General features: G+C 43.2%; 39 protein-coding genes. 33 read left to right on the forward strand and 6 right to left on the reverse strand.

Translation table 11 applies throughout. From position 1 onward, the window contains the following. The first annotated feature begins 124 nt into the window (after nucleotides 1-124). The 21 genes from DXD65_RS21280 (at nucleotide 125) to DXD65_RS14590 (ending at nucleotide 33,080) form a co-directional block, all read left to right on the forward strand. Nucleotides 125-421 (forward strand): DDE-type integrase/transposase/recombinase, encoded by a 297-nt coding sequence (locus DXD65_RS21280; RefSeq protein ID WP_119958808.1) that lies wholly within the window; start codon nucleotides 125-127, stop codon nucleotides 419-421. Nucleotides 422-471: 50 nt separating this feature from the next. Beyond that, on the forward strand, nucleotides 472-945 hold the full coding sequence (locus DXD65_RS21285; protein ID WP_005829615.1) for an integrase core domain-containing protein: 474 nt from the start codon (nucleotides 472-474) through the stop codon (nucleotides 943-945). Between the two features lie 332 nt (nucleotides 946-1,277). Beyond that, the gene (locus DXD65_RS14495; RefSeq protein ID WP_005829621.1) at nucleotides 1,278-5,369 is read left to right on the forward strand and encodes a hybrid sensor histidine kinase/response regulator transcription factor; all 4,092 of its coding nucleotides are present in this window, start codon (nucleotides 1,278-1,280) and stop codon (nucleotides 5,367-5,369) included. A 121-nt stretch (nucleotides 5,370-5,490) separates the two neighbouring features. After that, nucleotides 5,491-6,852: a sulfatase gene (locus DXD65_RS14500; protein ID WP_005829623.1), complete on the forward strand. Its 1,362-nt coding sequence runs from the start codon at nucleotides 5,491-5,493 to the stop codon at nucleotides 6,850-6,852. Continuing rightward, nucleotides 6,849-8,228, forward strand: coding sequence for a sulfatase (locus DXD65_RS14505; protein ID WP_005829625.1), 1,380 nt, complete (start codon nucleotides 6,849-6,851; stop codon nucleotides 8,226-8,228). The genes DXD65_RS14500 and DXD65_RS14505 overlap by 4 nt, the downstream gene beginning before the upstream one ends. Before the next feature lie 103 nt (nucleotides 8,229-8,331). After that, nucleotides 8,332-9,894 carry an arylsulfatase gene (locus DXD65_RS14510; protein ID WP_005829627.1) on the forward strand — a complete coding sequence of 521 codons (1,563 nt, stop codon included), beginning with the start codon at nucleotides 8,332-8,334 and terminating at the stop codon, nucleotides 9,892-9,894. Between the two features lie 454 nt (nucleotides 9,895-10,348). Continuing rightward, nucleotides 10,349-11,881, forward strand: a complete 1,533-nt coding sequence (locus tag DXD65_RS14515) for a sulfatase-like hydrolase/transferase (protein ID WP_005829631.1) — start codon at nucleotides 10,349-10,351, stop codon at nucleotides 11,879-11,881. 300 nt (nucleotides 11,882-12,181) lie between these two features. Next, the gene (locus tag DXD65_RS14525) at nucleotides 12,182-15,307 is read left to right on the forward strand and encodes a SusC/RagA family TonB-linked outer membrane protein (RefSeq protein WP_005829635.1); all 3,126 of its coding nucleotides are present in this window, start codon (nucleotides 12,182-12,184) and stop codon (nucleotides 15,305-15,307) included. Nucleotides 15,308-15,331: 24 nt separating this feature from the next. After that, the gene (locus DXD65_RS14530) at nucleotides 15,332-16,951 is read left to right on the forward strand and encodes a RagB/SusD family nutrient uptake outer membrane protein (RefSeq protein WP_008664258.1); all 1,620 of its coding nucleotides are present in this window, start codon (nucleotides 15,332-15,334) and stop codon (nucleotides 16,949-16,951) included. Nucleotides 16,952-16,975: 24 nt separating this feature from the next. Next, a complete protein-coding gene (locus DXD65_RS14535; protein ID WP_005829639.1) occupies nucleotides 16,976-17,443 on the forward strand; it encodes a SusE domain-containing protein in 468 nt (155 codons plus the stop codon). Between the two features lie 12 nt (nucleotides 17,444-17,455). Beyond that, nucleotides 17,456-18,676, forward strand: a complete 1,221-nt coding sequence (locus DXD65_RS14540; RefSeq protein ID WP_369739246.1) for a glycoside hydrolase family 76 protein — start codon at nucleotides 17,456-17,458, stop codon at nucleotides 18,674-18,676. A gap of 14 nt (nucleotides 18,677-18,690) precedes the next feature. Beyond that, a complete protein-coding gene (locus DXD65_RS14545; protein WP_005829643.1) occupies nucleotides 18,691-20,160 on the forward strand; it encodes a glycoside hydrolase family 125 protein in 1,470 nt (489 codons plus the stop codon). A gap of 69 nt (nucleotides 20,161-20,229) precedes the next feature. Beyond that, a complete protein-coding gene (locus DXD65_RS14550) occupies nucleotides 20,230-22,044 on the forward strand; it encodes a glycoside hydrolase family 2 protein (RefSeq protein ID WP_005829645.1) in 1,815 nt (604 codons plus the stop codon). A 24-nt stretch (nucleotides 22,045-22,068) separates the two neighbouring features. Further along, complete coding sequence (locus DXD65_RS14555) at nucleotides 22,069-23,454, forward strand: sulfatase (RefSeq protein WP_005829647.1); 1,386 nt, start codon at nucleotides 22,069-22,071, stop codon at nucleotides 23,452-23,454. Between the two features lie 12 nt (nucleotides 23,455-23,466). Continuing rightward, nucleotides 23,467-25,632, forward strand: coding sequence for a GH92 family glycosyl hydrolase (locus DXD65_RS14560; RefSeq protein ID WP_005829649.1), 2,166 nt, complete (start codon nucleotides 23,467-23,469; stop codon nucleotides 25,630-25,632). Between the two features lie 63 nt (nucleotides 25,633-25,695). Beyond that, nucleotides 25,696-27,309: an arylsulfatase gene (locus tag DXD65_RS14565; protein WP_172679948.1), complete on the forward strand. Its 1,614-nt coding sequence runs from the start codon at nucleotides 25,696-25,698 to the stop codon at nucleotides 27,307-27,309. Nucleotides 27,310-27,357: 48 nt separating this feature from the next. Continuing rightward, nucleotides 27,358-28,923: a sulfatase gene (locus tag DXD65_RS14570; RefSeq protein ID WP_005829653.1), complete on the forward strand. Its 1,566-nt coding sequence runs from the start codon at nucleotides 27,358-27,360 to the stop codon at nucleotides 28,921-28,923. Between the two features lie 46 nt (nucleotides 28,924-28,969). Then, complete coding sequence (locus DXD65_RS14575; protein WP_005829655.1) at nucleotides 28,970-30,193, forward strand: anaerobic sulfatase-maturation protein; 1,224 nt, start codon at nucleotides 28,970-28,972, stop codon at nucleotides 30,191-30,193. Nucleotides 30,194-30,235: 42 nt separating this feature from the next. Continuing rightward, on the forward strand, nucleotides 30,236-31,369 hold the full coding sequence (locus DXD65_RS14580; protein ID WP_005829656.1) for an aldose epimerase family protein: 1,134 nt from the start codon (nucleotides 30,236-30,238) through the stop codon (nucleotides 31,367-31,369). A 183-nt stretch (nucleotides 31,370-31,552) separates the two neighbouring features. Beyond that, on the forward strand, nucleotides 31,553-32,032 hold the full coding sequence (gene ispF / locus DXD65_RS14585) for a 2-C-methyl-D-erythritol 2,4-cyclodiphosphate synthase (RefSeq protein ID WP_005829658.1): 480 nt from the start codon (nucleotides 31,553-31,555) through the stop codon (nucleotides 32,030-32,032). Nucleotides 32,033-32,063: 31 nt separating this feature from the next. Further along, the gene (locus DXD65_RS14590) at nucleotides 32,064-33,080 is read left to right on the forward strand and encodes a metallophosphoesterase family protein (protein ID WP_005829660.1); all 1,017 of its coding nucleotides are present in this window, start codon (nucleotides 32,064-32,066) and stop codon (nucleotides 33,078-33,080) included. Between the two features lie 194 nt (nucleotides 33,081-33,274). Here the strand turns inward: DXD65_RS14590 and DXD65_RS14595 are convergent, their stop codons facing one another. From DXD65_RS14595 to DXD65_RS14610, 4 genes are read right to left on the reverse strand one after another with little or no spacing between them, the layout of a single operon-like run. Next, nucleotides 33,275-35,857: a glycoside hydrolase family 3 C-terminal domain-containing protein gene (locus DXD65_RS14595; protein WP_005829665.1), complete on the reverse strand. Its 2,583-nt coding sequence runs from the start codon at nucleotides 35,855-35,857 to the stop codon at nucleotides 33,275-33,277. A 15-nt stretch (nucleotides 35,858-35,872) separates the two neighbouring features. Next, nucleotides 35,873-37,291: a Gfo/Idh/MocA family protein gene (locus DXD65_RS14600; protein WP_005829667.1), complete on the reverse strand. Its 1,419-nt coding sequence runs from the start codon at nucleotides 37,289-37,291 to the stop codon at nucleotides 35,873-35,875. Between the two features lie 59 nt (nucleotides 37,292-37,350). Beyond that, nucleotides 37,351-38,898, reverse strand: coding sequence for a RagB/SusD family nutrient uptake outer membrane protein (locus DXD65_RS14605; RefSeq protein ID WP_005829669.1), 1,548 nt, complete (start codon nucleotides 38,896-38,898; stop codon nucleotides 37,351-37,353). Nucleotides 38,899-38,919: 21 nt separating this feature from the next. Beyond that, complete coding sequence (locus DXD65_RS14610; RefSeq protein WP_057087123.1) at nucleotides 38,920-42,384, reverse strand: TonB-dependent receptor; 3,465 nt, start codon at nucleotides 42,382-42,384, stop codon at nucleotides 38,920-38,922. 302 nt (nucleotides 42,385-42,686) lie between these two features. Between DXD65_RS14610 and DXD65_RS14615 the strand changes: the two genes are divergently transcribed. The 4 genes from DXD65_RS14615 to DXD65_RS14630 all read left to right on the forward strand — a co-directional run bounded on the left by DXD65_RS14615 (nucleotide 42,687) and on the right by DXD65_RS14630 (nucleotide 46,597). Beyond that, complete coding sequence (locus DXD65_RS14615; protein WP_005829674.1) at nucleotides 42,687-43,283, forward strand: RNA polymerase sigma-70 factor; 597 nt, start codon at nucleotides 42,687-42,689, stop codon at nucleotides 43,281-43,283. Between the two features lie 7 nt (nucleotides 43,284-43,290). After that, a complete protein-coding gene (locus DXD65_RS14620; protein ID WP_057087124.1) occupies nucleotides 43,291-44,301 on the forward strand; it encodes a FecR family protein in 1,011 nt (336 codons plus the stop codon). A gap of 4 nt (nucleotides 44,302-44,305) precedes the next feature. Further along, a complete protein-coding gene (locus DXD65_RS14625) occupies nucleotides 44,306-45,442 on the forward strand; it encodes a Gfo/Idh/MocA family protein (protein WP_005829678.1) in 1,137 nt (378 codons plus the stop codon). Nucleotides 45,443-45,541: 99 nt separating this feature from the next. Continuing rightward, nucleotides 45,542-46,597 carry a Gfo/Idh/MocA family oxidoreductase gene (locus DXD65_RS14630; RefSeq protein WP_008664244.1) on the forward strand — a complete coding sequence of 352 codons (1,056 nt, stop codon included), beginning with the start codon at nucleotides 45,542-45,544 and terminating at the stop codon, nucleotides 46,595-46,597. A gap of 11 nt (nucleotides 46,598-46,608) precedes the next feature. Here DXD65_RS14630 and DXD65_RS14635 read toward each other — a convergent pair whose 3' ends face one another. Both DXD65_RS14635 and DXD65_RS14640 read right to left on the reverse strand, forming a co-directional pair. Then, a complete protein-coding gene (locus tag DXD65_RS14635) occupies nucleotides 46,609-47,469 on the reverse strand; it encodes a hypothetical protein (protein ID WP_044467243.1) in 861 nt (286 codons plus the stop codon). Nucleotides 47,470-47,536: 67 nt separating this feature from the next. Continuing rightward, nucleotides 47,537-48,592: a porin gene (locus DXD65_RS14640; RefSeq protein WP_117588999.1), complete on the reverse strand. Its 1,056-nt coding sequence runs from the start codon at nucleotides 48,590-48,592 to the stop codon at nucleotides 47,537-47,539. A 287-nt stretch (nucleotides 48,593-48,879) separates the two neighbouring features. Here DXD65_RS14640 and DXD65_RS14645 point away from each other — a divergent pair, with 287 nt between their 5' ends. From DXD65_RS14645 to trmB, 8 genes are all read left to right on the forward strand, one after another. Next, nucleotides 48,880-51,162, forward strand: coding sequence for a sialidase family protein (locus tag DXD65_RS14645; RefSeq protein ID WP_233556146.1), 2,283 nt, complete (start codon nucleotides 48,880-48,882; stop codon nucleotides 51,160-51,162). Between the two features lie 98 nt (nucleotides 51,163-51,260). Continuing rightward, nucleotides 51,261-52,328, forward strand: coding sequence for a tRNA 2-thiouridine(34) synthase MnmA (gene mnmA, locus DXD65_RS14650; RefSeq protein WP_022401340.1), 1,068 nt, complete (start codon nucleotides 51,261-51,263; stop codon nucleotides 52,326-52,328). 20 nt (nucleotides 52,329-52,348) lie between these two features. After that, nucleotides 52,349-53,719, forward strand: a complete 1,371-nt coding sequence (locus DXD65_RS14655; protein WP_374707737.1) for a S8 family peptidase — start codon at nucleotides 52,349-52,351, stop codon at nucleotides 53,717-53,719. A 4-nt stretch (nucleotides 53,720-53,723) separates the two neighbouring features. Continuing rightward, nucleotides 53,724-54,956 carry an exodeoxyribonuclease VII large subunit gene (xseA, locus tag DXD65_RS14660; protein ID WP_117681589.1) on the forward strand — a complete coding sequence of 411 codons (1,233 nt, stop codon included), beginning with the start codon at nucleotides 53,724-53,726 and terminating at the stop codon, nucleotides 54,954-54,956. A gap of 73 nt (nucleotides 54,957-55,029) precedes the next feature. Further along, on the forward strand, nucleotides 55,030-55,416 hold the full coding sequence (locus DXD65_RS14665) for a lipocalin family protein (protein WP_117887755.1): 387 nt from the start codon (nucleotides 55,030-55,032) through the stop codon (nucleotides 55,414-55,416). 12 nt (nucleotides 55,417-55,428) lie between these two features. After that, nucleotides 55,429-55,644 (forward strand): exodeoxyribonuclease VII small subunit, encoded by a 216-nt coding sequence (gene xseB / locus DXD65_RS14670; RefSeq protein ID WP_005829741.1) that lies wholly within the window; start codon nucleotides 55,429-55,431, stop codon nucleotides 55,642-55,644. 53 nt (nucleotides 55,645-55,697) lie between these two features. After that, the gene (locus DXD65_RS14675; RefSeq protein ID WP_005833410.1) at nucleotides 55,698-56,717 is read left to right on the forward strand and encodes a branched-chain amino acid aminotransferase; all 1,020 of its coding nucleotides are present in this window, start codon (nucleotides 55,698-55,700) and stop codon (nucleotides 56,715-56,717) included. A gap of 155 nt (nucleotides 56,718-56,872) precedes the next feature. Next, the gene (trmB, locus tag DXD65_RS14680) at nucleotides 56,873-57,631 is read left to right on the forward strand and encodes a tRNA (guanosine(46)-N7)-methyltransferase TrmB (RefSeq protein ID WP_117681592.1); all 759 of its coding nucleotides are present in this window, start codon (nucleotides 56,873-56,875) and stop codon (nucleotides 57,629-57,631) included. Nucleotides 57,632-57,671 lie beyond the last annotated feature (40 nt).

The raw sequence follows: 57,671 nt of genomic DNA on the forward strand, positions 1-57,671 counted from the left end.
ACCTAATCAAAGGACTGACCTTGACTTCAGCCAACCAGTTGTGGGTCAGCGACATTACTTATATACCACTTGCCAATGGTGAAGTCTGTTATCTGCATCTGATTACGGATGCCTACACCGCTTGATGCTTCCTGCCCGCAAGACCCGGCATACGACGAACTCCAACCATCGCTATCACAAGTGGAAGAACTTAATCAAAGGAGTGACCTTGACTTCAGCCAACCACTTGTGGGTCAGTGACATTACTTATATACCACTTACCAATGGTGAAGTCTGTTATCTGCATCTGATTACGGATGCTTACTCCCATAAGATACAGGGATGGGTGCTTACCGACACCTTATGGGTATCGGCAACCATCAATGCATTGCAACAGGCTATAGAGCAGGCTGTTGAAATGAAAGGAAGTGAAATCTTATAGGCCTGATACATCACTCAGACCGTGGCGTACAATACTGTTGCGACCCATATGTGGCACTTCTTCAGAAACATGGCATTGCCGTCAGTATGACGGAAGACTACAAACCCACCGACAATGCCGTTGCGGAACGTATCAACGGGATTATTAAGGCGGAAAGCAGCCATCCTCGAGGCCGGTTCAACGACATCGGGCATGCAAGAAATGTCATAGCTCGCTACATACATTTCTATAACCATCGCAGACCGCATATGAGTATCGGGTATAAAATACCTGCTGTGGCGCATCTGGAGAAGGGAATACAGAAGAAAATGTGGAAGAAGAAAAAATATCCTTCCACAAGTAGCAATGAAAAGAAGGATGCAATATCTTTGCAAAGCCGGACAAGCAAGTACGGGTTCTGCAAATCCAGCAAGATGACTGTCAACAGAATCAGGACAACTCACTTTGCTGTGTCTACTATATCAGCAGGGCTTGGGAAGAAGTGGCTACTAAACCAGTACAACATTCCAAGAACCGTCTACTGATATCGGTTATAAAAAGAAAAAGCGTCTAGCTAAATCAGGAAAAGACAAGCTTGTTTTGACTGGTCTTGTTTGTGTTATTAGCCATGGTATTTTATCACCATATCATTCCTTTATACCTTTAAGAGTTAAATCCTATTTTTTATTAAATAGGTATGGTGTTACAAGAATAAAAATATTATTTTTGCGATAAGATTTTGAGATAAATTAGCCTATAAAAGCTTTATGATTTTTAAAAGGTATAGTTTGTACTCCTTTATGAAGAGTGTTGAGTTAGTGGCGATTGGTGTAGTTCCTTTCGTACAGAAAGTTGTAATGATTTTAATTTTAATTCTATGAGAACAAGATATAATCTGGTTATCCATGTTTCTGTTATCTTTCTGTTATTTCTGTTTAATAATTATTCTTCGGCTTATAATTTGCGGCAGTATTCCAGCAAGAATGGACTTTCCAATAGTGCAGTATTATCTATTTGTCAGGATGGGGATGGTTTTATGTGGTTTGGTTCTTGTGAGGGGGTCAACTTTTTTGATGGGCTGAACTTTCAGTTGTACAACCCCATTGATAAGAAAAAGATATTGTCTGGGAATATAGTAGAGAGTATATTGGAAGCTGAGAATAATATTTTGTGGATTCAGACCAATTATGGTCTTGATCGTTTGGAGAAGTATTCTCAAACGGTACATTCATTCAGGCAGTTTAAGGGGAAAAACTGGGTAGTGAATAGTACGGATAATAGAATCTTTGTCGTTAATAGTGATAATTACATTTATTATTATGTGCCTGAGGAACAGCAATTTCGTGGAATACAAGTAGATAACCTCATAGCAGATGACATCCTCGAGGTTGCTATTGACAAAAGAAATATATTGTGGATATTTATGAAAAGCGGAAACAATCTTAGTTTTTCAATCAATTCTAATCCTGATGGAAGTATCTCTTTAGAACCTAAAAAACTGTTTGATGATGAGGAGAAGGTCATGTGGTGTTTTTATGATGACGATACCTTTTATATTGTGGATAATAAATATGCCCTTTATGAATATGACCCTGCTAGTTGCAATAAGTATTATATCTATGATTTGTCTGATGAAGTAAAACGGTACGGAGAAATTTCAGCTATAATTCAGCATAAAGGTGAATATTTTATTGGTTTTAAATCAAGTGGACTGATTGTTTTGCAGCATATTCCAGAATCTAAAGATAGATATTCTATTCACGATATAAATATCAAATCCGGTATCTTTTGTATAGAAAAAGATAAATTTCAGGATATTATATGGGTGGGTACTGATGGGCAGGGGGTGTATATGTATTACAATGATTCCTATACTCTCAGGACGACGTTGTTGAGAGATTTGCCATACAATCTAAATACGCCGATAAGAACATTTTATATTGATGAATACGGTACTTTTTGGTTTGGAACAAAAGGGAATGGCATTGTGAAAATTGAAAATTATGACGCGGCTGTTAATGAAGGAGAAAAATCAGTGCAGTTTCTTACGAATAATAGCTTGTTAAAAAGTAACTCTGTCTATACAATAGTACCTGGTAAGAAAGATATTTTATGGATAGGCAGTGAAAATGGTCTGAATTATTATTCATATAAAAGTAGTAGTATAAAGAATATAGATATTTTAGGCGGTAACAAACCTTTAAGATATGTATATTCTGTTTGTGAATTTAATGATTCTACTCTTTGGATTGCTACGGTGGGTGAAGGGATTGTAAAGGCTAAGCTTGGCGAAAAAGACGGCAATCCGGTATTGAAGAAAGATACGACCTTTTTGTTTGATAATGGTGTAATTCCTTCCAACTATTTTTTCACCTCTTATAAGGAGAACGATTCGATTATCTGGTTTGGCAATAGAGGATATGGAGCCTATAAAATTAATAATCGTACCAATAAAATAGAAGTTTACAGTTTAAATGAAGGAAGCGAAAGCCAGACATTGAACGATGTGTTTTCTATTTTAAAGAGTGACAAAAGCTATTGGTTTGCTACAAGTTATGGGCTTGCCCGAATTTATTATGATAGAGATAGATATGTATTTGACAAGACAAATGTTTTGCCGAAGAATGTGATACATGGAATGTTGCAGGATGAATACAATAATTTGTGGTTGAGCACTAATCGAGGATTGATAAAGTATAATGTTTCGGAGAATACCTTCCAGACATATTGGAAGCAGAACGATCTTCAGGTAACAGAGTTCAGTGATGGGGCATACTTCAAGCATATACCTTCCGGCACTTTGTTTTTTGGAGGGATAAACGGTTTTGTCACTGTTTCGGTCAATGGATTTCCTAAACTGGATTATAATCCGGAAATTCAATTTAGCAACTTATCTATATTCGGTAAAGAGTATAATATAAATGATTTTGTAAGTATTGAAAATAGTAGGAAAAATATAACTTTGAATTATGAACAAAATTTTTTCTCTTTATCGTTTACTGCTATAGATTATATAAATGGGAATGATTATACTTATTTTTATAAACTTGCAGAACTTAGTGATATTTGGATTGACAATGGAGGCTCCAATTCCGCATCATTCACCAATATTTCTCCGGGCAGATATACTTTGTTGGTGAAGTATAGGAATAATATTACAGGTAAGGAAAGTGCGGTTCAGTCACTTGTGATAAACATATCATACCCGTGGTATCAGACTACTTTGGCATATGTGGTCTATACTTTATTGTTGTTATTGGTTGGTTACTGTATTGTACGGCTGAGTATTAAATGGTATAGAATGAAAAAAGAGAATATCGTAGAAAAGCTGACAAGAAAACAACGCGAAGATGTTTATGAATCAAAATTACGATTCTTTACTAATATAACTCACGAACTGTGTACTCCCTTGACGTTAATATATGGTCCTTGCGAAAAGATTATTTCATACGACAAATCAGATAGCCTCATTATTAAATATGCCAAATTGATTAAGCATAATGCGGAGGAACTGAATAGTCTGATTGCAGAACTAATTGAATTCAGACGTTTGGAGACGGGACATAAAAAAGTAGAGATAAAATCCTGTCCCATATCAGAATTAGCCCGTAATATAGCTGAACCTTTTTCAGAATTGACAAGTAATAAGCTGCTTGATTATAGAATAAATATAGTCGACAATATATATTGGAACTCTGATTCGGGATGCTTGAATAAGATAATTACTAATCTTATATCCAATGCTTTTAAATATGCATCAGTCAAAGGAAAAATAAGTGTAGATGTGTATGTTGAAGACAAAAAGCTGTATATTGTTGTAGCTAATACAGGCAAAGGGATTAAAGAAGATGATCTTTCTAAGATTTTTGATAGATATACCGTACTTGATAATTTTGAAGACCAGAATAAAGCACATGAAACGTCGCGAAATGGATTGGGTTTGGCTATATGCAATAATATGGTGAAATTGTTAGAGGGAGAAATAACCGTAACCAGTGTGCTTAATGATATAACGACTTTTACTGTAATTCTCCCTGAATTGTCAATAGAGCAAGCTACGGAGGGTGATGAGTTTTTTGGTAATGCAAGTGTGACTGTTATAGAGAACGTTTCCCGAAAAATGGAGGAAACCAGTTCTGTTCCTGAGATTGTCATTCCTGAATATGACAAGAATAAGCAGACAATAATGATTATAGATGATGATTCGGCCATGCTATGGTTTGTTACAGAAATATTTATTGATAAATATAATGTAATTCCCATTAATAATTCAACAGAGGTGATGTCTTGTTTGGAGCAGAGTTCACCGGACATAATCATATCGGATATTATGATGCCGGACATTGACGGTATCTCTCTTACTACATTGATAAAGGGAGATAAATTGCGCAAACATATACCAATGATTCTTTTATCTGCCAAGAATACGGTGGAGGATCAGGTAAGGGGTATTGATTCCGGAGCAGAGGTTTATATAACCAAGCCTTTCAGTGTGAGATATTTGGAAAAAGTAGTGGAACGGCTCATCAAGAGAAAAGAAGACTTGAAGCAATATTTCTCTTCGGCTGTGAGCTCATTTGAGATAAATGAGGGTAAGCTGGTGCACGAGGAAGATAAGAAATTCATGGAAAAAGTATATCAGGTAATCGATTCGAATATTACTAATCCGGAGCTTTCTATTGAAACCATTAGCTCTTCTTTAGGATACAGTACGCGTCAGTTTTATCGGAGAATAAAAGAAATAACTCCTAAGAAGCCGAATGATATAATCAGAGAGTATAAGCTGGATATTGTGAAGAAACTATTAATTAATACAAACTTGTCTGTTGAAGAGATTATGGATAGGACCGGCTTTATCAACCGGGGAAACTTCTTCAAAATATTTTCTCAGAAATTTGAAATGACCCCTAAAAAATATAGAGAGCAGATGCGTAAAGACATCACAAAAACAAATTTGGAAAATTCTTAAGAAGCTTTCTGTCTTTCAGACCATATTCGTACATCTTTGTCGCGTTTGAGTACTCTTATTAAGGAAGGGATGCACTAATTTTGCTATCAAATAATCTAATACGGACTTAAAAATTGGATGTATGAATTGGAATATTGTAAAAGGTGCATGTCTTGCACTACTGCCTGTTGCCGGTACCTTAAAAGCACAGGAGAAACCGAACATTGTAGTAATCTTGGCAGATGATCTTGCTTCGAATGAGATTAGTTGCTATGGAGGGAAGAACCTCAAGACTCCGAATATTGATCGGATAGCTGAAGAAGGAATCAGATTCACTAATAACTTTGCCTCTTGTGCAATGAGTGTGCCTATTCGGGCTTCCTTATATACCGGACTCTATCCTGCTCGGCACGGCTCTTATCAAAATCATAAAATATCCTATTCTGATATAAAGAGCGTCACGTATTATCTGCCCCAGGCGGGTTATCGGGTAGGGCGTGCAGGAAAAACGCATACTGTTCCTAAAAGTGTTTTCAATTTTGAGAAGGTTCCGGGGTTTGAGGAGAACTGTATTGCTGTGACTGCTGACTATACAGTGGATGGCATTCGTGACTTTATGCGACAGGACAGTCCGTTTTGCTTATTTGTTTGCAGTACGCTTTCCCACGCTCCGTGGACATGCGGAAATAAGGATGAATTTGATGCAGATAAGGTTATACTGCCTCCTAACTGCGTTGATAATAAAGGAACGCGTGAACTTTTCAGACGTCTTTTGGCTGAAATCCGGGCTTTGGATAATCAGGTTGGTGATGTATTGAAAACTATTGAAGAGGTTGGCAAACTGGATAATACTTTAGTTGTATTTCTTGGAGAACAAGGTCCACAGTTGCCGGGAGGAAAATGGACTTGCTGGAACTACGGTCAAAGCAGTGCATTGGTGGCTCGCTATCCTGCAAAAATAAAGGCCAAATCGACCAGTGATGCTATCGTTCAGTATGAAGATATTCTACCTACTTTAATGGAATTTGTCGGTGGAGATGAAATAGAGGGCATTGATGGGAAAAGTTTCCTGAAGGCATTGTTCGGCAAAGAGAAAGAACACCGTCGCTTTGCTTACGGTATACATAATAATATCCCGGAAGGGACAGCCTATCCGATACGTAGCATCAGGGACAAGAGATATAAACTGATATTGAACTTGACTCCTGAAGTAGAGTATTTTGAAAAACATCTGATGAATCTTAAGAATGAAAGAAGCGTTTGGGCAAGCTGGATTGAGAGTACAAAAACAGATAAACGGGCAAGATATTTTGTTGACAGATATGTAAAACGTCCTGCAATAGAGTTTTATGATATGCAGAAAGATCCTTGGGAGTTGAATAATTTGGCAGAAGAAAAGAAGTATGCGAAACGTATTGCTATGATGAAAGGGGAACTTGAGGCGTGGATGCGGCAGCAGGGTGATACGGGAGCTCAAATGGACGTGAAAATAAAGAAGCAATGATGAAAAAGGAAAAAATGTGTTTACTGGGACTATTGCCTGCCCTGACAGTCCCTATGACATTGCCTTGTCTGGCAGGGAATAACGCTGAGTTGCCTCCTAATATTATAGTTGTGCTTACGGATGATATGGGTTATGGTGATATTGGTATATATGGTGGTAAATTTATACCTACTCCCAATATTGACCGTATGGCAGAAGAAGGTTCACGGTTCAATCAATATTATAGTGCATCTCCTATCAGTTCTCCTTCGCGTTGTGGCCTACTGACCGGGATGTACCCGGGCAAGTGGCATATAACCACTTATTTACAAGGAAAGGCTGGAAACAAAGCTGCGGAAATGGCCGACTATTTGGACCCTTCGGCTCCCACCTTGCCCAAAGTGATGAAGAATGCCGGATATAAAACCGGTCATTTCGGGAAATGGCATTTGGGAGGGGGACGGGATGTCCGGAATGCTCCCCCTTTTGTCGCTTATGGATATGACGAATATTGCAGCACCTATGAAAGCCCTCAACCGGATTCGTTACTTACGGCAACGGATTGGATTTGGTCTCCGCAGGATAGTGTAAAGCGATGGAATAGAACAGCCTATTTCGTTGATAAAACGCTGGCTTTTTTAGAACGTCACAGAGGAGAAGCTTGTTTTGTGAACTTATGGCCGGATGACATGCATACTCCGTGGGTTGGAAACTTTGAGCAACAGCAGGTCTTTCCGGACGGGCAGGAATCGGAAAAGAACTTTCGGGTGGTGCTTGCCGAATATGATAGGCAAATAGGACGTTTGCTGCGTGAAATTAAAAATATGAATCTTGAAAACAATACCATTGTCATTTTTACCAGTGACAACGGGCCTGCACCCAGTTTCAAGGGAAGCCGGGCCGGTAATATGAGAGGATGTAAAGCTTCATTGTTCGAGGGAGGTATACATATGCCCTTTATAATATGGGATACAAAAGGCGAAATTCCTTCGGGGAAAACGGACGATACTACGGTGGTCAGCGCTCTGGATTTGTACAAGAGTTTGAGTTCACTTGCTGGAATCAAATTGCCTGCTGATTGTAAAAGTGATGGCATGGACATGAGTGCGGCTTTGAAAGGGGTTCCGCAGGAAAGGAGAGAACCTCTCTTTTGGGAATATAGAAGAAATGAAAGCAAAGCATTCCCCCGGCCTGCAGACAAAGATGTCAGTCCGGCTATTGCGGTGCGGTATGGCAAGTGGAAACTGTTGGTTGATAAAGACAGTACAAATGTCTTATTGTATGATTTGGAGGATAATTTGAGGGAAAACGTTGATTTAAGCAAGAAACATCCTCAGGTGGCAAGTCGGTTGAGTAAATTGGCTCTTGAGTGGTGGAATTCTTTACCGGAATTTTGACCTTATATAATAGTATGTAATACTAATTGAAATACAAAAAATGAGAAAGAGTTATTTCTTGTGCGGAACATCCGCCTTGTCGATGTTGTCTGCTATGCCGTGTATGGCAGACGAAACAATACGAACCAGCAAAGAAACTGATGAAAGACCTAATATTGTACTTATTATGGCAGATGACATGGGATATTCGGATGTTGGGTGTTATGGCGGTGAGATTCCGACTCCCAATATTGACCGGTTGGCACAAAAGGGAGTACGATATACGCAGTTTTATAATTCTGGACGTTCTTGTCCTACCCGTGCCAGCTTGCTGACCGGACTTTATCCGCAGCAGGCCGGCATCGGAGCTATGTCTGAAGATCCCGGCATCAAGAAAGGAGAAAAACATCCGGAAAATAGAGGAGTCCATGGTTATATGGGTTTTCTCAACCGTAATTGTGTGACAATTGCTGAGGTGCTGAAAGAGGCTGGCTATCATACATACATGACAGGCAAATGGCATGTTGGGATGCATGGCAAGGAAAAGTGGCCGTTGCAGAGGGGATTTGAGCATTTTTATGGAATACTGGCCGGTGCTTCCAGCTATTTGAAACCTCAGGGCGGACGGGGCTTGACTCTGGATAATACGAATTTGCCTGCTCCTCAATCCCCCTATTATACAACGGATGCTTTTACTGATTATGCCATTCGGTTTATAGATGAACAGACGGATGATAATCCGTTCTTTCTTTACTTGGCGTACAATGCTCCCCATTGGCCGCTACATGCCAAAGACAAGGATTTGGAAAAGTTTGCAGGCAAATATGACAAGGGATGGGAAGCCGTTCGTGAAGAGCGTTACCGGAAAATGGTTGAATTGGGTATAGTCAATCCTGATTGGAAATTGGCCGAATGGGAATCTCGTGCCTGGAATGAGCTTACGGAAGCAGAACGTGATAGTTCGTCCTTGCGGATGTCTGTTTATGCCGCCCAAGTTTACTGCATGGATTATAACATTGGAAAGTTGATTGATTATCTGGAAGAAGAAGGTAAGCTTGACAATACTCTTATACTTTTTCTCTCGGATAATGGGGCATGTGCAGAACCTTATTCGGAAAAAGGTTTCGGAAGCACAAGTGAGATTAATAAGCTTGACAGCTGGGTTCATCCTTCTTATGGACTGCCTTGGGCACAGGTTAGCAATACACCGTACCGGAAATATAAAGTACGGGCCTATGAAGGAGGCATTGCTACCCCATTGATTATTTCCTGGCCGGAAGTGCTTGGAAAGTATAGCAACCAGATAAGAAGAAACGTAGGTTTTGTTCCTGATATCATGGCTACATTTGTAGAGGTTGCCAGAGCAGAATATCCGACAACTTATCATGACGGAAATTCGATTATTCCTATGGCAGGAACTAGCTTGATGTCAACGGTTCATAATCCTGATAAACAAATACATGAATATATCTTCGGTGAACACTTCAATAATTGTTTTGTACGGTGGAAAAATTGGAAAGCTGTAAAGGATGAAAAAATGAAGGAGTGGGAACTGTATGATATTGAAAAAGACAGAACTGAGTGGAATAATGTAGCTGCTGAGTATCCGGATGTGCTGAAGAAGATGGTCCGGAAATGGGAGGAGTGGGCGAACGAATGCTACATCTTCCCTAAAAGGCTGAACTAAACCATCGTTTCCAACAAAGTTTAGTTGTTCTATCCCCATTTGCTTGCACTTTTTTGATAGTTTGATAATAATCAATCTGTTATGTGTGTAAGCAGGATTTTTTACTTCCATATTATTTCTACTAATTCAGTGAGTATAAGTGTATTACAGGTGGAGGTAACTGTGGAAGTAATAGTGTAAGCAGATTTATCTTCCACTTCTTTTATATAACTGTTCCGTTGTATGGTAAAAGTATAATGTATTAGTTCATAGTATTGAACACTTTGTTTCATACCTATAGAACAAAGTGTTTTCTATAAGGAAACAAGTTGTTCCTAATAGTGAAACGAACTGTTTCAAGGTATGGAACACTTTGTTTCATCAAGACAAACAGACCATTTGACGGTTACAACGGGTTTCCGGTTATAGATTGGGGGCTGTCATTAGTAGATTTAGTCATTAAATAAAAAACATTATGAATTTGAAAGTGAAAAACAAAACCTTGTTTTTATGCCTTCCGGCATTATTGAACATGCCTTTTTTCGGACTCTCTGCATTCGGAGCGAATACGGAGAAAGGTAATGATAAGGGGAACGGGCCGAAGCGTCCTAATATTCTTGTCCTGCTGACGGACGACCAGACTTTCAGCACTATCCATGCTTGGGGTAACGGTACAATCCAGACCCCGAATATGGACCGGCTTGTCAGCCGTGGTATATCATTCACCCAAACTCACGTAATGGGAGGTTTCAATGGTGCTATTTCGCAGCCCAGCCGTGCAATGCTTCTTACCGGGCGTGGTTTGATGGATATACATCGCAATGGCGGCGTTATTCCGGAAAATGAAAGAACTTTTCCGGAACTATTCCGTGAGAATGGCTACACGACTTTTGCAACTGGTAAATGGCACAGTGACAATGCCTCGTTTACCCGTTCGTTTTCTACAGGTGCAAACCTTTTTTTCGGTGGAATGCATCCTTACGGGAAATACAATGAACTGGGACATCGGTGCCCTTACCTGCATCAGTACGATCCGGCAGGGAAGTACAATAATACCAACGGTAAATGGGTGGATGCGTCACTCAATACCTTTTCGTCCGAATTATATGCCGATGCTGCTATCAGATTTCTTGAAGCTAAGGCGTCGGACGACACTCCTTTTTTGATGTATGTTGCATTTACTTCGCCTCATGATCCGCGCAATGTGTTGCCTCACTACGGACATAAATACGCTAGTACTGAGGTTCCGATGCCCGAGAATTTTGTTGCACAACACCCATTTGACAACGGTGACCTTAATGAACGCGATGAAAAGTTGCTTTCCACTCCTCGCATTTCGGCTCAGGTACTTACTGAAAGGGCTAATTATTATGGCATGGTGAGCGAAGTGGATTTTCAGATAGGACGTATCCTTGATGTACTTGAAAGCAGTGGCAAGGTTGATAATACCATCATTGTTTTTACGTCGGACAACGGTCTTTGTGTCGGGGAACATGGGCTGCTGGGCAAGCAGAACTTGTATGAAGCAGCAGTGAGAGTACCTTTGGTAATATGCGGTCCCGGCATTCCACAGAATGCGATGTGTGATGCTTATTGTTATCTTTATGATATTTATCCCACTCTTTGTGAGCTTGCGGATATAGAAGTGCCGCCTACTGTTAAAGGCCTTTCATTGGCACAAACCATACAGAACCCCATGGTAAAAAAACGCGAGGACATACTATTGGCATACATCAACCTCCAGCGTGCCATTAAAAAGGATAACTTTAAACTTATACTCTACAATGTTGGAGGGCAACGTCATCCTCAGCTTTTCGACCTTGAGGCCGACCCGATGGAGATGAACAACCTTTATGATGATCCTAACTACAGCAAAAAGCGCGACGAACTTACCGCATTGCTTTATGCCCGGATGAAAGCTGTCGGTGACTTTTGTGATCCAGCAAAACCGGATTGGGGATATCCAGTAAAACTGAAATGGAATCAGGTTATTCAAGTTAATCCGTGAAGCCAGTGCTTGGGAGAAGTTATAAAAATGCCTTAACACGCTCTTTTATAGATGGGGAGTACGGTATTGGTACAGAAAAGTACGAATTCCTACTTTTCCCTATAGTGATGCTTTTATGGCTGGAATCCGTACTCAGGATGTACTTATTCAGTCTATATTTGCACCATCAAATCATGATGAGAAACACATATCGCGAATATGAGTAGTTAATTAAATCTTAAGTATTATGAAAGTAATAACCGGTTCTTTTAGTTTCTGAATTTTAGAATTAATAAGTTTAATCATTAAATCAAGACTTGTATGATTTTTGAAAAGTATAAACCACTGATTTTAGGTTTATGGGCTTTGTTTTCCTTCTCTGTATATAGTGGAAATATATATGCCAAACAAACCGAAAATACTACTGTTCCTCAGCCGGTACAAAATGCAACGGTAAAAGGTGTGGTAAAAGATGCGACAGGAGAACCTCTGATTGGGGTGAGTGTAGTTGTCAAAGGAACCACCAATGGTGCCGTAACAGATGTAAATGGTAATTTCTCGATTGCATGTAGTGCAAATGATATTTTGGTATTTTCATATATTGGTTATGATAAAATAGAGGTGAAGGCAGGAAATGCTTCTTTCCATACAATTACTATGAAAGAAGATAGTGAATTGCTGGATGAAGTAATTGTCATTGGTTACGGTACGACTACCCGTAAACATGTAATTGGCGCAGTAGACCAGATTCGTGATGATGTGATAAAGGATCGTCCTGTAGCCAATATAACTCAAGCATTACAAGGTGCGACGCCAAGTCTATCTATACAACAACGCAACATGAATCCTAATAATAATAATATTAATATTAATATCCGTGGAGTCAGTTCTATGAATAACAATGATCCCTTGGTTGTGATTGATGGCATGGCAGCAAATGATATTAATGCAATGAATCTGCTTAATCCGAATGATATAGAGTCCGTTTCTGTTTTGAAGGATGCGGGTACGGCGGCCATCTATGGCTCTCGTTCGGCAAATGGAGTTATCTTAATTACAACTAAGCAGGGACGAACTGATATGAAACCGGTTGTTACGTTTACTGCATCTGTAGGAAATCAAAATCCTGATATATTATTAAAACCTGTATCAGGATATCAGAATGCATTGTTACGGAATGATTCATATGTGAATGCTGGGAAAGATCCTATTTATACTCCAGAACAGATTCATGAGTTTGCAAAAGGAGATAGTGAATGGGGATATAAAGCCATTATGAAGAATGCATTGCAGCAGAACTATAATATTAATGTGCAAGGTGGCTCGAAAGTGACAACATATAATGTGTCTTTTGGCTACTATGATCAGGAAAGCAACTTTAAAGGACAAGATTTTGGTATCAAGAAATATAATTTCCGAAGTAATCTGACTTCTGAAATCCAGCGTTTAAAGTTAAAGGTTCTTCTTGCTTATGATAGAAATGAGGGACGCTCGGATAGAGGAGATATGCAGTTGGCAGACGTTATGCGTGTTCCAACCTATAATACTTATTCACTGTATCCAGATGAGGATGGCAAGTATTATAATAATGAAATAACGACCGGTGGTAATTATTTGGCTAGATTGAGGCATGGTGGACTGACAACTAATGACAAAGACCATTTTCAGGGAATTGTTTCTGGTGATCTGAAAATCTGGCAAGGACTGAAATTGAGAGGTGTTGTTGGTTATGATATTATTTCAGAGCATCGATTGATTAAGAGAAGATATTACCCGGTATATAAATATTTAAATAAAGATCAGATTGCTAATGCTGGACAAAGTAAAAATTATAGTATTCAGGATTATAACAATAAAGCAACAATGCTGAACTTGCAATTTTTCCTTGATTACAATCATACTTATAATGATGTGCATCAAGTGACGGGTTTATTTGGATTTACATCTGAATCTTTCCGTAGTGAAAAAAATGAAATCAGACGTAATTTTGTCGATCCAGACCTTTATCAGGATACAGATGATACAGTTTATGAAACTTCAAGTTACAATACTCCGAATGGTTTCCGTGAACGTGCTTTGCATTCATGGCTGGGAAGATTAGGATATTCCTATAAAGATAAGTATTATGCAGAAGTGAATGCTCGCTATGATGGTTCTTCCCGTTTTGCAAAAGATAATCGTTGGGGCTTTTTTCCATCAATGTCCTTAGGATGGAGAATATCTGAAGAGAACTTTTTGTCATTTTGGAAGGACAAAGTAGGAGATATGAAAATCCGTGGTTCGTATGGTTTGTTAGGTTCACAAACTGTTGATGATTATCAGTACTTGACTACCTATAAAGTAAATTCAGATCAGTATGGTTTTAACAATTCTTCTGTAACAGGTACAGGATTTACATTTGGAAATTCTGAATTGTCTTGGGAGAAAACCAAAACCTTTAATATTGGTTTTGATGCTTCTTTTTTGAAAAATGCATTGAATGTTACTTTTGATGTATTCCAAAAGAATACTTCAGATATTTTATTGACACCATTAAGTCCCGGCACATTAGGAGGGGCTGTCCCAAAAGCTAATATTGGTAAGGTGCGCAATAATGGTTGGGAACTTACTGTTAACTATAGATTCAAGCATAAAGATTTTTCTCATTTGTTCGGCTTCAATATCGGAGATTCCCGTAACAAGGTACTGGAATATGGGGATGAGTCTGTAAAGCTGACTGATGGTGTTGAACGAATCATTAGAGAGGGGGAAGCCATTAATAGTTATTATGGATTCCGGACTGATGGACTGTTCCAGACTGAAGAGGAAATCCAGAATTCTCCGAAATTCGAGGGAGTAAAATTGCAACCGGGAGATGTGAAATACGTTGATATAGATAAGAATGGAGTAATAAATGATGATGACCGGGTTGTACTTGGAAATGCTTTCCCGCGTTATGTCTTTGGGTTTAATTATAATTTCAGTTGGAAAGGTCTTGACTTCAGTATGTTGTGGCAAGGAGTTGGAAAACGTGATATGGCCCTCCGGGGAGAAATGATTGAGGCTTTCCATGGAAGTTATTCATATGTGATATATGAGCACCAACTGGACTATTGGACTCCGGACAATAGGGATGCCAGATATCCTCGGTTGATAAACGTGGCTTCGTCATCTTATCAGCACAACTATAAACATTCATCGGATAGAAACTTATATAATGCTGCTTATCTTCGTTTGAAAGATATACAGATTGGTTATACAATACCTGCTTCCTATACGAAAAAAATAGGAATGAAAAAGGTTAGAGTGTTTTTGAATGGTCAGAATTTATTGACATTTACTAAGAACAAGTTCATTGATCCGGAATCAACTGAATTTGGTAACAGTATGGATACTAGCAGTGCCAATAGTGGACGAAATTATCCGACCTTGAAATATTTTGGTGGTGGAATTGAAATTCAATTTTGAAAATGATTAAATGTAATATAAATTATGAAAGCAATATTATTTAGATATTCATCCTGGTGTCTATCCTTATTTTGCATGCTGTCAATGTTGAGCTGCGTCGAACTGGATGTGATTCCTACTGACAAATATACGGATGAGACTTATTGGACTTCTGAAGCAAATGCATCGGCTTTGCTGAATATGGCTTACAAGCAAATGAATTCGGCAGATTGGCTCTTTCGCGATGAAAGATTGAGTGACAATCTCTATAATGGTTATGGAGGTGATGCTGTGAAGACTATTGGCAATGGACAAGCAACGTCATCTACTGCTCTTTTTGATGATGTGTGGAAAAGTATATATAGCGGCATTAAAACGGCGCATACTCTTTTGGAGAATATAGACCGTGTGCCTATGGACGAAGGTCGTAAAAACCGGATGAAAGCGGAAGCACGATTTGTCAGGGCATTCTTATTCTTTCAAGCAACAAACTGGTACGGAGATGTTCCTTTCTTTACGGAGGATATCGATGAGGCAACTGCAAAGACTATTTCTCCTACAACTCAGTCTGAAATTGTAGCTTGGATACATAAAGAATTGGAGGAAATAGCGGAGATACTTCCTACAAAGGAAGAGTATGACGTTACAGATAGAGGCCGAATTACTGCTGGTGCGGCGATGGCAATGAATGCAAGAATTGCATTGAACTTCAATGAATGGGAAAAGGTTGTGCAATATACAGAAAAGCTTATTAATACAGATAATTACGGTAAGTATGAACTTTTCCCTGATTACCAGAAACTCTTTTTCAAGGAAAATGAATACAACTCAGAAATCATTCTGGATATTCAGTATGTTCCCGAAAAACGAACTTGGGGTAATATTTCTACTTATGTTCCTTTTAGTCTACCGCTGGTACAGTACGTATTGGCAAGCCCGACTCAAAGCTTGGTAGATACTTATTTAATGAAGGATGGCAGTAAATGGGATGAAAGTAAGGGGGATTATGTTGACCGTGACCCACGTTTTGATATGACTATTGTGCATCATGGCAGTGTCATTGAGGATAAAGAAGGCAATGCGATTACTGTAAATGTGGATCCGAATGATCCTAAAAATAATACGTTGGATAAGATCGGACGCGAAAACGGAGGACATACCGGATACTTTTATCGCAAATATTATGATACAAATCAAGAGGCATGGACTACTGGTACCTCATGGCAGTGTAATATCAATCTCATAACATTGCGTTTTGCCGATGTCCTATTGATGTATGCAGAGGCTAAAAATGAACTTGGTGAAATGAATTCAGATATCTGGGACAAGACTATCAAGCGGCTTCGTCAGAGGGCAGGATTTGATAATACTTCGGCGGCAATGGATTATCCTGCTAATGGAGATTTACGCCAGATTATTAGGGATGAACGTCGTGTTGAACTTGCTTTGGAAGGAACCCGCATCTATGATATCCGTCGTTGGAAGATTGCTGAAACTGTGTTGAATGAACCGGTTAGGGGTGCAAAATTTAAATTGAATGAAGGTAAATTGGAGTATTTTACTTATCGTGATAGAAGCTTTAATAAGGATCGTGATTATCTATGGGCTATTCCGAGACAGCAATTGGTGATTAATCCTAATTTGGGGCAAAACCCTGGTTATTGATTTTATTAATTAAATTTTGAAAAGATGAGAAATAGTTTATTGTTTATCCTTATAGCATCGCTTTGGGGAATAATGATGATTTTTGTGGGGTGCGATGATACCAAAGAATTTGAAGATTTGAATGTTACGGCAGTAGAAGCTCTTATAGTACCGATAGATAATAGCCGTATTGATCTGCAATCATCGGGTAATGTCTTGTTTGAATGGGAAGAGGCTGAGGCGCAAGATGGTTATAGCCTTGTGTATTATGATGTGTTGTTTGACAAAGCGGAAGGGAATTTCTCTTCTCCGGTCCATATTCAAGCTTCTGACAACAAGAGTTTGAGTACTGGAGCTACAATTACACCAACTGTGTTGAATAGCATTGCAGAAAAAGCGGGTGCCGCTGCCGGGCAAGAGGTTACGCTAAAGTGGACTGTACGTTCTAATAGAGGAGTTAAAACTGCTTTGGCTACACAGAGCCGTACTATAACTATCATAAGAAAACCATAGTTAATGATTGTGATGCGAACGAACTTCTTCTTGAGACTGTTTTTGGTTTTTAATTTTATCATTGGCGTCAGTTTGGCTGGTTGTAATGTGGAGAATAATGAAAAAAACAGTGGAATGGAGAAAAATGTCTGTTTAGAGAGAGCCCGGATACTTCTGGACTCCCTCTATCAGAACTATTCTATTCCGAATTCGTGCTTGCTGCGGGAAACATTTCCTTTTGACAAAGCTTCTGAAAAGATTTTGTTTGATAAACGGAACAGCATTCCCAAAGACTATTCTTATTTATGGCCTTATTCGGGTACCTTCTCAGCTGTGAATGCTTTATACGAGGCTACACGGGATAAAAAACTTTATAGATTGTTGAAGGAAAAAGTATTGTCCGGTTTAGAAGAATATTATGATATAAAAAGAGAACCACATGCCTATGCGTCGTATGTGACGTTTGTTCATCAATCGGATCGTTATTATGATGATAATATATGGATAGGCATTGAGTTTACAAATCTGTATATGTTAACAAGGGATAAGGAGTACTTGGGCAAAGCCAAGATGATTTGGAGTTTTATTCTTAGTGGCATGGATGATACATTTGATGGAGGCATCTATTGGTGTGAACAAAAGAAGTTTTCAAAGAATACTTGTACCAATGCTCCTGCTTCGGTGCTTGCATTCAAACTTTTTGAAGCAACTCAAGACAGTACTTATTTTTATCAGGGAAAGGAAATGTATAGTTGGACAAAGGAACATCTTCAAGACAAGACTGATTATTTGTATTTTGATCGGATAAATATTGACGGAAGTGTTGGACCGGCAAAGCATGCTTATAATAGCGGACAAATGATGCAGTCTGCGGCGATTCAATATAAGTTGACAAAAGATACGGTATATCTTATCGATGCCCAGAAAATAGCAAAGTCATGTTATGATTATTTTTTTAGAGACTATGTAACGGCAAGTGGAAAGCAGATCCGTTTATTGAAAAAGGGAGATGTATGGTTTTCTGCCGTTATGTTACGAGGTTTTGCAGAGTTATATAGTTTGGATAAAAATGATATGTATGTGACGGAATTTGCTAAAAGTCTGGATTATGCATGGCTTCATGCAAGAGATGAATATGGCTTGTTTGGTGTGGATTATAGTGGAGAATGTTGCGACCCGAAAAAATGGTTGTTGACGCAGGCTGCTATGGTAGAAATGTATGCACGCCTTGCAATCTTAAATTGTAATCTATAAATTATAAAGAAAAAATGAAAAATAGAAGTATTAGTTTTTATATATTGGCCATGGTATTGGCTACTGGAAGCAATGCTCAGGCTTCAGATTATGTATTGTCCAAAGATAATACACATGTAGCTACTACAGCTCTAAAATATAAGACCAAACGCCCTTTACTTCAAGATAGACTATTTGTTTCTCAAGCTGTAGAGGCCGAAATACGCAGAATTAAAAGTGAGTTGACTAATCCTAAACTGGCGTGGATGTTTGAAAATTGTTTCCCGAATACGTTAGATACTACAGTGCGTTATAGGAAAACAGATGGTAAGGATGATACGGTTGTCTATACTGGAGATATACATGCTATGTGGCTTCGTGATTCGGGTGCGCAAGTATGGCCTTATGTACAGCTGGCTAATCAAGATCCAGAGTTGAAGGCGATGCTTGCAGGGGTTATTCGGCGGCAGTTCAAGTGCATTAATATAGATCCCTATGCGAATGCATTTTTGGACCCTTATGACCCCAATCCGGATCATCAGTGGATGCGGGATATGACTGACATGAAAGAGGGGTTGCACGAAAGGAAATGGGAAATAGATTCTCTTTGTTATCCTCTACGATTGGCTTATCATTATTGGAAAACGACTGGTGATATAAGTATATTTGATGAAGAATGGCTACAAGCTATTGAAAATATTCTGAAAACTTTTAAGGAGCAACAACGTAAAAATGGAGTAGGTCCTTATAGATTTCAGCGTAGAACAGAACGGCAATTGGATACAATGAACAATAATGGATTGGGTAATCCAGTGAATCCAGTTGGCTTGATTGTATCTTGTTTCAGACCTTCAGATGATGCGACAACTTATCAATTCTTGATTCCATCTAATTTCTTTGCAGTAACATCTTTGCGTAAGGCTGCTGAGATTTTGGTAACAGTGAATAAGGAAACGGCTATGTCTGAGGAGTGTGTGCATTTGGCACAGGAAGTGGAGGATGCTCTTAGGAGATATGCGGTCTGCAATCATCCCCAGTATGGACAGATATATGCATTTGAAGTCGATGGTTTTGGAAATCAATATTTGATGGATGACTCTAATGCTCCGAGTCTTTTGTCAATGGCATATTTGGGAGATGTGGATGTCAATGATCCTATATATCAGAATACACGGAAGTTTGTGTGGAGTAAGGATAATCCTTATTTCTTCAAGGGAACGGCTGGTGAAGGAATAGGTGGTCCCCATATTGGCTATGATATGATATGGCCCATGAGTATTATGATGAAAGCATTTACGAGCCAGGATGATAAGGAAATTGTATGGTGTGTTAAGACGCTTATGAATACAGATGCAGATACAGGTTTCATACACGAATCTTTTCATAAGGATAATCCTGCTAATTTTACTCGTGCATGGTTTGCATGGCAAAATACACTGTTTGGTGAGTTAATATTGAAACTGGTGAATGAAGGTAAGACTGATTTACTGAACAGTATTCAATAAGGGATTGCTATAGTTATAGACATAATTACTATTATAGAATTTATAAACACTTAATAATATTGGTATCAGATGAAAACTAAATTAATATTTATTGCATTCTTATTTTTAAGTATATCTATGTCGGCTCAGTGGAAACCTGCAGGTGATAAGATTAAGACTGCATGGGCGGAAACGCTTAATCTTGATAATATACTTTCGGAATATCCCCGTCCTATTATGGAACGGGACAGCTGGTTGAACCTTAACGGGTTATGGGAATATGCGATTTTACCCTTCGGACAAAAAGAACCACAAAAATTTGATGGAAAGATACTTGTTCCTTTTGCTGTTGAATCAAGTCTTTCTGGTGTGCAGAAAGAATTGGGTAAAGAGAAAGAATTGTGGTATAAGAGAACTTTCAATATTCCTTCTAGCTGGAGAGGTAAGAATATTCTTTTACATTTTGGAGCAGTTGACTGGAAAGCGGAGATATATTTGAATGATGTGAAAATTGGTACACATACAGGGGGATATGTACCGTTTAAATTTGATATAACTCCTTTTTTGACATCAGGTAGCCAGAAGCTTGTAGTGAAGGTTTGGGATCCTACAAATGAATCGTATATACCTAGAGGGAAACAAGTAAAGAATCCCCATGCTATTTGGTACACTCCGGTTTCTGGTATTTGGCAAACGGTATGGTTAGAGCCGGTAAGTAGCAAATATATATCTAATGTAGTTTCTGTTGCAGATATTGATAATAAGAACTTGAAAGTGAAAGTTGGTACACAAAACACTACATCGTCGGATGTCGTGCAGATTGTATTGAAGGAACAGAATACCATAGTGGCAATGACTAAGGGTGTTGTAGGGGAAACATTGGAACTTGCTCTTGCAGATGTTAAGTTATGGTCTCCGGAATCTCCCTTCTTATATGATTTGGAGGTAACTTTGTTAGATAAGGGGAAGAAGACTGATAAAGTTAAGAGTTATGCTGCAATGCGTAAAATCTCAATGCATAAGGATAAGGATGGTATTATGCGTATGCAGCTCAATAATAAAGACTGTTTCCAGTTTGGTCCCTTGGATCAAGGTTGGTGGCCAGATGGATTATATACAGCTCCGACAGACGAAGCTCTGGCATATGATATTGAGAAAACGAAAGATTGGGGGTTCAATATGATTCGTAAGCATATAAAGGTAGAGCCTGCACGCTGGTATACGCATTGCGATCGTCTAGGTATTCTTGTGTGGCAAGATATGCCGAGTGGTGATAATTCTCCTAAATGGATTCAATATAATTATTTTGATGGTAAGGAGAACGAACGCTCCATTGAATCAGAAGAGAATTTTAAGAAAGAATGGAGAGAAATAATGGACTATCTTATGCCATATCCCTCTATTGTTGTTTGGGTTCCTTTCAATGAGGCTTGGGGACAATTCAAAACAAAAGAAATAGCAGAATGGACAGAGTATTATGACCCTTCCCGATTGGTAAATGCTGCTAGTGGTGGTAATCATTATTATAAGGTGGGTGATATTTTGGATATACATCGGTATCCCCGGCCGGAGTTGATGATGTATGAACCCACTCAGGTAAATGTGGTTGGGGAATATGGTGGTATTGGCTTACCTATGAAGGGGCACCTTTGGCAACCTAATAAGAACTGGGGATATGTGCAGTTTAAAAACACTAAAGAAGTTACTGATGAATATGTAAAGTTTGGGGAAAGCTTGCTTGAACTTGTCCCTAGAGGGGTGTCGGGTGCTGTTTATACACAAACGACCGATGTTGAGGTGGAAGTGAATGGACTGATGACTTATGATCGCAAGGCCATAAAAATAGAGGAAGAAAGAGTTAGAGAAATTAATAAAAAAATATGTAACTCTTTATCTGCAGAATAAAGGTATAATATTGATAATTTAGATATGGATGTTATGAATATCTGTAAAACGCAATTGTTGGTGATGGCTGGTGTAACTCTTTCGAGTATATCCGCGGTAGCCCAGAATACACTTCCCAATATTATTTTGGTTATAGCTGATGATTGCCGTATGGGGGATCTCGGTTGCTATGGGAGTCCGGATGCCGTAACTCCTAATATTGATAGAATTGCATCTGAAGGTTTGAAATTCAACCGATTTTTTCAGGCTACGGCTATGAGCTCCCCTACCAGACATTGTTTGTTGACAGGACTTTATCCAGTGAAGTCGGGTGCATATCCTAATCATACATTTATTGATGAAGGAGTTAAGACGCTTCCGTATTATTTGAAAAAGGCAGGTTATCGGGTAGCCATGCAAGGTAAACGGCATATTGCTCCTTTGGAGGCATTCCCTTTTGAGTATTTGAGTGGTGACTATAAAAATCTGAATATTCCGGATTTAGAGCTTTTTATTGCTGATGTTGCAGTAAAGAAACAAGCTTTCTTTTTGTATCTGGCTTCAAATGATCCACACTCTCCTTGGACAAGAGGCAATCGGTCGCTTTTTGATGCAGAGAAGTTGACGCTTCCTCCAACACTTGTCGATACAAAAGAGACAAGGAAGAATTATGCTAATTATCTTGCCGAAATTAATCAGCTGGATACGGATGTTGGCAAAATTGATGCACTTATTAAGAAATATAATCTGGATGAAAACACAGTGTTTATATTTACAAGTGAACAAGGGCATCAATTTCCGTTTGCCAAATGGACTTGTTATGATGCTGGTTTGCAAACTGGCTTTATTGTACGTTGGAAAGGGGTCACTATGCCTGGAAGTGAAACGGATGCCATGTGTGAATATGTAGATGTCACACCTACCCTGCTTGATATTGCTGGTGCATCAGTGCCCAAAGGTCTTGATGGAAAAAGTTTTCTGCCTGTGATAAAAGGAAAAAAGACAAATAAGGAATATGTATTTGGCATACAAACAACGAGGGGCATTGCGAATGGGGCAGATTATTACGGTATTCGCAGTGTGAGAAATGACAAATTCAGCTATATATTAAATTTAACTCCGGAGGTGCCTTTCCAGAATATAATCACTCGCAAACAAGATCCTGTATGGTTTTCATGGATAAATGAAGCGGAAAATGATATATTTGCAAAACAGCAAATCCATAAATATCAATATCGTCCTAAAGAAGAATTATATGATATAATAAACGACCCTTATCAAATGCATAACTTGATTGATGATGTAAAATATGCATCTGAAGTGAAAAAGTTGCGTCGGCAATTGCAGAGATGGATGGACTCACAAGGTGATAAGGGGCAAGAAACTGAAATGAGAGCTTTGGAGCATAAATGGAATCCCAAGAAACATTAAAAATACAATAAGATGAAACTTGTCAAATATATTATCTTGCTAAATATGCTATGCGTTTTAGTTGGTTGTTCTGTCGCTAAAAAATCGAACCGATTGACTGATTATGTTAATCCCTTTATCGGAACTGCAACTTTGTGGGATAGTACTGAATTAGGGTATAAGCCAACCAGACGGGCGTGGGGAGCTGAAGTCTATCCAGGTGCCTCTTTGCCGAACTCAATGGTACAAGTAACTCCCGTAACAATGTGGCGGAGTGGTTCGGGTTACCAATATGAAGATACTGTTATATATGCTTTTGTACATACTAGTAAGGGACATTGGAATCTCTGTTATGTTCCATTTATTGGTGTTAGTGGAGAAGTGGAACCTAAGACGTATTATTCCAGTTATAGTCATGAACATGAATCGGCCAGTCCCGGTTATTATCAAGTTTACCTTGAAAAATATGATATAAATGCTGAGGTAACTTCTACATTGCGTTGTGCCTATCATAAATATACCTATAAGGACGGTAAGAATAAAAAACTCTTGGCTGATCTTGCTCGTTCGAATGAACATGTAAAAGATTGGAAATTGGAAAAAAGGGATAATAATGTTTTTATAGGATATCAGAAAGCCGGATCTACTTTCTACTTCTATGCGGTAACTAATCATAAAATTCGTAATATAGAATCCTTGAAAGATGATGAAACAGAAGTTAGTGTTGTGAATTTCTTAGATAATGATGATATAGCGGAACCGCTTGAGCTAAAAGTGGGATTTTCTTATGTCAGTGTAGAAAATGCCAAAGAAAATTTAGAAAGTGAAATGTTGGCTAAGAGTTTTAGTCAGGTAAGAACTGAAGCAGAGGAATCATGGGAAAAATTGTTGTCTAAGATACGTGTAATTGGAGGTACGGAAGAAGAAAAAGAGACATTCTATTCTACTTTTTACCGCTCGTTCCTATGGCCCATTCTTCTTAGTGATGCAAATGGAGAATTTGTGGATGCAAATGGAAATACCGTAAATAAAGGTTTTCGCTATTATAGCAATCCATCTTTTTGGGATGATTATCGTAATAAATTGATTTTATTGGGAATGATTTCACCTGATGTGGCAACAGATGTTATAAAATCAATAACGGATAGAGGAAAAATCGGTGGGTTTATGCCTACCTTTTTCCACGGTGATCATGCGTCAACATTTGTAACAGGTAGTTATTTGAGGGGAATACGTGATTTTGATGTACAGGCAGCTTATGAATTATTGCTTAATAATGCTTTTGTGGAAGGTAGTGGTAAAGGTCCAATGGGGGGGAGACGTTTCATTAAAGAATATATGGAGCAAGGATGGATTTCGGAAGATGATATTACGAACCCTAAATTGGAAACTGTAGCTAAAGCTGCTGTAACTAAAACACAAGAGTATGCTTATGATGACTACGCTACTGCACTTTTAGCTAAAGAGTTGGGCGATAGCGAAAACTATGAAAAATTAATGAAAAGGACTGATAGTTACAAACATCTTTTCGACCCCTCAACCCAGTTTATGCGCGGACGTTTGAAAGATGGAACATGGATTACACCATTTGATCCTAAAAGACCTTTTTATGAATATATGTACCGTGAAGCGAATGGTTGGCAATCTACATTCTTTGCTCCGCATGATTCGGAGGGATTCATAGCACTTTATCCAAGTAAGAAAGCATTTGAAAACAAGCTTGATTCTTTGTTTATGATCCCATGGGATGGGTATGAGGCTCATAATTTGACAACTTTTATTGGACAATATTGCCATGGAAACCAGCCGGGGCACAGTTCTATATATATGTATTATTTTGTGGATAAGCAGGAAAAAGCGCAGAAACTTTTGAATAGAGTTCTGAATGGTTATTATAGGATGGGACCTAAGAAATTGGCTTATTCTGGTATGGATGATGCTGGTGAGATGTCATCTTGGTATGTTTTGAATGCTATCGGTCTGTATACTTACTCGCCAGCTGATCCAGAATATATTGTGACTGTTCCTTTATTTGAGAAGGTTATTTTTAATCTGGATGGGACGGATTTCATAATAACTAGGAAAGGAGCTGGAGAGAAGATAAATGAGATTAGATATGGAGAGAAAATATTAGATAGTTATTTCATATCTCATAGTCAATTGAAAGAAGGTAAGGAACTGATAATCGTAACCAATTAAATATAAAATATAATGAATAAGTTATTACATACAACAGCTTTCGGGGCTTTAACATTGACTTCCATGTATGCTTATGCCCAGCAGGATAACCGTCCGAATATAATAGTAATTCTTGCCGATGATTTAGGCTACTCTGATATGGGGTGTTATGGAGGAGAAATTCAGACCCCCAACTTGGATAAGTTGGCACAAGAAGGGATAAGATTCAATAGTTTTTATAATGCAAGTCGTAGTTGTCCTACGCGGGCATCTTTACTTACTGGATTGTATCCTCATCAAGCGGGTATCGGACGGATGACATTTAATGATAACTTGCCGGGGTATAGAGGACAATTGACAGAGAATGGAGTTACTATAGCAGAGGTTCTGAAAGAGGCTGGTTACCAAACAGGAATGGTAGGTAAATGGCATATCGCTGAAACTCCATTGAAGTCTGACCAGCGTGAATGGCTTGCTCATCATGTGTACCATGAAGATTTTGCCGATAAGGCATGTTACCCGGTTAATCGTGGATTCGATGATTTTTATGGGATTATTTATGGCGTTGCAAATTATTTTGATCCATTCAGTTTAGTCAATGGTGACATTCCGGTAAGAAATGTACCTAAAGATTATTATATAACACGTGCCTTGTCTGATAGTGCTGTATCTTATGTAAATAGATATGCGAATGCAGATAAACCTTTTTTTCTTTATCTGTCGTATACCGCTCCTCATTGGCCGTTGCATGCTCTTCCTGAGGATATAAAAAAATATGAGAATACTTATAAAGTAGGATGGGACGCTATTAGGGAGAAACGTTATGAGAGAATGAAAGAACTGGGTATATTTTCAGGTGCAGATAATTTTCTGACTACTCGTCAAAGTCCTAAAAAATGGGAAGATAATCCGACTAAAGAATGGGATGCAAGAGCAATGGCTGTACATGCTGCCATGGTGGATAGAATGGATCAGGGAATTGGTGAACTGATAGATGCTTTAGAGAAGAATAATCAATTAGACAATACATTGATTTTGTTTTTGTCCGATAATGGTTGTAGTAGTGAGGTTTGTCAAAACTACAGCGAAGGAGAGAATGACCGTCCGGATATGACTCGCATTGGAGAAAAGATTATTTATCCTCGTAAGAAAGAAGTTTTGCCGGGTTCCGAGCTTTCTTATGCATCTATCGGGCCGATATGGGCTAATGTTGCTAATACGCCGTTCCGTTTTTGGAAAGCGAAATCTTATGAGGGAGGAATCAATACACCTTTGATAGCCTTCTGGCCCAAAGGTATAAATAAAGGAAAAGGGGGAATTACAAATCAGCCGGGACATGTAATAGATATAATGGCTACGTGCATTGACTTGGCAAAGGCCAAATATCCAAAAAAATATCAAGGCAATTCAATTCTTCCGTTGGAAGGTAAGAGTCTTGTTCCTATTTTAAAGGGTAGTAAAAGGAAGGGACATGAATATTTGGGCTTCGAACATTTCAATGAAAAAGCTCTTATTGCTAAAGACGGATGGAAAATAATTCAGCCAGGTAACAAAGCACAGTGGGAACTGTATAATCTTAATGAGGACAGAACCGAAATGCACAATGTTGCTGACAAATATCCAGATAGGTTAGCGAAGATGCAAAAACAATATGAAGAATGGGCGAAACGCTGTATGGTTGTTCCTTCTCCTAAATAATAAAACACTTGTGAAATAATTTGTATTGAATAATAACTATATTTGATTATGCAAAGTAATGTTAGGCAGAAAATCTTGGCAGGAGTTTCAGTTTCAGTTTCAGTTTTATCTTCTATCTCTGCACAGGAAGTAACGAAGGAGCCCAATATCATCATTATTATGGCAGATCAATTGCGTGTTGATTTGTTACAACGGGAAGGATATCCGCTGAACACGATGCCTTTTGCCGATAATCTGGCCAAAAATGGTACATGGTTTGACTGTGCTTATACCTCTGCTCCAGCCAGTGGTCCGGCACGTGTTTCAATGTTGACCGGAAGATTTCCGAGTGCGACCCATGTTAAGTCCAATCATAATATAAAAGATGCCTACTATACAAAGGATCTTTTTGATGTAGCTAAAGAAAAAGGATACACCACTGCTATGGTTGGAAAAAATCACTCACATCTTACTGCTGACCGGGTGGATTATTGGAGTCCGTATAATCACGGTGGACAGGAGTCAAGGAACAAGAGTGAGAAAGGAAAGGCTTTTGACCGGTATTTGGGAACTCTGGATATGTATGCCAGTATGGAACCATCCCCTTATGGAGTAGAAGCGCAGTTGCCTTATCGGATGGTAGATGATGCTTGTCATTGGATTGATTCGCATAAGGATAAACCTTTTCTGATGTGGTTTTCGATTGCTGAGCCTCATAATCCTTATCAAGTTTGCGAGCCCTATTATTCAATGTTTCCTCCAGAATCACTTCCTGAAATGGGAAGTTCAGCCAAAGATTTAAATACTAAAGGCGAGGAATATCAATTATTAGCCGAAATGATGGCACAAGGGCATGTCGGATATAGGGAAAATCTGCAGCGCTTACGTTCAAATTATCACGGAATGTTGCGTATGATAGATGACCAATTGTCACGCTTTGTCGGGGAACTGAAGAAAAACGGAGTATATGATAATACGATAATTATATTTGTTGCAGATCATGGTGACTATGTAGGCGAATACGGTTTAATGAAAAAAGGGGTAGGACTTGATGATGTTCTTACGCGTATTCCTATGCAGTGGACTGGTCCTGGTATTAAAGCATCTGCTATTCCTCACAATGCTCATGTGAGTATTATTGATATTTTTCCTACTATTTGTGAAATAATAGGAGCTGAAATTCCAATGGGAGTGCAGGGACGTAGTCTTTGGCCGCTCTTACAAGGGAAAGAATATCCGGAACAAGAATTCAGAAGCGTCATGGCTCAAGATGGATTTGGCGGAATGTATTATACGAAGGTGGATGCCACGGACTATAGGGAAGAGGGGGCAGTAGGTAAAAAGGGATTATTTTTTGATGAACTTAATACATGGACACAAAGTGGAACGATGCGCATGCTCCGGAAGGGGGATTGGAAACTGGTTTATGATATGAATGCTAATGGTCAACTTTATAATCTCAAAGCGGATCCTTCAGAACTGAATAATTTGTTTTCTGACAAGAAATTTAATAAAGTAAAAAATGAAATGATAGAGGAACTTTTGAGATGGGATATTTCAACGCATGACCCTTTGCCAATACCACGCCAGCGTTATCGTTTTAGGAGAAATGAACACAATTATTTGTTTCATTGAGCTTGTATATTTATTTGTGTAATATTTTATTTTAGTTGTAGAAGATATGGCAATTTTCGCACCATTTGCCCATCCGTTGTATGTAATGCTTAAACCGGTTGGTGCTGTATGCAATCTAGCTTGTAGTTATTGTTATTATTTGGAAAAGTCTAAATTGTATAAAGATGAGCCGAAACATGTAATGAATGACAAGCTATTAGAGAAGTTTATTGAGGAATATATCAATTCTCAAACTATGCCTCAGATTCTTTTCACGTGGCATGGAGGAGAAACATTGATGCGTCCCCTTGCTTTTTATAAGAGGGCTATGGAGTTGCAGCAGAAGTATGCTCACGGAAGAACAATTAGCAATTGCATACAGACTAATGGTACATTGTTGACTGACGAATGGTGCGAATTTTTAAAAAAGAATGATTGGCTTGTAGGGGTGTCTATTGATGGCCCTCAAGAGTTTCATGACAGATATCGAAGGAATAAGCAGGGACAACCCTCTTTTGTGAAGGTGATGAAGGGAATCCATTTATTGAATAAATATGGGGTTGATTGGAATGCTATGGCTGTTGTTAATAATCTCAACGCAGACTATCCGTTGGAGTTTTATAATTTCTTTAAAGAGATAGGATGTCGTTATATACAGTTTACTCCTATTGTCGAACGTATTTTTAGGCATAATGACGGACGCCTATTGGCTACAATTGGAGAGGATACTCCTGAATTGATGGAATTTTCTGTTACGCCTGAACAATGGGGAAATTTCTTATGTACTATTTTTGAGGAATGGGTGCATAATGATGTCGGTGAGTATTACATACAGTTATTTGACGCAACTTTGGCGAATTGGGTCGGTGAAAATCCAGGCATATGCACAATGGGAAAAACGTGCGGGCATGCAGGGGTAATGGAGTTTAATGGTGATGTGTATTCATGTGACCATTTTGTGTTCCCTCAGTATAAATTAGGAAATATTTATTCAAAAACATTGATAGAGATGTTTTATGGAGAGAAGCAATTGGAATTTGGACAAAACAAGTATAGGTCTTTACCAAGACAATGTAAAAACTGTAAATTCTTATTTGCTTGTAATGGTGAATGTCCAAAGAACCGGTTTTGTAAAACTGAATTGGGTGAGTCTGGGTTAAATTATTTATGTAAAGGATATTATCAATTTTTTGATTATGTGGCTCCGTATATGAATTTCATGAAAAACGAATTAAATAATAAACGGCCTCCTGCCAATATTATGGAGGCAATTAGAGCCTCTTCTATTTAGGTAGGGTCGCGAATTTGAATAAATTTATAGCAAAGAAAGAATATGAAGGGATATTTGTTTACTTTTATAATGCTTCTGTCTCTGTTTTCATGTGTTCCAAAAGACAGTGGGAAAATTTCGTTGTTAAACGCATCTGCTTTTGAAAAGGAGGTGAATGGTAAACTTGTTTCATTGTATACGATAGACTCTGGTAATGGACTTGTTGTACAAGTCACTAATTTGGGGTTACGGGTTGTTTCTATTTGGACGGCTGATAAAGATGGAGAGTATGCAGATGTAGCTGTAGGTTATGAAAATATAGATCGCTATTTGAATAATGAAGGGGAACGTTTCTTGGGTTCTATTGTAGGAAGATATGCCAATCGTATTTCAAAAGGAAGGTTTATGATAGACAGTGTACAATATCAATTGCCTCTTAATAATAATGGACAAACCCTTCATGGAGGATTGAAAGGATTAGATATGAGAGTATGGAATGTTGATAGGATTTCTGATAAGTCCATTGATTTTTCATACGTTTCACCGGATAATGAGGAAGGATTTCCTGGTACGCTTAATATTAAGGTTCGTTACTCTGTGACATCTGAAAATGAATTTAAAATTATATATGAAGCTACTACGGATAAGCCGACGGTTGTAAACTTGTCTAATCATGCCTTTTTTAATTTGAAAGGTGAGTCTGGTGGAACGATTACTGACCATATCTTGACCATTAATGCTGATAGCATAACCTTGGTTGATAGCTTATTGATTCCTACAGGAGAGATTGTCTCGGTAGATGGAACTCCGTTTGATTTTCGTAATCCAGTAGTGATAGGAAGCAGGATAAATATGGAGGATGAGCAGTTACGGAATGGTTTGGGGTATGATCATAATTGGGTGCTGAAGAGAACTGAGGCGAAAGTAAGATTGATAGCTTCTTTGTACGAACCGCAAAGTGGGCGTTTGATGGAGGTGTATACTGACCAGCCCGGGTTACAGTTTTATAGTGGGAATTTTTTTAATGGTGAGGTGAAAGGTAAATATGGTGAAACTATAAAATATAGAGAGGCCTTAGCTTTGGAAACCCAAAAGTTCCCGGATAGTCCTAATCATGTGAATTTCCCTTCAACTTATTTGTCTCCGGAAGAAAAATATACTCATACTTGTATTTATAAATTTAGCGTAAAGAAGTAGGTAAAAAACAATAGGTATTAGATTTTAAGAATAATTTGTTTTTAAAGGAATTGCTTACGCTATTCAACTGAAATATATCATTTGGATGGCTTGGCAGTTCCTTTTTTCATTTAAAAGAAGATGAAAATTTTTCTTTTCAGATATAAATTCCGTACTTTCGTGTCAACTTAAAGAAGCAACGATATGAAGATACGTGTAGGTTTTGGCTTTGACGTCCACCAGCTGGTGGCAGGGCGCGAGCTTTGGCTAGGCGGTATTCGCTTGGAACATGAAAAGGGATTGTTGGGGCACTCGGATGCGGACGTGCTCATCCATACTATCTGTGACGCATTGCTGGGAGCGGCGAATATGCGTGACATCGGCTATCATTTTCCTGATACTGCCGGTGAGTTTAAGAACATAGACAGCAAGATTCTGCTAAAGAAAACAATAGAATTGATAGCTACCAAAGGCTATTCGGTAGGTAACATTGATGCCACCATCTGCGCTGAGCGGCCTAAGTTGAAGGCCTATATTCCCGAAATGCAGCGTACGCTTGCCGCGGTGATGGGAATAGATGAGGATGCCATCTCCATCAAGGCCACCACCACGGAGAAACTTGGCTTTACGGGCAGAGAGGAAGGTATATCCGCCTATGCCACTGTATTGATAGTAAAGGAATAATAATATCAACTCAATTTAATCATCCACTTATATGAAGAAAATCTCTTTGGCCTTTTGTCTGACACTTTTATCCTCCTTGTTCTGCCCGGCACAAGTATCGCCTTTGCAGTTCAACAAGAACGGAGAGTTTAAAATCGTCCAGTTTACAGACATCCACTTTAAGTATGGTAATCCGGCTTCAGACATTGCTTTGAAGCGTATTGGCGAGGTGCTCGATGCTGAGCGCCCCGATTTAGTAGTCTTTACCGGCGATGTGGTCTATGCCGCACCTGCCGATACGGCCATGCGCAAGGTGCTTTCCTATGCTACGGACCGTAAGATTCCTTTTGTCGTAACCTTTGGTAACCACGACAACGAGCAGGGAAAAACACGTGCCGAACTTTATGATGTTATCCGTTCCATGCCTTTCAATATCCAACCCGACCGTGGCGGAGTTGAATCCCCCGACTATGTCCTCACACTGAAATCCTCGGACGGCAAGAAGGATGCAGCCCTGCTTTACTGTCTGGATTCCCATTCCTACTCCAAACTGCCCGATGTAAAAGGGTACGACTGGCTCACTTTCGACCAGGTGAACTGGTACCGCCAGCAGAGTGCCGCTTATAAAGCAAAAAACGGTGGGCAACCTTTGCCTGCACTGGCATTCTTTCATATCCCTCTGCCGGAATATAATGAAGCCGCTTCTGACGAGAACGCCATACTGATAGGTACCCGCATGGAAAAGGCTTGCGCTCCGGAACTGAATACGGGCATGTTCACTGCCATGAAAGAGGCCGGTGATGTGATGGGTATGTTTGTCGGGCACGACCATGACAACGACTATGCCGTGATGTGGAAAGGAATCCTTCTGGCCTACGGCCGTTTCACAGGTGGCAATACTGAGTACAACCACCTTCCCAACGGTGCACGTGTCATTGTGATGAAGGAAGGCGCCCGTACTTTCACCACCTGGATTCGTCTGAAAGGTGGTGAAATCATTGATAAGACGGTCTACCCCGACAGCTATGTGAAGGACGATTGGCGTAAGCGTCCGTTGGTGACGGAATAGACTGAAATGGAGAGCCTTATCCCATAATGGGTGGGAACCTATACTTTCCCGATAGAAACATTATTGTTTTTCATGTACGAGATGCACATCTTATGCTGCGTGAGATGTATATCTCGTACAGGATGAGATGTACATCTCGTGCATGAATACCTATTGTCTTTTGATTCTTCTCCCTTACTCTTTCACGTTCACGGCTAAAGGTCTGTTCCGTTTCTGATTGTAATCAGAATGCTGCTCTTTCCAGCCACGTTGACCTCCTCGTTTAGATATCCGGATTTGCGGAAAACAAGTATATCATCTTCCGGTACCTCTATGGTATATCTGCCGCTTTTATCAGTGACACCCACCACCCGTTGCTGTGCGGTAGAGTAGATTTCCACTCTGTCTGCCGGAGTGGCCTGCACATCGCGCACCATGCCTTTGATGGATATAATGGTTCCTTTACCTATTTCTTTTCCGGCTTGTCTTTGTTCTGTTTGGTGCCCATCGGCAGAGGTCTTTCCTATACTGATGATGTCTTTCAACAAGATATGGTCTGAAGCATCTCCCATTTGTATCTCAAAGTTACCAGGTTCTACTGCCGTCTGTCCGTTTTCGTTAGTAAAGGCTAAATCTTCGATGGCAAAGTGCAGGGGGACTTGAACTTCTTCATCGGGTTTCAGCTCTACTTTCTGAAACGCTTTCAACTGCCTGACCGGGGTGGATATGGAGCTAAACACATCCCTTACGTAGAGTTGCGGTACGGCTTTACCCGCCCGTGTTCCGGTGTTTTTCACTGTTACAAGGACTTTTACCGAATCCGTTGTTTGTTCTATCTGCAAATCCGCATACTCAAAGGTTGTATAGGTCAGTCCGTGCCCGAAGGCCCATAAGGGACCGGGAGAGGAGAATACATAGTCCCGACCGGGCTGTTCATAACTTCCCGGTTTATGATAGAATCCCCGGTCCGTAGGCAAGTGGTTGTAATAGGCAGGCAGATGTCCGCTGCTTTTGGGGAACGAGACGGTCAGATGGCCGGAAGGATTTGTCTTTCCGAACAGAATATCGGCGATGGAGCTGCCTTCCTGCTCTCCTGCATACCATTGTACAAGGATGGCGGGTATATGCTCCTTTTCCCATGCGATGGCGAAAGGCTTTCCCGTAACCAAGACCAGCACGACCGGTTTCCCGGTGGCATGGACGGCTTGTATCAACTTCCCTTGGGCACCTGTCAGAGAAAGGTCGGTAAGGTCGAAGCCCTCTCCGCAGTTGGTTTCGTGGTAATCCCTTGCCAGCGAGGCGCTAGCGCTGCCGCAGAACAGAATAGCTGCATCGCTCTGCCGTGCCGCTTCAACAGCCGCCGCAATTTGCGTGGTATCCATGGACATCATGTTGCATCCTTTGGCATAACGTATCTTTATGCCGACCGGTTCCACCTGCTTGCGTATGCCTTCCAGCGGGGTGATGCCATCTTGGTTGGTACGGCTCCAAGTATAATCTCCAAACTGCACCTGGTCTGCGTTCGGTCCGATGACAGCAATGGATTTCAACTGAGATAGGTTTAGCGGTAGCAGGTCCTTGTCATTCTTCAAAAGGACGGTAGATTCATCGGCTATCTGTCGCGCTACCTGGATATTCTCCTGCGAGTGCAAGGAGTGTCCTGCAAATCTGTCTCCATAAGGGTCCTCGAACAATCCCATACGGAATTTGGCAAGAAGAACCCTGCTCACTGCCTTGTCGATAATCCCTTCATCTACTTTTTTCTCCTTGACCAGTGCAGCCAGATGTGGGAAACATTCGCTGGAGGCTTCTACGTCCAATCCGGCAACAATGGCTTGCACCGCTGCTTCCGCTTGGTTGGAGGCGGTACGCTGGAAGGTGTGTAGCATGTCTATGGCTCCCCAGTCAGAATATATATACCCTTGAAAGCCCCAGCGGTTGCGCAGGACCTCGGTGAGCAGATAGTGTGAGGAGGAGTTGGGGACACGGTTCCATGAATTGTAGGTGGACATCACAGCGTGTATCGGCAGGGAGGTGACAACCCGTTTGAACGGTTGGAGATAGACATCATGCAGTTCTCCCACACCGCAATGGACCGAGGCAAGGTTGAGACCTCCCAACGGGTTGCCATGCGGACCATAATGTTTCAGCATAGGGGATATTCCGTTGTCCAGATAGCCTTTTGCCTCTTCATAAGCGAAGATGCCATTCAGGAAAGGGTCTTCGCCGTAACTCTCTTCTACACGCCCCCATCTTAAATCGCGCACCACGTCTATGCATGGTGCCAGAATCTGACGGATGCCTTGATAATGCAGTTCTTTGGATATCTCTGCGGCACGACGGTAGGCCAGCTCCGGATTGAAAGTGGAAGCCAGTGCGATGTTCTGCGGGTAGATGGTGGAGCCTTCGTGTACCGAACCGTGCAAGGCTTCGGCAACTGTGAAGACCGGAATTCCGAGCCGGGTATGCTTCACCATATATTCTTGTATGCGCCGCATGTGCCGGTGGCAGCTTTCTCCAGTCAGCGGGAATCCTTCTACAAATCCCCAGCACAAGTCACCTACGAATTCTTGCAACTTGGTTTCGTTGAGGTCTTGCTCGTCAAAGATATTCCAGGAGTGAATGTGGCGTATTTGGGCGATTTTCTCTTCCAGTGTCATCCGTCGGAGAAGGTCGGTGGTACGTTCCTCGGGCGAGAGTGTGGGGTCTTTATAGGACTGTGCCTGCAGGGGTAGCGTAGCTACCCCGCAGAACAACAGTATGGGTGTTAAGAAATGAGATAAAAAGGTCGGTTTCATAAAATGGCTTTTTTCTTATTGGGCGAAAGCGTGTCGATAGCCTTGTATCTTGTTCCATGCTCCCCGTGTGAAGTCGGGCACTTCTACGGGAACCGAACCATTCTCGATGGAGAGTTTGGTCAGCGGGATGAGTGAGCACCACTCGGCAAGGTCGTAGACGTCCATATCCAGCGGCAGACCGTTGTGCAAGCAGTAGATGAGGCGTGAATCCATGATGAAGTCCATTCCGCCATGTCCACCCACTTCCTTAGCTCTTTCTTCCATGTCCTTGATGATGGGGTCCTTGTATTGCTCCATCAGTCTGCTTTTGGCAGCTTCGGGCATGTATTCGTGGGCAGTGAAGGTCTGCCCGCTGGTGATGGTTTCTGGAAGGTTCTTACTTTCCAGAGCATATCCTTCCATCGGATATTTATCGGCAAATCCTTGTGTTCCGGATAATTGGTACAAACGGCTGTAAGGGCGGGGGGAGGCCACGTTGTGCTCAATCTGGATGGTTTTACCTTTTTCTGTACGTATCAAGGTAAGTGTGACTTCTCCGTTCTGGAAGTTCTTGGCATCTTCGGTCCTTCCGTGCTTATCCAGGTAATCGGGAAGGGAAACGGGATCGCTGTCCATGGCCACCAGATACTTCATACGGTCGCCCCGGTGAATGTCCAGCAACTGGCATGCCGGACCCATTCCATGAGTGGGGTATACGTCTCCCCGGTGGGCCATGTTGTACTGCATGCGCCAGTCGGCATTATAGTCCGGCCAGATATCGTATAGACAATGGTTGTATGCTCCTTTCACATGGGTGATATTTCCGAAAAGACCCTGCTGCGCCATGTTCAGGGTGGTAATCTCAAAGAAGTCATAGACACAGTTTTCCAGCATCATGCAGTGTTTGCGGGTACGTTCTGCGGTGTCTATCACTTTCCAAATTTCATCCAGTGTCATGGCGGCGGGTACTTCGCAAGCCACGTGTTTTCCGTGCTCCATAGCATAAATCATCATGGGAGCATGGTGTATCCAGTCGGTGGCTATATAGATAAGGTCTATGTCATCGCGTTCGCACACTTGTTTCCAGACATCTTCACTGCCGTAGTAGGTGGTTGCTTCGGGCATGTTGGCGCGACTCAGCATGTTTTGGCAGCTGTCCACTCGGAACTGGTTCAAGTCGCACAGAGCCTTTACCTGGATTCCTTTTTGATAGGTGAAGCGGCGGATGGCTTCGGTACCCCGGGCGCCCAGACCGATAAATCCGATGCGCACGGTTTCGATAGGTTCGCAGGTCAGCCCCACTACATCGGTCTGTCCGGCAGGGCGGGGTGGTGTGGAGACACTTATCTGTGTTTCGGCTCTCTTTGAGTCAGAGGTGCAGGCGGAGAAATGGAAGAGGCCGCCAAGCAATAGGGCTATCAGTAATACTGTGTGAAAAGTATATCTTGTTTTCATAGGATATTGTATTTAAATGATTCCCCAATCTCCTGAATGGGGACGAGGAGCAATGGATATTAATAACCGGGATTCTGTGTAACCAATCCCTTACCGTCGTTGATGGCCGAGAGTGGTAACGGATATAATTCCTTGTTCTTGTTGGCATAGGCCGTACCTTTTACCGTTTCGGCATGTTCCACGAACTTGTTAAAGCGAATCAAGTCGGCACGGTATTGTCCGTTCTCACACCATAGTTCATGGCTTCTTTCCTTCAGTAGTATTTCCACGAACTTTTCTTCCGTATTGACCTCACTGTTGCTGATACCATCCAGTCCGGCTCTGTTGCGGATGGTGTTGATGTGGGTCATCGCTTCTTCCTTATCCGCAGCAGATGAGCCGGGTTTCAGATAGAGCGCTTCTGCCAGTGTCAGATACACATCTGCCAGACGGTAGATAATCGGGTCGATAGAACTTTTGCCTCCATTGCCAGTGACGTTGGTGTCGTAGCCGTATTTCAATGGAATAGGACCTAACTCAAGGTGTGAACTGGGGTTCTCACGATCTACGATGTCACCGTTTTGAGCCTGGTAAGAAGCCACCAGATAAGTCTTACGGACGTCATTTTCCTCAAAGCTGTCATAGAAATACCAGGTGCTGTTCACGCATTCGTATCCACTTGCCATACCATGGTCTGCAAAGTCGGTGGGCAGTACGAACATGTGCCAGTCATTCCAGCTTACTGCTTCCGTGTTGACGGGGATTGCCCATATTATTTCCGTATTGCTCTTACCTTGTCCACCTATCTCAAACATCTTCGTATAGTCTGCAGACAAGCGGTAACCGTAAGACGAACTCATCAGTTCGCGGGCAATCGTTTCTACTTTTGTGTAGTAACTCTTGTCGTCTGGGCTCTCGTGCAGATAGAGCCTGATGAGGAGCATATTGGCAAGTCCCTGGCTGAATCTGCCGTATTCGGCTTCTGCTGGGGTGGGCAGGTAGCTAGCTGCAAAGATCAGGTCTTCTTCTATGAACTTTACCATTTCCTCTTTGGAAAGGCGTGCCAGCGGCTTTTCCACTGTGGGATTTTCCAGTACTTCCAGCGGAGCTATGACCAGTGGACCGAACATGTCGTACAAGGTATAGGAAATGAGTCCGCGGGCACATCTTATTTCCGCAGCGTAGCGTTGTTTCTTCTCCGTGCTCAGGAAGTCGCATGCTTCAATCTGTGCCAGTACGGAGGTGCAGCGGCTGATGTCATTGAGCCAACCGTCGCTGTATGCATCTGTATCTGTGTAGTAGAAGCGGGTAAGGTCGGCGGTGGTTGGGAAAAAATTAAGGTCGGATACGTCTTTCAGGAAACCGGATTTGCAGGTTAGAATTTCTGTGGTAAGGTCGTTTACTACGGTTACTCCGCGTTCACTGGTTGAGAAGAGCCCGTCGAACCAGCTGGAGCGTACAGAGTAGTAGCATGAGTTGACCATCGACTCAACGTCTGTTTCCGTTTGTGGAAAATTGGACGGATTGATGTCGGAATAGTCTATGGGGTCAAGGTCTATGCAGCTGTTCAGAGACAAGCCTCCCATCAGAGCTGCTGCCAATATAAATAGTTTACAGTACTTTTTCATAAGAATACTTTTTATAAATGATTAGAATGAAACATCTACACCGAAGCTGAAGGTACGTGCATTGGGATAGGCTGCCGCATAAGCATCTGTTTCGGGGTCAAGGCCTTTATAGGGAGTGATAACAAACAGGTTGTTGACGGAAGCATGGAAACGTACATTACTCAGCACCTTAGTTTTTGCCAGTAAAGACTTGGGCAGTGTATATCCCAGGCTGATGTTCTGCAGACGGATGAACCAGGCTTTCTGGTAGAAGAAGTCTCCTGCCGTATAGTTAGTTCCGGTGATGTAGTAAGAGCTGGGACGTGTGGTCGACGGATTGTCGAAGGTCCATCTGTCTTTGATGGTTCGCAACATGTTGTAGCCGCTTTGGGCGATTCCACCGCCGTTTACGCCGAAATCCATTTCAGTGGGGTCCTGCATGATGCGGTCGAACATACCGTTGAACATGATATTGAGGTCGAAACCTTTGTACTTGAATGTATTGGTCATACTTGCCATCCAGCCCGGGTCCAACGTACCGATAAGTTCGGTGTCGGCTTCGTCTATGATGCCGTCGGGGCGTCCCAGCAGCATGAAGCGACCGTTCTCATCCACTTTCGGGTTGCCGTTTTCATCGCGTACATAGCCGTCGAGGTCCTTGATGACAATCTGTCCCGGACGCAGGTCCGGCTGTGCGGTAGGAGCTTCTTCACCTATCTGCATGATATGGTCGGCACGGCGGGAGTAGATGGCTCGTATCGGGTCTGTCTCTTTCTCATATACGTTCGGTTTCCAGTCCGGAGTGCGTTCTTTCCAGCGATCTTTGTATTTGGTATACGTCAGTGATGTTTCCCAGAAGAAGTCTTTGGTGACAATGTTGCGGGTATTCAAGGTGACTTCGATACCACGGCTCTGCGTCTTGCCGATGTTTGCCATTACTTGCTTCACCTCCTGATAGGTATTCAGGGGCTTGTAGTTCAGCAGGTCCGAAATCACTCTCTGGTAGAGTTCCACAGAACCAGTGATGCGACTCTTCAAGAAGCCGAAGTCCAGTCCGAGATTCCATTCAGTTGTCGTTTCCCATTTCAAGTCTGGATTTTCAAGGCGGCTTTTCATGACGCCGCTTACCGTTTTGTAGTCGGAGTTTATCCAGCTGCCTTGTGCTCCGTAGCTGGCAAAGGCATTGGTACTGATGTCTGCATTACCGGTCTGTCCCCAGCTGAGACGCAGTTTGAGGTTGGATAGCCAGTCAATGTTGCGCATAAAGTTTTCTTCGCTCATGGTCCATCCAGCTGCAACCGATGGGAAATATCCCCATTTGTTGTTCTTGGCAAATACGCTGGCACCGTCGGCACGCAGTGTAGCTGTCAGCAGATAGCGGTTCTTCAGAATGTATCCGGCACGGAAGAAGTAGGACATCATCTTATTCTCGGTAGAGGTGGATTTGGTGATTTTGGTACCTGTACCGGCATCCATGTTGTTCCAGAGGAATGCATCTGTGATGAAATTGTTGTTGCCCAGTTCCGATGCGTCATAATTGAATTTTTCGTAAGAGGTGCCTGCCAGCAGGTTGATGCTGTGGATATCTGCGAAAGTGCGCTGATAGGTGGCAGTTGCTTCCATCAGATACTGGTTGTTGTCGGTATTGTAGATGTAGGCTACACCATTCAGATTCTTTCCGTTCAGCGTGCTGCGGGGCTGGTAGGTTTTGCGGTCCACATTGGCGTGGTCCAAACCGGCGTTGACGCGCAGTGTCAGTCCTGCGATGGGTTTTGCTTCGATGAAGATATTACCCAAGAGGCGGTCAGTACGTCCTTTGTCCGTATTGTTCAGCAAGGAGTAGGGGTTGGGCTGTTGTCCCAGTAAGGGGTTGATGGGATACGTACCGGTTGCTTCGTCATACGCCTGGATATTGGGACCCATCTGTATGGCAGAGCGAATGATACCGGAGTTTTCGAATTGCCCGGAACCTAACTGAGTGTTGTCGTTGTCGATGCGGGTCAATGTAAGGTTCAGACCTGCCTTGAAGATGTTCAGAAACTTCTGGTCAATGTTTGCTTTGGCAGTATAACGAGTCATACCGGAATTCTTGACGATACCCTGGTGGTCGTAATAGTTGAACGACACCATGTATTGCGTACTTTCACTACCACCTTGCAGGTTGACGTTGTGTTCCTGTATCTGTCCGTCGCGTGTAATCAGTCCCAACCAGTCAGTTCCGGGGCCGGCGCCTGCAATGTCATTGTCCGAGTAAGGTCGGCTGTATGCCACTCCGTTGGCAGGATTGGCTTGTGCTTCTTCCAGCGTTCTGTTTCCCCAAGGGGACACGTTGTTGTTCCATAACCAGGATTCCCAGGTGGTGCTGTTCTTTTCTACCATCCATTCTTGCAGAGACAAGAGGTCATAATTGTCTGTGTATTTCTGGAAAGAGTAGTTGTATGAGTAGTTCACACGGGCTTTCCCCTCCTTACCTCTTTTGGTGGTGATGATAACGACACCGTTGGCAGCACGTGCACCGTAGATGGAAGTGGCACTGGCATCTTTCAGCACTTCGATGGATTCTACATCGTTCGGATTCAGGAAGTTTAGGATTCCTTGTGTACCCGGGTCCATTTTGGCATCTCCACCCGAGGCTTGGTCCAGCTTAGCGATGGGGAAACCGTCTACGATATAGAGCGGGTCATTGCTGGCATTGACGGAACCGGCACCGCGGACCAGAATGTCCAGACCGCCACCGGGCTGTGCGCTGTTCTGGCGGATATAGAGTCCGGCAGCCTTACCTTCGAGTGCATGTCCGATGGAAGATACGCCGTTCAAGTTTAGGTCGTCTCCTTTTACACTGGACACAGAGCCCGTCAAGTCGCGTTTCTTGACCGTACCGTATCCTACCACTACCACGTCATCCAACATTTTGCTGTCCTCCTCCAGCACAATCTGCCGGAACTTGTTGTTCTTTAAGGTCACTTCCTGGGTAGTGTACCCTATATAAGAGACAACGAGTGTGCTTCCGGTAGGTACTTCCAGTGAATAATTACCGTCTATGTCGGTAATGCATCCTAGAGTACTGCCTTTGACAAGAATGTTTGCACCGATGACGGGGATACTGTTCTTGTCCGTCACTTGTCCTTTGGCAAGTATGACCTTACCAGACTGCGACGGGGCGTTATCTTGTTTTTGGGTTAGAAGAATTCGTTTTTCGGAGATTGAATAGGCAATATTCGTATTCCTCAAAGCTTGTTCCAGGGCGGCGTTAATGGATGCATTCCGTACATTTACAGTGACATGCTGTTTCACGTCTACTTGTTGTTGTTCATAGAAGAATTTAAAGTCTGTCTGCTGTTCAATGCTTTGAATGAATGCGGATAGAGGTTTGTCGGTCAGGTTGATGTTGATACCTGCATTCTGTGCATGAGAAGCAAGAGGGAATATGCCTGCAATAAGCAGTAATAGAAGACAAAGTCCTTTTGGACATCTTGTCAGGGCATTCTGTGACCAGTATGTTCCCATAATGAATTAGATTTTAGTTAATAATAATTTTTCTCTTTAATGTTTTAAGGCCTTTATTAATTAAAGAGTCCGGCAAATATAGAATTACTCATTTGAAAATAGAAATAAAACATTTATTAACATTCATGATGAATATTGTTCCTGCACCTCGTTAAAAAACTCCTTTTTTTTGGCAGATGATATGGAAACCTTTATATTTGGACGCTCTTTAATGTTCTGGTCCCTTTTTTATTAACCCGTTTTGATAATCTGGTTCATATTGTTATGCCTATGAATAACTATACTTGAAAAGGAGGGGATACATGGAAGAACATATTCTCTTTTCCAAAATACAGCAGGGGGATGCCGCTTCTTTTGAGTGGTTGTACAAAAAGTACCATCCCAGGATGTACGTCTTTTGCTACGGATTGTTGCATGACAGTGACAAGGCAAAGGACATTGTCCAGGAGTGCTTTATCGCCTTCTGGGAACATCGTACTCATATTGATGCTCCCGAAGCCATCAGTGCTTACCTGTTCCGCATTATGAAGAATCTCTGCGTGAAACAAATCCGCCGGGATACCATACTGAATAACTTTTCTAAAATAGAGACGATGACCCTGCGGGAACTAGAACTTGCCAGTTATACGGCTGAGCATAATATTTTGAATGATCTTTATTTCAAGGATTTGAATAAGAGGTATCTGGAAGCGCTTGACAAGCTGCCCAAGCAGTGCCAAACCATTTTCAGGATGAATCGGAACCAAGGAATGCGTAGCGACGAGATAGCCGGAGTGCTGAATCTGTCTGTGCGTACCGTTGAGAACCAACTTTACCGCGGACTCAAACTAATTAAGAAATCATTGGGTGATTATCTGCCCGTATTAATTCTGCTATTTGTCAAAGATTTGTTTAAATAACGATGTGATGATGATAAACGAAGATTATTTTATAAAATACCTGAAGAATGAACTGACGGAGGAAGAAACCCGGCAGTTGATAGCTTGGGTGAAGGAAAAGAAGGAGAATCAGGACTTCCTTTTCTCGCTGAAGGACTCTTATGTATATCTCAATTATGAGAATGATTGCAAGGAAGCGGATACGGAACACGAGTGGCAGAAGTTTGCTCAGAGAACCGGTCTGTCACAGCAGGCGGGCACACCTCCAAAAAAGAAGAATGTGTCATGGAGGCGTTTCTTCCTTTACGCCGCTGTTGTCGTGGTCGTTGCCTTCGTGGGCTGGCAGGCCAATGCTTATTACTCCGGTATCAGTTCATCTGTGGAGCTGGTTACTCTGGAAACAGAAGTAGGACAGCAGGCCAGGACTGTGCTGCCAGATGGCTCTACGGTGTTGCTGAACGCTTGTTCCAAACTGACCTATTCATTGGGGGAGTGGCGGAAAGCACGCGGTGTACAGCTGGAGGGAGAAGCGATATTCGATGTGAAGCATAAAAATGGTAAACCGTTTTATGTACATACCCGTCACTATGACATCCGCGTTCTGGGAACGAATTTCAATGTCTCTTCCTATGCGGAAGAAGCCGAGGATATTGTGACCTTGAAAAATGGAAAGGTGGAGATTGATGTGGAAGGTATTGTCGAGAATGCGGTGTTGGTACCCGGGGAAAGTTTTGTCTATGACAACCGCTCCGGAACTTACAAGATAGAGAAGCGTTCGTTGAACCAGATATACGCATGGGAACATAAGGAGATTGTTTTTGAGGGGCATACTCTGGAAAATAAGAAAGAAGAATTGTCCCGGCATTTCGGTTATCGCTTCCAGATAGCGCCGGAGTTGCATCAGCTCAGTTTCAAAGCGACTTTGCGCGATGAAAGCCTGAATGAATTTCTGTCGTTGCTATGTAGCATTACTCCGCAGTTGTCCTATCGCATAGATGCAACCCATAAAGTTGTAGAGTTGGTAAAATTAGAGAAATAGGAAGATGGATAAGGTGAGGACTGCTTTTATCGGTGTGGGATACCGTGGCAAACAACTGTTTAGATTATTGCAGAATATACCTTTCTTTCAGGTTCAGGCAGTTGCCGACCCGGGTGTGAAGTCGTCGGAAATATCCGGTATCCCTTGCTATAACCAAGGGGAGGATGCCTGCCTTGACATGCTGAAGGAGCATCATCCGGAATTGGTGTTTATCGCCTCTCCCTGGCAATACCATGTGCAGCATGCCTTGCTATGTGTGGAGCACGGGTGCCACGTGGCGTTGGAGATTAAGGGAGGGCTCTATATTGATGAATATACTCCTTTGATGGAACTGGCAGAGCAGCATGGCTGCCGCGTATATCCTTTGGAGAATACACTTTTTATGCGCGAAAACCTTTCCATTCTCAATATAGTGGAATCAGGTCTGTTGGGAGAGATTGTCTACATGCGAGGTGGCTATCGGCACGACCTGCGGCACTTGTTGCTGGACGATGCGGGCAATATCGGTAATCGGGAAAAGACGGAAAGCGTCTGGCGTAGCAAGTTCTATCAAGAGGAGAACGGTGACCTTTATCCCACCCATGGTCTGGCTCCCCTTTGCATGATTGCGGGCATCAACCGGAAAGACCGGATTAGAAGTCTTACCTCATTCGCCTCCAAACCGGCGGGCATGTTGCAGCGTATCAAAGACCTCGGTGGAAATACAGATGTAGAGATACGGACGGGAGATGTTGTCATCACTCAGTTGGAAACGGAAAACGGCATCCTTCTCTCGCTGACCCACGACACCACCTTGCCCCGTCCGCGCAGTTTGGACTTCGAGATACAAGGCACGAAAGGAATCTGGCAGGGAGACAGACGGCTTATATATATAGAAGGGAGCAGTCCCGATGAGACTTGGGAGGCGGACCGTACTTATATAGACTGCTATGAACATTCCTATTGGCAACAGTGGGGTAGGAAGGCACTGGAAGTTGATAGCCATCATCAGGGGATGGACTACATCATGTTGAAAGCTCTGGAAGCAGACTTAAAGGAGGAATACCCTTATCCGGCCACATTAGATGATTTGGCTTTATGGACATCCGTCACGCCTTGGTCGAAAATCTCTATCTCTGAACGAAGAACCGTTCGTTTGTGAATTTTAGCTTTCTTGCCCAGCTGAAACTTTATCACTCTCCGTTCATTGAATTATAGCATTGGATTTATTAATTTTGCAGGAAAGAAAAAAGAATATCATATGGACAAAATAAGAACTGGATTAGCCGCTTACGGAATGTCGGGACGTGTTTTCCATGCTCCCTTCATCTCCACCAACCCTCATTTTGAATTGACTGCCGTTACGGAGCGCAGTAAGGAACTCTCCCGGGAAAAGTATCCCGACGCTTGTATTGTGCGGAGTTTTGAGGAACTTATCGGACTGGAAGGGTTGGATTTGGTTGTCATCAACACACCGGACAGCACTCATTATGAGTATGCCCGCCGCGCCCTCGAAGCTGGCAAGCATGTGGTTGTGGAGAAGCCTTTCACTACCACCGTGGCAGAAGCTGAGGAGCTGGTGGCACTTGCCGCAAGCCGGGGGCTGACCTTGAGCGTTTACCAGAATCGCCGGTGGGACGGAGATTTTCTGACGGTCAAGGAAATACTGTCCAAAGGCCTGCTGGGACATCTGGTGGAGTTTGAATCCACCTTCCCCCGTTATCGTAATTTTATCAAGCCGAATACTTGGAAGGAAACCGGACAAGATGGCGGTGGCTTGACCTATAACCTGGGCGCCCACGTCATAGACCAGGCTGTGCAGCTGTTCGGTATGCCCGAAGCCGTCTTTGCAGATATTGCCACGTTGCGCAAGGACAGCAAGGTAGACGACTACTTCATCATTCATTTGCTACGCCCCTCAAAGGCACCCGAAGTAAAGATAACGCTGAAATCCAGCTATCTGATGTGTGCGAGCGAACCCCGTTTCGTCCTCCACGGCAGGGAAGGTTCTTACGTGAAATATGGTTTCGACCCGCAGGAAGCCGCCTTGAACGAAGGCGTATTGCCCGTCACTCCGCACTGGGGCGAGGAGGACAAATCCTCTTGGGGGATACTTCATACGGAAAAGGGCGGTAGAATCGTGCATGAACCTTATCCAAGCCTTCCCGGTGATTATGCAGCTTTTTACGAGAATATCTATCGGCATATTTGTCACGGCGAACCTTTGCAGAGCGATGCCCGCGAGGTGGTCGGAGTCATCCGCTTGATAGAGGCAGGCTGGGAAAGCAGCCGTATGCAGCGTGTGGTTCGTATCTGATAGAAAATCTTTTACCCGGTAGGGATGTGCAGCTTCACATGTGTCAACCGGGTGTATTTCGTACTTCCTATTATATAGGTACGCGCGATGCGTGCCGATGCTATCTCCATCAGTTCCCCTACCTGGTAGGCATGTTCCACGGCGGGCAGCTGGCATGATTTCCGGCTTGCCGTGCGTGCATTCAGCCGGATGCTGACGAAGTTGCCGATGGAGTCTTTCAGCTTCAGCACCTGGCGCACATAGAAATAAGGAGTGGTCCCTTTGAGCTGCGTCTTGTAGGGGTTGTCCTCCAGTCGCACGCTGAGCACCGTCAGCGTCAGGTTCTCCACTTTTTCGCCTTCCTTCCCCAGAAAACGTCCGCCGGTGGTCTGGTACGTTTTTCTCCGTTGTATGTCGAGATGGACCGAATGGTAAATCTTGGCAATCTGTACAAAACGTTCCTGCTTGGGGATGCGTGGTTGGAATTTGAAAGCTATCCACGTAAGATAGGCAGGGTCTATACGGAGGATTTCGTGCAGGAAGTGTCCGTGGTATTTGCCTACGGAGATAATGTCGTCCCCTTTGCTCTGCATTCTTTTGGCATTGTACTCCACAAGCAACAGGCTGCGCGGTGAGTAGAAGCATAGCGTGCTTGCCATCCGCAGCGTTTCGTGAATGTCGGTGGAAAGGTCGCAAATGTAGAAGATGGACTGTCTTCCGGGCAGTGGAGAGTAAATCCATAAAGTATATTGGAGATGCTCCGGTCGGGGCAGTACGACAAGATAGGCGCCCACTTCCTTATAAGAGGCTCTCCCTTGATTGTATGCATTCAGCTTACTATACAATAAGTCTTGTTCAGTCTGCGGTATGCCGGGTATGATTGGATTTGCCATAGCTCGGAATAATTTATTCCAAATATACCTTTTTGGAATGAAAAAAGCAAGGGGAAGTCAGGAAATATCAGAAGCGTACCATCAATTCCAATACCACCTTGTCTTGTTCCGACTCTTTCGCTATGCTGTTTTTGGCATAGAAGTATTTCTCGTAGTTCAGCCGGAGGTCTGTGCGGAATGCCTTGCTGAGGCTGAAGGTGATGCCGCCCGTCAGGCGTTGGCGTTTGTAGTCGGTCACTGTCAATCTGCCGGTTTCCTCATCGGCGGTTTTGGCGTCGCTCTGGTCGGTCATCATGTCGTAGCGTAGCAGGAAAGACATCTTGTTGAATACTTTTCGTAGAGGCAGGTCGTAGTTGATGAAGGTGTTGACGGCGTGTACATCTTTGAAAGCGTTGTCGGAATATTGCTTGTACAAGTATTCGCCTTCGATATGGAAACGGCCGGTTTCGTAGTAAGCGCCGATGTCATAGGACTGCATGCGTACTTCTTCCGGTTGGATACTCTGCACGCTTAGTGTCAGGTTCAGTCCTTTGGTGAAGAGAAACTGGGCTTTGGCGGAGTAGTTCACTTCCTTGTGCCATTCTTTCTGGTTGGTCAGTCCGGAACCGTTGAAAAGTCCTCCTTCCACGGTGATAGGTACATCGGTAGGCAGGGTATATCCTACTGTGAATCCCACGTCCCGTACATTGCCCACTTGCTTGGCGATGAACGAGCGGTTGGGGAAGTATTGCTGGTGCGGCGAGCGGTGGGCGTCGATGGTGAAGGGGACGCGCATTTGTCCGGCGGTGACTGTTAGTCCTTTTGTCGGGAAAAGCCGGGCGTAGGCATCCAGCATCTTGATTTGGCCTTCGTCGGAGAGGTCTATCTCGGCTTTGTAGGCTACGCTGGGCAATACGTTGCCCGTCACGCTGACGCGGGCATTGCGTACTTCGAAACGTCCTGCACCCATGGTGGTCTGATATTCGTATTTGGCGCGGATGGTTCCGTGGACTTCCGGCAGGTAGTCTTTGGTTTCCATTTTTTCCTTTTCAATCTTTTTTCCGTCCTCATTGATGGAGGGCGTTTGGGCAATTGCGGCCAACGGCAGCAGGGCAATCAGTACTGTCAATGCACTTTTTTTCATAATCTGTTGTTGTCGAATGATTTGTCGGCGACAAAGTTCGGACATACGTGTTGTGTTTTTGTGTCATATATGTTGCATTGTTGTTACAAAAAACTGTTGGAGGGAAGAACTGCGATGGGTGCCGTTTTAATCTTTTTATGGCTTGATTTAGTTTCTTGTTTTTATTAAAACGTTGGTTGTTAGGATTGTATGTGCACTGCCACAAATGTTTCAGTCTGAAATATCAATGAAATATTCTTATCTTTGAAGGAAATATCAAGAACGTTTGTTTTAGAACCCTGATGCTTATGAAAAGACAGTTGTTTTTAGCAGGAATAAGTTTGATACTGGGCGGCATGCCGATGCTTGCTCAAGATATATCTCCGGTGAATTCCGTTTCTTACGAATGGAAGAGCGTACCGATAGTGGGAGGAGGCTTTGTGGACGGTATCGTTTTTCACCCAGAAGCTCCTGGTGTCCGTTATTGCCGCACCGATATGGGAGGAGCCTACCGGTGGGACGCTGCTTCCAACCAGTGGACGCCCTTGCTGGACTGGATAAGTCTGGATGAAAGTAATCTGCAGGGGGTGGAGAGCATTGCCATCGACCCGCAGAATCCGCAGAACGTGTATATTGCCTGCGGTACGTATACCAGTAGCTCCAATGGGGCCATACTTTGTTCTTATGATGGCGGCAGAACCTTTGCCCGTGTCGATGTGCCCTTTACGATGGGCGGCAACGAGAACGGGCGTGGTAATGGGGAACGGATGATGGTGGACCCGCAGAATGGGAATATCATTTATATGGGAACCCGTTTGCATGGTTTGTGGCGCAGTATGGATAAGGGGCAGAGCTGGGCACGGGTGGTGTCTTTCCCGGATGTCTCCGAGAAGTTCAATCCTGCCGACCGTGCTGCATGGGGGAATCGCGGTAGTGGCATTGTCTGCATAGTCTACGATGTACAAGGTACTCAAGATGGGCGTGGTACCCGTGACATTTATGTGGCGGCTTCATTGATGGGAAGGGAAAATCTGTTCGTGAGCCACGACTATGGTGAAAGCTGGCAGCCGGTTGAGGGGCAGCCGGTGCAGTATCGTCCCACACATATGGTTTTGACCGGTGACGGCCAATTAGTATTGACGTACGGAGATACTCCCGGTCCGAGTCAGATGGAGGACGGTGGAGTTTGGAAGTACGATATACGTAAAGACAAATGGACGGACATTTCGCCCGTCCGACTGTCCGATGGCGGAAAAGCGGGATTTGGCTATGCAGCCGTATCAGTGGATGCCCGTAATCCGAAACATCTGATTGCCAGTACACACAGCTTGGGAGGCAAACACAGTTATAAGAGTGATGAGATGTTCCGTACGACCGACGGTGGCAAAAGCTGGAAACCGGTTTTCAAGACGGGATATGAGTATGATTATTCTAAAGCTCCCTATACAGAGGTGGCGCCCCTGCACTGGATGTTCGACATTGAGATAGACCCAGCCGATGCTGAACATGCCATGTTTACCACTGGTTTCGGTGGTTGGGAAACTTTTAATCTATCGGCCGTGGAACGCGGGGAACCGGTGAAATGGAGCATCATGTCTGCCGGTATTGAAGAGACCGTGCCCCTCGAACTTTATGCTCCCGAAAAAGGCGCACGCCTGATTTCCGGTATCGGTGACTATGGTGGCTTTACGCATTTCGACCTCAATCGGCCCGATCCGTTGGGTAGTCATGCCAATCCTCATTTCGGTAATACGAATGGAGTGACGGGTGCCTGGTTGAAGCAGGATTTGATAGTCAGAGTGGGAACTTTGTTCGGCCACCAGCCGGGTGCACGCACCATCTCCTATTCAGAAGACGGAGGCAGGAGTTGGAACATGTGTGCTACTGTTCCCGTAGAGAAGGCGCGCAACGGGCATATTGCCGTTTCGGCCGACGGCTCTTCCTGGATTTGGACACCCGACCGTTCCACCGCTTTTCTGACCCGCGACAAAGGGAATTCGTGGATGTCTTGTCAAGGCCTGCCGGAGAATATCCGTGTCATAGCCGACAAAGTGAATCCCAAACGTTTTTATGCCGTGGATGCTGTTGCCGGACTTCTATACAGCAGCGAAGATGGCGGGGCGACCTTCCATACCGATACTCTGCAACTGGCTGTAAAAACACTCCGGCGGGGCAATGCCTCTCTGACGAATCGCAGGGGTGACCCGCGCGGAGGGCAAGACCGTATTTATTCGACTCCCGGTCGTGAGGGAGATTTGTGGATTGCCGCTTACGATGGCCTGTACCATTCCACTACCCGTACGGGATTTGATTTTCGTGCGCTGGACAAAGTCCGTACTATCTATGCCTTCGGTTTTGGCAAGGCAAAGCCGGGCAGTAACTATCCGGCCCTTTATCTGATTGGCGTTGTCAACGGTCAGTACGGCTTTTTCCGCTCAGACGATGCTGCCGTTTCCTGGATGCGTATTAACGATGATGCTCATCAATACGGGTTGGTTCTGCATATCTGTGGGGATATGCAGGAGTATGGCAGGGTCTATATAGGGACACATGGACGGGGGATTGTGACGGGAGTGCCCTCTTCCGATTGACAAGTTCTTTATGTGAAGGCATGCTAAAAAGGCATGCCTTTTCTCTATCTTCTGCTCGAAATCATGTATTTTTGCAGACTAATTCATTGGTTTCTGATATGAGTACACCTGAAAAGCGAGTATTGGTCGGTATGAGCGGTGGTATAGACAGTACTGCCACTTGCCTGATGTTGAAGGAGCAGGGCTATGAGATAGTCGGTCTCACCATGTGGGTGTGGGGAGACGAACCGGTAGAAGCCCACCAACTGGCAGACAGCATGGGGATTGAACATCATGTGGCAGATGAGCGCGAAGCCTTCCGACAGATAATCGTACAGAATTTTATAGATGAATATTGTCAGGGTCGGACTCCGAACCCTTGTGTGATGTGTAATCCGCTGTTCAAGTTCCGTATTCTTGAGGAGTGGGCAGACAAGCTGGGGTGTGCCTATATTGCTACCGGACATTACACCCGTCTGGAGGAACGGAACGGTAAGGTTTATATCATAGCCGGGGATGATGACAAGAAAGACCAGTCCTACTTTTTGTGGAGACTGGGGCAGGAGTTGCTGAAGCGTTGTATCTTCCCCTTAGGCACCTATACCAAGCAGCAAGTCCGCGAATACCTCCGCGACAAAGGTTATACCGTCAAGGCGGAAGAAGGCGAGAGCATGGAGGTCTGCTTCATTAAAGGTGATTACCGTGATTTCCTGCGCGAACACTCTCCGGAGATAGACCGCGAGGTGGGACCGGGATGGTTTGTCAATTCGGAAGGCGTTAAGCTGGGTGAACACAAAGGCTTTCCCTATTACACCATCGGGCAGCGCAAGGGACTCGAAATAGCCTTGGGCAAACCTGCCTACGTCTTGAAAATCAATCCTCAGAAGAATACGGTGATGCTGGGAGACGCCGAACAGCTGAAGACGGGATATATGCTTGCCGAACATGAGAATTTGGTGGATGAGGGAGAGTTTTTTGAAAGCAAGGAGCTAACCGTACGTATCCGTTACCGCAGTAAACCGATTCCTTGCGACGTGAAGCGCCTGGAGGACGGTCGTCTGCTGGTACACTTCCAGACGGAAGCCTCTGCCATAGCTCCGGGACAGTCTGCCGTATTCTATATAGGCCGAAGGGTAGTGGGCGGTTCCTTTATCGCTTCCCAAAGAGGCATCGGGATGTTCCTTTAATTTTTAATTTTTAATTTATAATTGTGAAAAGACTTCTACTCCTTTCCGCCTTTGTCCTGCTTGCGGCAGGAGCATCGGCACAACAAGATACATTGAAGTATCGCATCAGCCTGAAGGATAAGGCTGCCACCACGTATTCCTTGGAACACCCGGAAGCGTTTCTTTCTGAAAAGGCGATTGCTCGTCGGCATAAGCAGAACCTGCCGATAGATTCTACCGACTTGCCGGTGTGCCGCAAGTACGTGGACGAAATTCGCCATCAGGGCGTAAATGTTGTGGTTACCGGTAAATGGGAGAACTTCGTCACGGTATCTTGCAATGACTCTACCTTGATAGACCGTATTGCCGCACTACCTTTTGTCTGCGCTACGGAAAAAGTCTGGATAGCTCCCAAAGGTGACAGTCCGATGATGTCTACCGGACGCGATTCTTTGATTAACCAGCCGAGTGTACATCCTGACAGTATCTATGGACTTGCCGTTAGCCAGATACAGATGAGTAATGGTGATAAATTGCACCAGGGAGGGTTCAAGGGGCAGGGCATGACGATTGCAGTTATCGATGCCGGTTTTCATAATGCCGATAAGATAACTGCCATGCAGAACATCCGGGTGTTGGGAACCAAAGATTTTGTAAATCAGCAGGCAGACATCTTTGCAGAGAGCAGTCATGGCATGATGGTACTGTCCTGCATCGGCATGAACCAGCCCGGCATTATGACCGGTACGGCGCCTGAGGCTTCTTTCTGGTTGCTGCGTAGCGAAGACGAGTATTCCGAGCATTTGGTCGAGCAGGACTATTGGTCTGCAGCGGTGGAGTTTGCCGATAGTGTAGGGGTGGATGTACTCAATACTTCATTGGGATATTACACTTTTGACGACAAGTCGAAAGATTATAGGTTCCGTGATTTGGACGGACGCCATGCACTGATGTCCCGTCAGGCTTCACACGTTGCGGACAAAGGAATGGTGCTGGTGTGCAGTGCCGGCAATTCTGGTATGGGTTCGTGGAAGAAAATCACACCTCCGGGAGATGCGGAGAACGTGCTGACCGTGGGCGCTATTGACAAGGAAGCCGTACTGGCTCCTTTCTCATCTATCGGGAATACGGCGGACCACCGGATAAAACCGGATGTGGTGGCTGTCGGCTTGGGGGCTGATGTCATACGTACGGATGGTAACCAGGGTAAGGCAAACGGTACGTCGTTTTCTTCTCCTATCATGTGTGGCATGGTGACTTGCTTGTGGCAGGCTTGCCCTGAACTTACGGCTAAAGAGGTGATAGAACTGGTACGCCGCTCCGGTGACCGTAAAGATTATCCCGATAATATATACGGTTATGGTGTGCCCGATATGTGGAAAGCATATCAGGATTATCTGCTCAAAAGATAGCCATATGGAATCGTTGTCTTTGTATGAGCTCAACGCCCTTGTGCGCCGCAGTCTGGAACAATGCCTTCCTGACGAGTGTTGGGTGCAGGCGGAGTTGAGTGATGTGCGTACCAATAGCACGGGGCATTGCTATCTGGAATTTGTGCAGAAAGATCCCCGCAGCAATAGTCTGATAGCTAAGGCGAGAGGTACCATCTGGGCAAATGTGTTTCGGCTGCTGAAACCCTATTTTGAGGAGGCTACGGGGCAGGCATTTGTTTCGGGCATCAAAGTGCTGGTGCAGGTCACTGTCAACTTCCATGAGCTTTATGGCTACAGCCTTACGGTGCAGGACATAGACCCCACCTATACCTTAGGCGATATGGCGCGCCGCCGCCGGGAAATATTGAAGCAGCTCGAGGAAGAGGGAGTGCTCACCCTGAACAAAGAACTCGATATGCCCTGCCTGCCGCAACGCATTGCCGTCATATCTTCACCCACGGCGGCCGGTTATGGTGATTTCTGCCATCAGCTGAAAAACAATTCCAAGGGTTTCTTCTTTTATACGGAACTGTTTCCTGCCCTGATGCAGGGCGACCGTGTGGAGGAGTCCGTTCTGTCTGCCCTCGACCGGGTGAATGCCCGCTTGTCCGAGTTTGATGTAGTGGTCATTATTCGTGGTGGAGGCGCCACGTCCGATTTGTCCGGCTTCGATACTTATCTGCTTGCTGCTGCATGTGCACAGTTTCCGTTGCCCATCCTGACGGGTATCGGCCACGAGCGGGATGACACGGTGCTGGATTCTGTGGCACATACCCGTGTAAAGACCCCTACGGCGGCTGCCGAATTCTTAATAGAGTCCATGGACAGCGCTGCCGATAAACTGGAGATGCTTGCTTCCCGCTTGCATGAGGGTGTCAGGAATCTGTTGCAGCAGGAACAGCGCAAACTTTCTGGTTACAAGAACCGGATTCCTTCTGCCGCATACCATCGTATATCCGATGCAAAAATGGCTTTGCTGACTGTGCGGAAAGATGTGGTGCAGGCTGTGACTTCCTCTTTGTTCCGCCATCGCCATCGCCTGGAATTGTTGCAACAACGATTGGCAGATGCTTCACCGGAAAAGTTGTTGGCTCGCGGTTACAGCATTACGTTGAAAGATGGGAAAGTAGTGAAGAATGCAGATGAACTGCAGGAGAATGATATGATAACAACCCGTCTGCAGAATGGTGAAGTGGTTTCAATAGTACATATTTAACTCTCATTCATGCAGTGTTTTGCAAGTCTCTGTATTTTATAAATATTACTTAAATCATTTAAAATGAACAAAGATGAAAACACAAAATTTGTTTCTTATGCTGATGGTCATGGCATTTAGTTTTATTTCATGTACGGATGATAAGGTCGAAATTTCTCAACTGGTAGGTAAGTGGATTGCGAAAGAACCAGTTTTGCAGGACGATTTTGTGACCAGCTACACTTTTAATGCAGACAAGACCTATGAAGTTTATACCGGAAGCCCGTTCTCTAACGGAGTCCCTTTTCGTGGAACTTATATCATAAGTCTTGATGAAAAATTGATTACGTTGTATGATAAAGAGGAACATTATACTGAACAATATCATATTTTGAAACTGACGTCCAAGGAGATGAAGTGGGAGAACGCATCGCCCAAAGACGGGAATTCTGACAAACGGTTTGAGAAGTACAACGATTAATTAATTTCAATTATGCCAGTAACCAAGAAAAAAGAGACCTACTCCGAAGCCATGGCACGTTTGGAGAAAATTGTCAGCCAGATAGACAACAACGAACTGGAGATAGATGTGCTTGCTGAAAAAATAAAGGAAGCAAACGGAATTATAGCATTTTGCAGCGATAAATTGACCAAAGCTGACAAGGAAATTGAAAAATTACTGTCGGAGAAGTGGGAATCTGAAGAATAAAAGCTATTTTTGTTGCAAAATGTACGTAATAGAAGTAACTAATACTTTGAGATATGAAAGAACTTGATTGGGCTAATCTGCCGTTCGGATATATGAAGACAGATTACAATGTGAGAATTTACTATCGTAACGAACAATGGGGCGAACTGGAAGTTTGCAGTGAGGAAACCATTCCTATGCACATGGCTGCCACTTGTTTGCACTACGGTCAGGAAGCGTTTGAGGGTTTGAAGGCTTTTCGTGGCAAAGACGGTAAAGTGCGTATCTTCCGTTTGGAGGAGAATGCAGCCCGCCTGCAATCCACTTGCCGTGGCATCTTGATGCCGGAACTTTCTACGGAGCGTTTCAAAGAAGCTATTCTGAAGGTGGTGAAGCTGAACGAGCGTTTCATTCCGCCTTATGAATCGGGTGCTTCTCTGTATATCCGTCCGTTGCTGGTGGGTACCGGTGCACAAGTAGGCGTACATCCTGCCAGCGAATATCTGTTTGTGGTGTTCGTGACCCCGGTAGGTCCTTACTTTAAGGGTGGATTCTCAACCAATCCGTATGTCATTATCCGCGAATTCGACCGTGCTGCCCCATTGGGTACCGGTATTTATAAAGTAGGTGGTAACTATGCAGCCAGCTTGCGTGCCAACAAGAAAGCGCACGATTTGGGTTATGCCTGTGAGTTCTATCTGGATGCCAAGGAAAAGAAATACATGGACGAATGTGGTGCTGCCAACTTCTTCGGCATCAAGGACAATACGTATATCACTCCGAAGTCCACTTCCATCCTGCCCTCCATCACCAACAAGAGCCTGATGCAGCTGGCAGAGGATATGGGCATGAAGGTGGAGCGCCGTCCGGTTCCCGAAGAAGAGTTGCTGACTTTCGAGGAAGCGGGTGCCTGCGGTACGGCTGCCGTTATCAGCCCCATCGAACGTATTGACGACGTAGAGAACGGCAAGTCATATGTTATTTCCAAAGATGGAAAACCGGGACCGGTATGTACGAAGCTTTACAACAAGCTGCGTGCCATCCAGTATGGTGACGAGCCAGATACTCATGGTTGGGTAACGATCGTTGAATAATACGGTAATGTCTATCGTATAAGACTTGCCGGGACTTTGTTTTTATACTTTTAGGCACGGATTGCGCGGAAAGCACGGATAGATTGAAGAGAGACCGTGAAAATCCGTGTAATCCGTGCCTAAAATAATATGTTTTATGTTTCAATGCTTCTTAAATGGGAAAGAACAAGTTAGAGAAGTTTGCCGATATGGCGAGTTATCCGCATGTTTTCGAGTATCCGTATTCCGCGGTAGATAATGTGCCGTTTGACATGAAAGGGAACTGGCATGGGCAGTTTTTCAAAAACGACCATCCTATTGTTCTGGAACTGGGCTGTGGTAGGGGAGAATATACTGTCGGATTGGGACGTATGTTTCCCGAAAAGAACTTCATCGGAGTGGATATAAAAGGGGCTCGTATGTGGACGGGAGCTACCGAGTCGCTGCAATCGGGCATGAAGAATGTGGCCTTTCTGCGTACGAATATCGAAATCATAGACCGCTTTTTTGCTCCGGATGAAGTGAGTGAAATCTGGCTTACTTTCTCGGACCCGCAGATGAAGAAGGCTACAAAAAGGCTTACTTCCACTTATTTCATGGAGCGCTACCGCAAGTTCCTGAAGAATGACGGTATCGTTCATCTGAAGACGGACAGTAACTTCATGTTTACCTATACCCGGTACATGATTGAAAGAAACCGGTTACCGGTGGATGTGATGACGGAAGACTTGTACCACTCCGGCATGGCTGATGAGATACTCAGCATCAAGACCTATTATGAACAACAATGGCTGGATCGTGGTTTGAATATCAAGTACATCAAGTTCCATCTTCCGCAAGAGGGCGAGTTGCAGGAGCCGGATGTGGAGATAGAGCTGGATGAGTACCGCAGTTATAACCGTAGCAAGCGTAGCGGATTGCAAACCAGCAAATGATGCGAATCAGTGGTTAAAAATACTACTGATTCGCATAAAA

Origin of the sequence: Bacteroides sp. 4_1_36 (genome assembly GCF_003466325.1) — a bacterium.
GTDB lineage: Bacteria > Bacteroidota > Bacteroidia > Bacteroidales > Bacteroidaceae > Bacteroides > Bacteroides uniformis.

What these genes read in the sequence shown, in the direction of transcription:
- DXD65_RS21280 (WP_119958808.1), top strand. Translation starts at nt 125, where the DNA reads ATGCTTCCTGCCCGCAAGACCCGGCATACGACGAACTCCAACCATCGC.
- DXD65_RS14605 (WP_005829669.1), bottom strand. Translation starts at nt 38,898, where the DNA reads ATGAAAAAGTACTGTAAACTATTTATATTGGCAGCAGCTCTGATGGGA.
- DXD65_RS14525 (WP_005829635.1), top strand. Translation starts at nt 12,182, where the DNA reads ATGATTTTTGAAAAGTATAAACCACTGATTTTAGGTTTATGGGCTTTG.
- DXD65_RS14545 (WP_005829643.1), top strand. Translation starts at nt 18,691, where the DNA reads ATGAAAAATAGAAGTATTAGTTTTTATATATTGGCCATGGTATTGGCT.
- DXD65_RS14640 (WP_117588999.1), bottom strand. Translation starts at nt 48,592, where the DNA reads ATGAAAAAAAGTGCATTGACAGTACTGATTGCCCTGCTGCCGTTGGCC.
- DXD65_RS14645 (WP_233556146.1), top strand. Translation starts at nt 48,880, where the DNA reads ATGAAAAGACAGTTGTTTTTAGCAGGAATAAGTTTGATACTGGGCGGC.
- DXD65_RS14540 (WP_369739246.1), top strand. Translation starts at nt 17,456, where the DNA reads ATGCGAACGAACTTCTTCTTGAGACTGTTTTTGGTTTTTAATTTTATC.
- DXD65_RS14495 (WP_005829621.1), top strand. Translation starts at nt 1,278, where the DNA reads ATGAGAACAAGATATAATCTGGTTATCCATGTTTCTGTTATCTTTCTG.
- DXD65_RS14505 (WP_005829625.1), top strand. Translation starts at nt 6,849, where the DNA reads ATGATGAAAAAGGAAAAAATGTGTTTACTGGGACTATTGCCTGCCCTG.
- DXD65_RS14625 (WP_005829678.1), top strand. Translation starts at nt 44,306, where the DNA reads ATGGATAAGGTGAGGACTGCTTTTATCGGTGTGGGATACCGTGGCAAA.
- DXD65_RS14665 (WP_117887755.1), top strand. Translation starts at nt 55,030, where the DNA reads ATGAAAACACAAAATTTGTTTCTTATGCTGATGGTCATGGCATTTAGT.
- DXD65_RS14590 (WP_005829660.1), top strand. Translation starts at nt 32,064, where the DNA reads ATGAAGAAAATCTCTTTGGCCTTTTGTCTGACACTTTTATCCTCCTTG.
- DXD65_RS14560 (WP_005829649.1), top strand. Translation starts at nt 23,467, where the DNA reads ATGAAACTTGTCAAATATATTATCTTGCTAAATATGCTATGCGTTTTA.
- DXD65_RS14615 (WP_005829674.1), top strand. Translation starts at nt 42,687, where the DNA reads ATGGAAGAACATATTCTCTTTTCCAAAATACAGCAGGGGGATGCCGCT.
- DXD65_RS14580 (WP_005829656.1), top strand. Translation starts at nt 30,236, where the DNA reads ATGAAGGGATATTTGTTTACTTTTATAATGCTTCTGTCTCTGTTTTCA.
- DXD65_RS14500 (WP_005829623.1), top strand. Translation starts at nt 5,491, where the DNA reads ATGAATTGGAATATTGTAAAAGGTGCATGTCTTGCACTACTGCCTGTT.
- DXD65_RS14600 (WP_005829667.1), bottom strand. Translation starts at nt 37,291, where the DNA reads ATGAAAACAAGATATACTTTTCACACAGTATTACTGATAGCCCTATTG.
- DXD65_RS14515 (WP_005829631.1), top strand. Translation starts at nt 10,349, where the DNA reads ATGAATTTGAAAGTGAAAAACAAAACCTTGTTTTTATGCCTTCCGGCA.
- DXD65_RS14575 (WP_005829655.1), top strand. Translation starts at nt 28,970, where the DNA reads ATGGCAATTTTCGCACCATTTGCCCATCCGTTGTATGTAATGCTTAAA.
- DXD65_RS14510 (WP_005829627.1), top strand. Translation starts at nt 8,332, where the DNA reads ATGGCAGACGAAACAATACGAACCAGCAAAGAAACTGATGAAAGACCT.
- DXD65_RS14675 (WP_005833410.1), top strand. Translation starts at nt 55,698, where the DNA reads ATGAAAGAACTTGATTGGGCTAATCTGCCGTTCGGATATATGAAGACA.
- DXD65_RS14635 (WP_044467243.1), bottom strand. Translation starts at nt 47,469, where the DNA reads ATGGCAAATCCAATCATACCCGGCATACCGCAGACTGAACAAGACTTA.
- xseB (WP_005829741.1), top strand. Translation starts at nt 55,429, where the DNA reads ATGCCAGTAACCAAGAAAAAAGAGACCTACTCCGAAGCCATGGCACGT.
- DXD65_RS14535 (WP_005829639.1), top strand. Translation starts at nt 16,976, where the DNA reads ATGAGAAATAGTTTATTGTTTATCCTTATAGCATCGCTTTGGGGAATA.
- DXD65_RS14595 (WP_005829665.1), bottom strand. Translation starts at nt 35,857, where the DNA reads ATGAAACCGACCTTTTTATCTCATTTCTTAACACCCATACTGTTGTTC.
- trmB (WP_117681592.1), top strand. Translation starts at nt 56,873, where the DNA reads ATGGGAAAGAACAAGTTAGAGAAGTTTGCCGATATGGCGAGTTATCCG.
- DXD65_RS14530 (WP_008664258.1), top strand. Translation starts at nt 15,332, where the DNA reads ATGAAAGCAATATTATTTAGATATTCATCCTGGTGTCTATCCTTATTT.
- DXD65_RS14555 (WP_005829647.1), top strand. Translation starts at nt 22,069, where the DNA reads ATGGATGTTATGAATATCTGTAAAACGCAATTGTTGGTGATGGCTGGT.
- DXD65_RS14630 (WP_008664244.1), top strand. Translation starts at nt 45,542, where the DNA reads ATGGACAAAATAAGAACTGGATTAGCCGCTTACGGAATGTCGGGACGT.
- DXD65_RS14620 (WP_057087124.1), top strand. Translation starts at nt 43,291, where the DNA reads ATGATGATAAACGAAGATTATTTTATAAAATACCTGAAGAATGAACTG.
- mnmA (WP_022401340.1), top strand. Translation starts at nt 51,261, where the DNA reads ATGAGTACACCTGAAAAGCGAGTATTGGTCGGTATGAGCGGTGGTATA.
- ispF (WP_005829658.1), top strand. Translation starts at nt 31,553, where the DNA reads ATGAAGATACGTGTAGGTTTTGGCTTTGACGTCCACCAGCTGGTGGCA.
- DXD65_RS14565 (WP_172679948.1), top strand. Translation starts at nt 25,696, where the DNA reads ATGTATGCTTATGCCCAGCAGGATAACCGTCCGAATATAATAGTAATT.
- DXD65_RS14550 (WP_005829645.1), top strand. Translation starts at nt 20,230, where the DNA reads ATGAAAACTAAATTAATATTTATTGCATTCTTATTTTTAAGTATATCT.
- DXD65_RS14570 (WP_005829653.1), top strand. Translation starts at nt 27,358, where the DNA reads ATGCAAAGTAATGTTAGGCAGAAAATCTTGGCAGGAGTTTCAGTTTCA.
- DXD65_RS14610 (WP_057087123.1), bottom strand. Translation starts at nt 42,384, where the DNA reads ATGGGAACATACTGGTCACAGAATGCCCTGACAAGATGTCCAAAAGGA.
- xseA (WP_117681589.1), top strand. Translation starts at nt 53,724, where the DNA reads ATGGAATCGTTGTCTTTGTATGAGCTCAACGCCCTTGTGCGCCGCAGT.